The sequence below is a fragment of the Pseudomonas sp. Z18(2022) genome, assembly GCF_036346535.1.
In the GTDB taxonomy this organism is placed as follows: Bacteria; Pseudomonadota; Gammaproteobacteria; order Pseudomonadales; family Pseudomonadaceae; genus Aquipseudomonas; species Aquipseudomonas yamanorum_A.
In genome coordinates this window covers 1-56,982 of record NZ_JAOTOA010000007.1, presented here as the reverse complement: position 1 = coordinate 56,982, position 56,982 = coordinate 1, and the positions used below count along the sequence as shown (strand labels likewise).

The window sequence follows — 56,982 nt, the reverse complement described above, 5'->3', positions numbered from 1 at the left end:
TTTCTTCGAGGTCCGAATACTCGCGTTCCAGACGAACAATTTCTTCCTGAAGTTTTTCCAGGCGTTTCTTCGCCGGCTCATCCTCTTCTTTCTTCAGGGCCTGGGATTCAACTTTCAGTTGAATCAGGCGCCGATCCAGACGATCCAGGACTTCGGGCTTCGAATCGATCTCCATCCGAATACGGCTGGCCGCTTCGTCGATCAGGTCGATGGCCTTGTCCGGCAACTGACGATCAGTGATGTAGCGATGGCTCAATTTCGCCGCCGCAATGATCGCGCCGTCGGTGATTGCGACTTTATGGTGAACCTCGTACCGCTCTTTCAGGCCACGCAGGATCGCGATGGTGTCTTCTTCGCTCGGTTCTTCCACCAGCACTTTCTGGAAGCGTCGCTCGAGGGCCGCATCCTTCTCGATGTACTGGCGATATTCATTCAGCGTGGTCGCACCGACGCAATGCAACTCACCACGAGCCAGTGCTGGCTTGAGCATGTTGCCCGCGTCCATCGAACCTTCGCCTTTGCCGGCGCCGACCATGGTGTGCAGTTCGTCGATAAACAGAATGATCTGCCCTTCCTGCTTCGACAGTTCATTCAGCAGGGACTTGAGGCGTTCTTCGAACTCGCCACGGAACTTGGCGCCCGCAATCAGCGACCCCATATCCAGCGACAACAGGCGCTTGCCTTTAAGGCCATCCGGCACTTCGCCATTAATGATGCGCTGGGCCAGGCCTTCGGCAATCGCGGTTTTACCCACGCCAGGCTCGCCGATCAATACCGGGTTGTTCTTGGTGCGGCGCTGCAGGACCTGAATGGTGCGACGAATTTCATCGTCACGGCCGATCACCGGATCGAGCTTGCCTTCTTCGGCGCGCTTGGTCAGGTCGACGGTGTATTTGTCCAGGGCCTGACGCGACTCCTCGTGGTTAGGGTCATTTACCGCTTCGCCGCCACGCAAATTGTTGATGGCATTTTCCAGGGCTTTCTTGCTCACGCCCTGGCCCAGTAACAATTTACCGAGCTTGCTGTTGTCGTCCATCGCGGCGAGCAACACCACTTCACTGGAGATGAACTGGTCACCCTTCTGCTGGGCCAGGCGGTCGGCCTGGTTCAACAGGCGCGCCAGGTCCTGGGACATGTTCACGTCGCCAGTTGGATTTTGGATTTTCGGCAGTTGGTCGAGCTCTTTGCTCAACTCCTTGCGCAGGCTGTTGACGTCAAAGCCCACCTGCATCAGCAAGGGTTTGATGGAACCGCCTTGCTGCTCCAGGAGCGCTTGCATCAAGTGCGCAGGCTCGATGGCCGGGTGGTCCAGGCCAACCGCCAGAGATTGGGCGTCAGATAAAGCCAACTGCAATTTGCTGGTTAAACGATCAATACGCATTAGTCACCTTCCTTTTGAGCAGGCCGGAGCTATGAACAAACACATCCTGAATGAAGAAACCTGCCAGATACCCCTATAGATGGGGTGGATTCTGCAAGATTCAAGCAGCCTATCGCTGACTTGCGTCAGGATTGACCCAAGTCAAGAGAGTCTAGCGTTCGAGCCAGATAAGGGAGGCAAACCGACCGGTGCGCGGGCTGCGACGGTAGGAATAGAAACGGGGATCGGTCACGGTACAGAAGCCGCCACCGTACACATCTGTGACTCCGCGGGCTGCGAGGCGCAGGCGGGCCAGCTGATAAATGTCGGCCATGAACTTGCCGGGATTGTGGCTGGGGACGAATGCCGCAATCGTTTCCGGAAGTTGCTGCACAAAGGCTTCCCGCACTTCCGGGCCGACTTCAAAGGCTTGCGGACCAATGGCAGGGCCCAGCCAGACCAGCACTTCGCCAGGTTCGGTCTCCAGGCTTTCAAACGCTGCTTCCAATACACCGGCAGCCAGGCCACGCCAACCGGCATGGGCTGCCGCAACGCGGGTGCCCGCGCGGTTGCAGAAGAGCGCAGGCAGGCAATCGGCAGTCATTGACGTACAGGCGATGCCAGGGGTGCTGGTCCAACTGCCATCTGCTTCGGCAGTCCGACCGGGATCGGCCTCAACCACAACGACACCGTGAACCTGACGCAGCCAGGCCGGCTGGATATTGAAGGCTTCAGTGAGGCGACGGCGATTTTCAAGAACGGCCTCGAGGTTGTCCTCGACATGATCGCCAAGATTGAGGCTGTCGAACGGCGCCACACTGACGCCGCCCGCACGGGTGGTAACACAGGCTTTCACCCCTGCCGGCGCGGGCCAGTCAGGAATCAGCCAGTCACTCATCCGATAAACGCCTCGCGATCCTGCTTGAGCAGCGACAACAACCAGACAAAATCGTCTGGAAGTGGCGATTCCCAGCTCATCCGCTTACCGCTCGTCGGATGATCCAGCTCCAGGAAGCGTGCATGCAATGCCTGGCGCGGGAAGGTTTTCAGCGAATCGACCATGGTTGCACTGGCCGCCGGCGGAATACGGAAGCGACCACCGTAGGCCGGATCTCCGACCAACGGGAAGTTGATGTGCGCCATGTGTACCCGAATCTGGTGGGTACGACCGGTTTCCAGCTTCACCCGCACGTGAGTGTGGGAGCGGAAACGTTCGAGCACACGGTAGTGGCTGACAGCCTGTTTGCCGCCTTCCATCACCGCCATGCGCTGGCGCTGCTGGCCGTGGCGACCGATCGGGGCATTGATTTTGCCACCAGCGGTTACCACGCCGATCACGATGCATTCGTAGATCCGGCTGACACTGCGGCTCTGCAGTTGTGTGACCAGCTGCGTCTGCGCCTGAATGGTCTTGGCCACCACCATAAGGCCGGTGGTGTCCTTGTCCAGGCGGTGCACGATGCCGCAGCGCGGGACATTGATGATGTCCGGCACGTGGTGCAGCAAGGCATTGAGCAGCGTGCCATCAGCGTGCCCGGCGGCCGGGTGAACCACCAGGCCTGCGGGTTTATTGATCACCAGGATGTCGTCGTCTTCATAGACGATGTCCAGTTCAATGTCCTGGGCGATCCATTCTCCCTGGGCTTCCTGCTCGGCAGTCAGCTCAAGAATCGCACCACCATGGACTATGTCTCGCGGGCGGATAACCGCTCCATCCACAGTCAGGCGGCCGTCTTTGATCCAGGCGGAAAGGCGCGAGCGCGAGTGCTCAGCGAATAATTGTGCGGCGACTTGATCGAGGCGTTGGCCGCCCAATTCGGACGGCACCTCTGCGCGAAGTTCAATTTTATCGGACATGCTCAGACTAGGCGTGGCACAGCCTTTGGTTTCGGCTGCGCGCTTGTGGTTAAATACGGCGTCTTTTGCCCCGAGGCTTTCCAAGGGGCGCTCATCATAACAGGACGGCCCCGCCCAAGACAGCGGCCGTCATAGGGACGCAAGCCGCCATGCAAGTGAAACACCTGCTGCTGATCGCCATCCTCGCCATGACTGCTGCTTGCTCGTCAACAAAGGAAGTCGTCGACGAAAACCTGAGCGAGGTCGAGCTGTACCAACAAGCTCAGACCGACCTGAACAACCACAGCTACACCAGCGCCACGGCAAAGCTGAAGGCACTGGAGTCGCGGTATCCGTTCGGGCGCTACGCCGACCAGGCCCAGCTCGAGCTGATCTACGCCAACTACAAGAACGCTGAGCCGGAAGCTGCCAAGTCCGCCGCCGAGCGTTTTATCCGCCTGCACCCGCAACACCCGAACGTAGACTACGCCTACTACCTCAAGGGCCTGACTTCGTTTGACCAGGACGTCGGCCTGCTGGCGCGCTTCCTGCCGCTGGACATGACCAAGCGTGACCCGGGCGCTGCCCGCGACTCCTACAACGAGTTCGCCCAACTGACCAGCCGCTACCCCAACAGCCGCTACGCGCCGGACGCCAAGCAGCGCATGATCTACCTGCGCAACCTGCTGGCTTCCTACGAGATCCACGTAGCCCACTACTACCTGACCCGCCAGGCGTATGTCGCCGCTGCGAACCGTGGCCGCTATGTCGTGGAAAACTTCCAGGAAACCCCGTCCGTGGGTGACGGCCTGGCCGTGATGACCGAGGCTTACCAGCGCCTGCACCTGGACGCCCTGGCGGCCACCAGCCTGGAAACCCTGAAGCTCAACTACCCGGACCACCCAAGCCTGAAGGACGGCCAGTTCGTACCTCAGGTAGCCGAAGCCGACAACCGTTCGTGGTTGAGCAAGTACACCCTGGGCCTGATCGAGTCCCGTCCACCGCTGCCGCCGGGTGAAACCCGCGCCAACCAGGACATCATCAAGCAATACCAGGACGCCAAGGATTCGATTCCATCGGACCTCAAGCCCCGTGACGAAAACGGCGACATCATCGAAGAGCAAGGGCCTCAAGCCCTGGGCAACAACGAAGACCGCTCGTGGTTCAGCTACATGACGTTCGGTATCTTTGACTGATCGTTCGCCGCGACGCAAAAAGGGAGCTCTTCGGAGCTCCCTTTTTTATTGCGCAGCATTATTGCGCTGTGCGCCTGCCACGTCCTTGGCTAAACTGGCGCATTCCTTGTCGAGAAGCTGCCCACCATGGTTCGTCTACTGTTCTGGATTGCCGTTATTGCTGCCGCGGTATGGTTTTGGCGCAAATTCAAAAGCCCGGCCGCCAAACAGCAGCGGCCCAGCGAACCCGGCACCATCCAGATGGTGCGTTGCGCCCACTGCGGCCTTCACCTGCCGCAGGACCGGGCCTTGAGCCAGCGCCAGGAGTGGTATTGCACCCAGGCGCACCTGGAGCAAGGGCCGAAGGCTATCCAGCGTTGATTCGGCCTGCCGGCGCGTACGGTGCCGGATCAATGATCGGCTGACGCTCCAGCAACAAATCGGCGAACAACTGGCAGGACGCCGGCGCCAGCACCAGGCCATTGCGGTAATGCCCGCAGTTGAGCCACAGCCCCTCAAACCCGGATACTTTGCCAATATAGGGAATGCCTTCCGGCGACCCTGGCCTCAAGCCGGCCCAATGCCCAACCACTTCGGCATCGGCCAGGGCCGGAATCAACTCGACGGCCGAGGCTTTCAGGCTTTCCAGCGCGGAAACGGTAGGCGTCTTGTCGAAACCCTCATGCTCCAGTGTGCTGCCGATCAGAATATGCCCATCGCGCCGGGGAATCGCATAACGGCCCTTGGCCAGGACCATGCACGACAAAAAGTCCGACGCGCACTTGTACAGGATCATCTGGCCCTTGACCGGCTCCACGGGCAACGCCAACCCCAGGCTACCGAGCAACTCACCGCTCCAGGCGCCGGCGGCGAGCACTACCTGATCACCACGGATCGGCCCAAACGCCGTGTTCACTCCAACGACCTTCCCGCCTTCCTGAATAAACCCATCAACCGCGCACTGCTCGTGAATCGTCACGCCTGGCAAGGCCAACAAGGCCGCCTTGAGGGATTTGACCAGTCGCGGATTACGCACATTGGCCACATCCGCCATATAGATCGCCTGGGAAAACCCGGCGCCCAGTACCGGCACCGCGTCATGGGCCGCTGAAACATCCACCTTGCTCAGCGGGCGTCCTTCGCGGGCCGCCCAGGCAAGCGCCTCGGCCTCATCGTCCAGGTCCAGCCAGTACAGGCCCGTGGTGTGAACCTCCGGATCAACGCCAGTCGCTGCAAACAGACGCTCTGCCAGTTGCGGGTAAAAGTCCTGGGACCAGTGCGCCAGAGCCGTCACCGCCGGGCTATAGCGCCACGGATAGAGTGGGGAAACAATGCCGCCGCCTGCCCACGAAGACTCCTGCCCGACCGCCGAACGATCCAGCAGCACAACCGCCTGCCCCTGGGTCGCCAGGTTGAACGCTGTCAACAAGCCGATGACCCCACCACCCACAACCACTACTTGCTGTTGCTTAGCCATTGTTCGATCCAGCCGATAAAAAGAAAAAGGCACGCCCGGCGCCCAATCGTCCAGCGTCCTCATCATTACCCCCAACACGCCTTGCCCGTCATATCAGGCGCGGCCCCCGGATTGCTTCGCGCACCGGTACTGCTCAGGCTGAAGGCGGCACAGGGATCACCCGCCATCACCGAGTCAATCGCCGGCGTGGCAAGCAGAACGAAATCCTGAGGGTTCAATACAGGGGTGATTCTATAGCGATCATTGCCGGCGATGACGCCAGTCGCATCAATAAAAGTACCGTTCCTCGCGTAATAACGTTCAAGGTACTGGGCTTGCTCAGTCAGCAACCCGGCAATTTCCGCGCGATAGACCTTTTTCATATGGCTGGCGTACCCGGGATAGGCGACGCCGGCCAGGAGACCGATGATCGCCACGGCGATCAATAATTCGATCAGGGTGAAGCCTGTGCAATCCTTGCTCATCGTGCTGCTCACCTATTGAAGTTGTCGCCACATGATTCGTCGAAAACGCTCACCGGGACCGCTGCCCACGTGCGCATACACAGATTCCAGGACGGACCGCGAGTGGCCACTGACACCCACCGACGTCACGCGATAGAGGGTGGCCTGGGTTTCTGCCGGCAGATGAGCCAGCCCCGTCCCCGAGCCCAGGTTTTGAATGCCGTAAAGGCTGTCCTTCATCCCGACCCAGGTCACGGTCGACACGGGGTTCGTCCCTGGTCCCACGACGGAAACCGACTCGGCAGGAGGCGCACAGACGGTAGTCGAGCGACAACGGCGCAAGGCAAAACCAGGCGCCTGCACCGAAGACTCGCCAAGCCTTAGGCCGCTTTCGGCCAACTGAAACGACTGGTTGCGCTGGCGAACGCTGCCGGTCATTTTTTCCTGGGAGATTGCGCCCTGCATCGAAAACAACCCGATTAGCGCCAACAGCAGCAGGAATACCAGGGCGACCATCAACACCATGCCAGACTGCCTCGAACGTGAGAGGTAATAACCCATCATCGAGCTACTCCAGCCGATTACGCAGCGCCGCTACAACGCTGTAGGTCTGGTCTTTAACCAATCCTTTCGGGTCCTGAAGCGTCAGCAGAATCCGCACACTACGTATCAGCGACTCATCAGCGGGGTCAGGGTCGTATCGGCTGACAATCGTTGAGCCCGCCTTCCCGGCCACCCCGAAACTGATATCGAATGCACCCACGTTATCCACCAGCACGGCCTTGCTCGGGGCCGCCAGCGTGCTGAACTTCAACTGCCCGCCCTCGAAGGTGTAAGTCAGCCTGCGCAGTGGAAAGCGGGTCTGCCCGGGCGCTGGCACAGGCCCGCTCCCTGCATAGGCTTGGGCAGCGCCGGTGCAATCGGAAAGCACTGTCCAGTCAGGCTTGCTGCCACCCTCTCCGACGTCGGCGGTCACCAGCGTCAGGGACCGTGAGCTGCCAGTGATACTCCAGCCGATGGGACGATCAAACCCCGCAGGCGCATTGCCGATTGAGGCGGTGGACAGGCAGCCAAACATGCCCGCCAGGCGTATTTCCTGAATCAGCTTGCCCAGCACAAAGCGTGCATCATCCTGCAACAACGAAGCTGAATTCTGGCTGGCATGAGTGATTCGGGAGCTGAGCGCGACCTGGGTCACCCCCATGATCAGCACCAGGCCAAGCGCCAATGCCAGCAGCATCTCCACCAGACTGAAACCGCGAGCCGCGCCCCTCATGGCAGCGCCCTCGAGTCGACGGCAACCCGGCTCGTCAGGGTGAATGTTTCCCGGGCGCCTTGAGCCTTCGCTGCGCGAGAGTCGTCCCAACTGATGCTGATGGTCACCTCTCGCTGATTGACCACGACCGAGCCTTTGGCGCTCTCCCCGGCAAACCCTGCAATGTTGGCTTCGAAATCGTGCAGGTCCAGATCACGGACACTGGCGACCGCCGTACTGGCAGGCGCGCGCTCGCTCTGCCCCCATGAGTAATCGGCGCCCGAGTTGGCGCGGATTCGGTCAAGCATGTCGTACGCAATGAAACTGGCCTGGCTGGTCATCCTGGAACTGTCGGTGTACTTCAGCGCATTGAGCTGAATCACCGCCGCCCCCAGCAGGCCAACGGCGAGGATCAGCACAGACACCAGGACTTCGATCAGGGTCATCCCGGCCTGGGCCGGTTGAGGTCGAAAGGTTACGGGGCAAGTGTTCATTACCATCGCCATCCATGTCGAAAGTCGTCAAAAAGCAGAAGAAAATCTGCAGTGCGACGCAAGACTAGCGTCGGTCTTGGCCCAGCGCTGCACCCCGGAACAAAGCGAAATACTTTGGACAGGATGGCCATCATTCGAGGTTCCAACCCCAGCGCTATAACTATGTCTGCCATCCGGCATCGACTGAAAAAACACACCGCGTCCACGGAGGGACGGCACATGAAACAACGAGGTTTCTCGCTGATCGAGCTGATACTGGGCCTGTTCCTGAGCGGCATCCTGGCCAACCTGGCAGTGCCGAGCCTCAAGGGGCTGCTGGAGTCGCAACGGCGCCAAAACGCCGCCGAATCCCTTGCCGGTGGTGTGCGCTACGCCCGCACGGAAGCCATCGCACGCAATCGCACGGTGGTCATCCATGCATTGGACGACGACTGGAGCCGAGGATGGAGGGTGATACTGGACCTGAACGGTCGCGGTCATCTGGACGACGACAACCCGATACTGCTGGAGCGCCAGGACAGTGGGCAGATACCGATTGTGGGGAATACGCCAGTGCGAACCCAGATACGCTTCAGCGGCTTGGGGGAGCCGCTGCTGTCAGCGGGGGCCTTCAGTGCTGGCACGGTCCACGTGTGCGCGACCGACCAGCAACTGAGCCTGTATCAGATAGTGCTGGCAGCCAGCGGGCGAATCAGCCTGCGCAGTAACAAGACCGAGCAGGCGCTGTGCCGGGGCTATGCCGGCACCCTGGGACTCAGAGCAGCGAACGAACCCGCAGCTCCTTGGGCATGGAGAAAGTGATGTTCTCTTCACGACCAGCCAGTTCATCAGCGCCCGTGGCGCCCCAGGCCTGCAATTGTTGAATCACACCACGTACCAGCACTTCCGGGGCCGAGGCGCCCGCCGTGATACCGATGCGCTCGACACCGTCGAACCAGCTGCGCTGCATGTCTTCGGCACCATCGATCAGGTAGGCCGGAGTCGCCATGCGCTCGGCCAGCTCACGCAGCCGATTGGAGTTGGAGCTGTTGGGGCTGCCCACCACCAGTACCACGTCGCATTCGTCAGCCAATTGCTTGACCGCATCCTGGCGGTTTTGCGTGGCGTAGCAGATGTCATCCTTGCGTGGCCCGCCGATGGCCGGGAAACGCGAGCGCAAGGCATCGATGACGCGGCTGGTGTCGTCCATCGACAAGGTGGTCTGGGTAACGAAGGCCAGCTTTTCAGGGTTGTGCACCTGCAAGGCGGCGACGTCTTTTTCGTCCTCTACCAGGTAGATCGCGCCGCCATTGCTGGCGTCGTACTGGCCCATGGTGCCTTCGACTTCCGGGTGACCGGCGTGGCCGATCAGGATGCATTCACGACCGTCACGGCTGTAGCGCGCGACCTCGATGTGCACCTTGGTTACCAGCGGGCAGGTGGCGTCGAAGACTTTCAGGCCACGGCCTGCAGCTTCGGTACGCACCGCCTGGGAAACACCGTGGGCGCTGAAGATGACGATTACGTCGTCCGGCACCTGGTCCAGCTCTTCAACGAAGATGGCGCCGCGACTGCGCAGGTCTTCGACCACGAATTTGTTGTGGACGACTTCATGGCGCACGTAAATCGGCGGCCCGAAGACTTCCAGGGCGCGGTTGACGATTTCAATCGCCCGGTCCACGCCGGCGCAGAAGCCACGGGGGTTGGCGAGTTTGATTTGCATGCTGTGCCTCGTGTCTTGCAGGGCAAGAAATGGGATCAACTCTACTCTGTAAGAGTAAGCCTCTGTGGGAGCCGGGCTTGCCCGCGATGCAGACGACTCGGCATATCAGGTACGCCAAGGTGATTCCATCGCAGGCAAGCCAGCTCCTACAGGGGCCGGTTTCGTTAGTTACAGCGCTTTAACGTCGATGATTTCAACATCAAAGGTCAAGGTTTTCCCGGCCAACGGGTGGTTGAAGTCGATGGTCACTTGCGCGTCATCAAAGGCTTTCACCACACCTGGCAGCTCGGTATTCGCCGCATCATTGAAGATCACCAGCAAGCCTTCCGACAGCTCCATGTCCTGGAACTGCGAACGCGGGATGATCTGCACGTTTTGCGGGTTGGGCTGGCCAAAGGCGTTTTCCGGCAGGATCTGCAGGTTGCGCTTGTCGCCGGCCTTGAAACCGAACAGTGCCGCCTCGAAGCCCGGCAGCAGGTTGCCGTCACCGACCTTGAAGGTCGCCGGGGCCTTGTCGAACGTGCTGTCGACCGTGTCGCCATTCTCCAGGCGCAATGCGAAATGCAAGGTGACTTCCGTGTTCTGGCCGATGCGTTGCTCAGCCAATACCTGTTCAGTCATGAACGGTCTCTCCGGTTTTCTTACTTTTGAACATATCCAACGCCAGCATGATTGCACCGACGGTGATGGCGCTGTCGGCAAAGTTGAACGCCGGGAAGTACCAGCGGTTCTGCCAATGCACCAGAATGAAGTCGATCACATGGCCCAGGGCGATGCGGTCGTACAGGTTGCCCAGCGCACCGCCCAGCACCAGCGCCAACGCGACAGCCAACCAGGTGTCATCGCGCCCCAGGCGCTTGAGCCAGACCACCAGCACGGCACTGACCACCACGGCGATCAGGGCAAACAGCCAGCGCTGCCAGCCGGAGCTGTCAGCCAGGAAGCTGAACGCAGCACCGGTGTTGTAGGCCAGGGTCCAGCTGAAGTAGTCGGGAATCACCACGATCTGCTGGTACATCTGCAAGGCGCCTTCGAAATGAGCCTTGCTGAGCTGGTCAATGACCAGCACCAGCACGCTCAGTACGAGCAAGCCCAGGCGTCCAAAACGACTGGCTTTAGGCATAGTGACGAACCTCGCCAGCGCCAGAGATGTTGTCGACGCAACGACCGCAGATTTCCGGATGCTCAGGGTTCACGCCGACATCTTCACGGCAGTGCCAGCAACGGGCGCACTTGGGGAAGGCCGACTTGACCACTTTGAGCTTGAGGCCCGGGACTTCGGTCGCCACGGCGTCCGCCGGAGCCTGGGTAAACGGTGCCAGGCTGGCGGTGGACGTGATCAACACGAAGCGCAGTTCGTTGCTCAGCTTGGCCAGGTCAGCGGTCAGGCCTTCCTCGGCAAACAGCGTGACTTCGGCCTGCAGGTTGCCGCCAACGGCTTTCGCCGCGCGCTGCACTTCCAGCTCCTTGTTCACGGCAACCTTCACCGCCATCACGCCTTCCCAGTACTCGCGACCCAGCTCGAAGTCGGCCGGCAATTCGGTCAGGCCTTCGTACCAGGTGTTGAGCATCACGGATTCGTTACGCTCGCCCGGCAGGTATTCCCACAGTTCGTCGGCGGTGAAGGCCAGGATCGGTGCGATCCAGCGCACCAGCGCTTCGGAGATGTGGTACAGCGCGGTCTGCGCCGAACGGCGGGCCTTGCTGTTGGCGCCGGTGGTGTACTGGCGGTCCTTGATGATGTCGAGGTAGAAGCCACCCAACTCCTGCACGCAGAAGTTGTGGATCTTCGAGTAGACGTTCCAGAAACGGTATTCGCCGTAGTGCTCCTGCAACTCGCGTTGCAGCAACAGGGTACGGTCCACGGCCCAACGGTCCAGGGCGAGCATTTCCTCGGCCGGCAGGATGTCGGTGGCCGGGTTGAAACCGGTCAGGTTCGACAGCATGAAGCGTGCGGTGTTACGGATCCGGCGGTAGGCATCGGCGCTGCGCTGCAGGATCTGCTCGGACACGGCCATCTCGCCCGAGTAATCGGTAGAGGCAACCCACAGGCGCATGATGTCGGCGCCCAGGGTGTCGTTGACCTTTTGCGGCGCGATCACGTTGCCCAGGGACTTGGACATCTTGCGACCGTTCTCGTCGACGGTGAAACCGTGGGTCAGCAACTCGCGGTACGGGGCGTGATCGTCGATCGCGCAGCCGGTGAGCAGCGAGGAGTGGAACCAGCCACGGTGTTGGTCGGAACCTTCCAGGTACAGATCGGCACGCGGGCCGGTCTCGTGACCCATCGGGTGCGAGCCGCGCAGGACGTGCCAGTGGGTGGTGCCCGAGTCGAACCAGACGTCGAGGGTGTCGCTGATCTTGTCGTACAGCGGCGCTTCGTCGCCCAGCAGCTCGGCGGCGTCCAGTTTGAACCAGGCTTCGATGCCCTCTTGCTCAACGCGCTGGGCAACCACTTCCATCAGCTCGACGGTACGTGGGTGCAGCTCGCCGCTCTCCTTGTTCAGGAAGAATGGGATCGGCACGCCCCAGTTGCGCTGACGGGAGATGCACCAGTCCGGACGGTTGGCGATCATCGAGTGCAGGCGCGCCTGGCCCCAGGCCGGAACGAACTTGGTGTCTTCGATCGCTTTGATCGCGCGCTTGCGCAGGGTTTCGCCGCTGTTCGGCTCTTTGTCCATGCCGATGAACCACTGCGCGGTGGCGCGGTAGATCAGCGGAGTCTTGTGGCGCCAGCAGTGCATGTAGCTGTGGGTGATGGTTTCGGTGTGCAGCAGCGCACCGACTTCCGACAGCTTGTCGATGATCGGCTGGTTGGCCTTGAAGATGAACTGGCCGCCGAAGAATTCCAGGGACGGCGCGTATACGCCGTTGCTTTGCACTGGATTGATGATGTCGTCGTTGACCAGCCCGTACTGCTTGCAGATCACGAAGTCGTCCACGCCATAGGCAGGCGAGCAGTGAACCACGCCGGTGCCGGCGCCCAGTTCAACGTACTCGGCCAGATAGATTGGCGACAGGCGGTCGTAGAACGGGTGACGGAAGTTGATCAGCTCCAGCGCGGAGCCGGTCGTGGTCGCGATCACCGAGCCTTGCAGGTTGTAGCGGGCCAGGCACGACTCGACCAGCTCTTCAGCCAGCACCAGCAGGCGATCACCGACGTCCACCAGGGCATAGGTGAATTCCGGGTGCACGTTCAGCGCCTGGTTGGCGGGGATGGTCCACGGGGTGGTGGTCCAGATCACGATGGAGGCTGGCTTGGCCAGGCTCGCCAGGCCGAAAGCCTCGGCCAGCTTGGCTTCGTCGGCGATCGGGAAGGCCACGTCGATGGTCGAGGACTTTTTGTCTTCGTATTCCACTTCTGCTTCAGCCAGGGCCGAACCGCAGTCGAAGCACCAGTTCACGGGCTTGAGGCCCTTGAACACGAAACCGCCCTTGACGATTTCGGCCAAGGCACGGATTTCACCGGCCTCGTTCTTGAAGTCCATGGTTTTGTAAGGGTTGGCCCAGTCGCCCAACACACCCAGGCGGATGAATTCGGACTTCTGCCCTTCGATCTGCTCGGTGGCGTAGGCACGGCACAGTTCGCGGGTTTTATCCGCGCCCAGGTTCTTGCCGTAGGTCACTTCGACTTTGTGCTCGATCGGCAGGCCGTGGCAGTCCCAACCCGGAACATAAGGCGCGTCGAAACCCGACAGGGTTTTCGAACGCACGATCATGTCCTTGAGAATCTTGTTCAGCGCATGACCGATGTGAATCGTGCCGTTGGCATAAGGAGGGCCGTCGTGCAGGACGAATTTCGGACGATCCTTGCCAATCTCGCGCAACTTTCCGTACAGGCCAATACTGTCCCAGCGCTGCAGGATCTGCGGTTCGCGCTGTGGCAGGCCGGCCTTCATTGGGAAGGCGGTGTCCGGAAGGTTTAGCGTGGCTTTATAGTCGGTCATTTAAGGCTCTTCATTAGCGATGGGCGCTAGGTGCGGCTAGTGCACGGGCGGCGGCGACATCCGCATTGATCGCCGTTTTCAACGCCTCCAGGGAGGCGAAACGCTGCTCTTCACGCAGCTTTTGGTGGAAAGCCACCGTCAAACGCCGGTCATACAGATCACCGGCAAAATCCAAAAGGTGAACTTCCAGGTGGGCTTTGCCATCACCTGCAACCGTGGGCCTGACGCCTATGTTGGCGACTCCGGGCCACGATTGGCCGTCGATGTCGACACTCACCAGGTAAACCCCGGTCAGCGGCACACGACGGCGCTTGAGTTGCACGTTGGCGGTCGGCGTGCCCAGTTGGCGCGCCAGCTTCTGGCCGTGCAAAACCCGCCCGGCAATCCGGAACGGGCGACCGAGCAAGCGCTCGGCCAAGGCGAAGTCGGCAGCGGCCAGGGCGTTACGCACCTGGGTACTGCTCACGCGCAGGCCGTCCAGTTCGACGGTTTGCGCGGCTTCGACGGTAAAACCCTGGGTGACGCCGGCTTGTTGCAGGAAATCGAAATCCCCTACCCGGTCGCAACCGAAACGGAAGTCGTCGCCGACCTCCAGGTGCTGCACGCCCAGGCCATCCACCAGGATGCGGTCGACGAACTCGGCGGCACTGAGGCTGCGCAAACGCTGGTTGAAAGCCAGGCAAAGGACACGGTCCACGCCCTCTTCCGCCAGCAGCTGCAGCTTGTCCCGCAGGCGGGCCAGACGTGCCGGCGCCGTCTCAGGAGTAAAAAATTCGCGCGGCTGTGGTTCAAAAATCACCACACAGCTGGGCACGCCCAACTCAACCGCACGCTCACGCAGGCGGGCCAGGATAGCCTGGTGGCCACGGTGAACACCGTCAAAGTTGCCAATAGTGGCGACGCAGCCCCGATGCTGGGGGCGCAGGTTGTGGAGACCTCGAACCAGCTGCATAACGCGCTTCTTGCTCATAAAGTGGTCGATTATAACCACACCCGGCCCTGGACGACAGGCAACAGCGCAGGCCATTTGCGCGAATCGATAAAACAACCGCTTTATCGACGAAAAGTCTCTAGCTCAGCGACTTGCGATTGAAATCCCGCAAGCGGAAGCCCATCAGCAGCAACATGCCGAAGTACACCACAACGCCAGCGACCACCAACGCACCGAGGCGCATGAAGCGCTCCAGCATCTGGCCCTGATCCCAGGCTGGCATGAAGTGCATCAGGCCCAGCAGCACCGCGGCCATTGCCCCCACGGCCACCACCAGCTTGATCGCGAACAGACTCCAGCCCGCCTGAGGCTGGAACATTTTCTGTTTACGCAGTTGATAAAACAGCAGGCCGGCATTGATGCAGGCCCCGACACTGATTGCCAGTGCAAGCCCGGCATGCTTCAGCGGGCCAATGAACGCCAGGTTGAGCAGTTGCGTCACCACAAGGGTGAAGATCGCGATTTTTACCGGGGTACGGATGTTCTGTTGAGCATAAAAGCCGGGAGCCAGCACCTTGATCACGATAATGCCCAGCAGGCCGACGGAATAGGCGATCAACGCACGCTGGGTCATCGAGGCGTCAAACGCGGTGAACTGGCCGTACTGGAACAGCGCAACCGTCAGTGGCTCGGCGAGCAACCCTAGCGCCACGGCGCACGGCAGCACCAGCACGAAGCACAGGCGCAGGCCCCAGTCGAGGATCCGCGAATACTCGTGGCGGTCCTTGCTGGCATAGGTGCGCGACAGCGTAGGCAGCAGGATGGTGCCGAGCGCAACGCCCAGCACGCCGGATGGCAACTCCATCAGGCGATCGGCGTAGTACATCCACGACACCGAGCCCGAGACCAGCAGCGAGGCAAAGGCCGTGTTGATGATCAGCGAGATCTGGCTGACGGAAACCCCAAGGATCGCCGGCAGCATGTTGCGCATCACCCGCCAGACGCCCGTGTCCTTGAGGTTCAGGCGCGGCAGCACCAGCATGCCGATTTTCTTCAGGTGCGGCAGTTGGTACAGCAGTTGCGCGAGGCCGCCGGCCAATACCGCCCAGCCCAGGGCCATCACGGGCGGATCGAAGTACGGCGTCAGGAACAGCGCAAAAATAATCATGCTGACGTTAAGCAGGGTCGGCACGAACGCCGGCACCGAGAAACGGTTCCAGGTATTGAGGATCGCCCCGGCCAGGGACGACAGGGAAATCAGCAATATATAAGGAAAGGTCACCCGCAACAGATCAGTGGTCAGGGCGAATTTTTCCGGCGTATTGGCAAAGCCGGGGGCTGTGGCCCAGATCACCCAGGGCGCAGCGAGCATCCCGGCGATCGTCACCAGCGTCAGCACCAGCGTCAGCAAACCCGACACATAAGCAATAAAGGTACGGGTCGCCTCCTCGCCTTGCTGGGCCTTGTATTCGGCCAGAATCGGCACGAATGCCTGGGAAAAAGCCCCCTCGGCGAAGATCCGCCGCAGCAGGTTGGGCAGTTTAAAGGCAATAAAGAAGGCATCCGTGGCCATGCTGGCGCCAAAAATACGCGCCAGCAGCGTGTCACGCACAAACCCAAGAACCCGGGAAATCATCGTGATAGAGCTGACGGCGGCCAACGACTTGAGCAGATTCATTGAAAGAGTTTTTGCCTATAGATAAAGAGCAGGCGAACAAACGGCCCACATATGCGATACTCCGCGCCTGCAACAAGCACAGAGCCAAAGCTCGCGAGTTTACAGGTCAAGCGCCGGAAATAAATCACCCGCCTCTTAAGATCGACCACTCAGCAGTTCGCATCACCCGCCCTTGACAAGACTTCAACTCATCGGCATGATTCGCGGCCTATTTTGTTTGCTATTTCCTAAAAAGTCTTTCGAGGAGCTCGACGGTGGCCAACACACCTTCCGCCAAAAAACGTGCAAAACAGGCTGAGAAGCGTCGCAGCCACAACGCCAGCCTGCGTTCCATGGTTCGTACCTACATCAAGAATGTAGTTAAAGCCATTGACGCAAAAGACGCTGAAAAAGCTCAAGCTGCTTACGTTCTGGCCGTGCCAGTTATCGACCGTATGGCCGATAAAGGCATCATCCACAAGAACAAAGCTGCTCGCCATAAAGGTCGTCTGAATGGCCACATCAAGGCTCTGAACCTTGCTGCTGCAGCCTAAGCGATAAGCTTGTTAAAAAACCGACCCCAGGGTCGGTTTTTTATTGCCTACGTTTTTACAGGCACTGCAAAACAAATGTGGGAGCTGGCTTGCCTGCGATAGCATCACCTCGGCATCACTGATACACCGAAGTGCCTGTATCGCAGGCAAGCCAGCTCCCACATAGAGCAGGGTTATTGCCCGGTAGGCCACGGCAGGATCGGAATCGCCGTCACCGCATTCTGCGGACTGCCTTCGATCAAGCGGTCGCTGTAGACCAGATACACCAGGGTATTGCGCTTCTTGTCGAGGAAACGCACCACCTGCATGGTCTTGAACACCAGGGACGTGCGCTCCTTGAACACCTCATCCCCATCCTTCAGCTCACCCTTGAAGCGAATCGCCCCTACCTGACGGCAGGCAATCGACGCCTCGGCGCGATCCTCAGCCAGACCCAAGCCGCCCTTCACCCCGCCCGTCTTGGCGCGAGACAGGTAGCAGGTCACACCATCCACCTTCGGATCATCAAAGGCCTCGACCACGATCCGATCATTGGGGCCGACAAACTTGAACACCGTCGACACCTGGCCAATCTCTTCGGCCGACGCCAGCAACGGCATCGCCAGCAGCAAACCGAGCAATCCCTTCATTACGCGCATCGAGACATCCCTATTACTTAAACCAGAATCAGGTTATCCCGGTGAACCAGCTCCGGCTCAGCCATGTAACCCAACAGACCGACAATCGCCTCAGACGACTGCCCAATGATTTTCTGCGCCTCAAGGGCGCTGTAGTTAGCCAGGCCACGGGCAATCTCACGCCCGTCAGGCGCCACACACACCACCATCTCGCCACGGCGGAAGCTGCCCTGGACCAGTTTTACACCCACCGGCAGCAGGCTTTTGTTGCCCTGAGACAACGCAGACACCGCCCCCGCATCCAGCACCAGGGTACCGCGCGTCTGAAGATGCCCCGCCAGCCACTGCTTGCGCGCCGCCAGCATGCCGCGCTCGGGCGACAGCAGCGTACCGATGCGCTCGCCCGCCTTGAGACGATCCAGCACCCGCTCGATCCGACCACCGACGATGATCGTGTGCGCACCGGAACGCGCCGCCAGCCGCGCCGCACGCAGCTTGGTCTGCATGCCGCCGCGCCCCAGGGCACCACCGACACTGCCGGCTACCGCATCCAGCGCCGAGTCATCGGCACGCGCTTCGTAAATCAGCTGGGCATCCGGGTTATTGCGCGGATCAGCGTCGAACATGCCGTCGCGATCGGTGAGGATCACCAGCAAGTCAGCCTCGACCAGATTAGCCACCAAGGCTGCCAAGGTGTCGTTATCGCCGAAACGGATTTCGTCAGTCACCACGGTGTCATTCTCGTTGATCACCGGGATCACCTTGAGTTCAACCAGAGCGCGCAGGGTGCTGCGGGCATTCAGGTAACGCTTGCGGTCGGACAAGTCATCATGGGTCAGCAGAATCTGCGCCGTGTGGCGACCGTGCTCGGCAAAGCTGGATTCCCAGGCCTGCACCAGGCCCATCTGACCAATGGCGGCAGCGGCTTGCAGCTCGTGCATCGCGCTGGGTCGCGCGGTCCAGCCAAGACGGCTCATGCCCGCGGCAACCGCCCCGGACGACACCAGCACCAACTCGACGCCAGCCTCATGCAAGGCCACCATCTGGTCCACCCAGACGCTCATGGCCGCACGATCCAGCCCTTTGCCATCCGCCGTCAGCAGCGCGCTACCGATCTTAACGACCCAACGCTGCGCACCTGTCACCTTGCTCCGCATCATCTTCAACCTTAGATAGAGGGCCGCGCGACCCAGCGCCGCCCATAACGTTATTCGTGACTACCGATTTCCAGATACCAAAACGCCGCTCGATTGAGCGGCGCTTAAGTTTACTGCAACGAATCAGTCGCGCACGTAAATGATTTCCGGGCCATCTTCATCATCCACGTCTTCTTCGTCCCAGTCGTCGTCACCGATATCATGGACCGACTTGACGCCACTGCGACGCAGCGCACGCTGGTCATCCAGCGCCTGCAGCTGGGCACGGGCTTCGTCTTCGATGCGCTGATCCAGCTCGGCCAGCTCTGCCTTGTAGACAGGGTCGGCCGCGAGGCGATCGGCACGATCTTCGAGGTAACGCATGATGTCACGCGTCAGGCGCTCAGTGCCTTCTTTGGCAATGGCCGAGATCACGTAGACCGGACCGGTCCATTCCAGGCGATCAACGATCTCCTTGACGCGCTCTTCGTGCTCTTCCTCGAGGATCTGGTCGCACTTGTTCAGCACCAACCAACGATCACGCTCCGCCAGGGACGGGCTGAACTTGGTCAGCTCGCTGACGATCACTTCAGCGGCGTCCGGCGCACTGGTGTCGTCCAGCGGCGCCATGTCGACGAGGTGCAGCAGCAAACGGGTACGGGACAAGTGCTTGAGGAAACGAATCCCCAGGCCTGCGCCATCGGAAGCACCTTCGATCAGGCCCGGAATGTCCGCAACCACGAAGCTTTTCCAGCGATCGACGCTGACCACGCCCAGGTTCGGCACCAGAGTGGTGAACGGGTAATCGGCGACTTTCGGCTTGGCAGCCGACACCGAGCGGATGAACGTACTTTTGCCGGCGTTCGGCAGACCCAGCAGGCCTACGTCAGCCAGCACCTTCATTTCCAGCTTGAGATCACGCTGCTCGCCAGGCTTGCCCGGCGTGGTCTGGCGTGGCGCACGGTTGGTACTGGATTTGAAACGGGTGTTACCCAGACCGTGCCAGCCGCCATGAGCCACCAGCAGGCGCTGACCGGCCTTGGTCAGGTCACCGATGATTTCCTGGGTAGCGGAGTCGATTACGGTGGTGCCGACCGGAACCCGCAGCACCAGCTCTTCGCCTTTCTTGCCGGTGCAGTCGGTGCTGCCGCCGTTGGAGCCACGCTCGGCATCAAAGTGCCGGGTGTAACGGTAGTCCACCAGGGTGTTGAGGTTTTCGTCGGCGATCATGTAGACCGAGCCGCCATCACCACCATCACCGCCGTTAGGACCACCGTTTTCGATGAATTTTTCCCGACGGAAACTCATGCAACCGTTACCGCCGTCGCCAGCTTTTACTCGGATCGAAACTTCATCAACAAACTTCATAACAAAACGCCTCTCGTCGCACGGACGAGCTTAAGAAACCAAGACATAAGACTCTTGCAAAAATGAGCGCAGCGACCTCAAGCAACGACCGCAAATCCACTGCTTTCGCCCATCACAAACAGCTTTGCAAGAGACTCACCCCACAAACGAAAAAGCCCCGTCGCGAGACAGGGCTTTTCCAGCAACTACGTAATTATGCCGCGACGACTTCAGTCTTCGGGACAATGCTCACGTAACGGCGGTTGAAAGCGCCTTTTACTTCAAACTTGATCACGCCGTCGATTTTAGCGAACAGAGTGTGATCTTTACCCATGCCAACACCGTAACCGGCGTGGAATTGGGTGCCGCGCTGACGCACGATGATGTTGCCCGGAATGATAACCTGGCCGCCATACATCTTCACGCCAAGGCGTTTGGCTTCTGAGTCGCGACCGTTACGGGTACTACCACCAGCTTTTTTGTGTGCCATGAGTCAATTCTCCTAGTGAGGAATTAGGCTGAAATTAAGCCTGAATACCGGTGATTTTGATCTCGGTGTACCACTGGCGGTGGCCCATACGCTTCATGTGGTGCTTACGACGACGGAACTTGATGATGCGGACTTTATCGTGACGACCTTGGGAGATCACTTCAGCCACAACGGTAGCGCCTGCAACAACTGGAGCGCCGATGTTCACGTCATCGCCATTGGCGACCAACAGAACGCGATCAAAAGTAACGGATTCGCCAGTAGCGATTTCCAGCTTCTCGATCTTCAGGTATTCACCTGGGGCGACCTTGTATTGCTTGCCACCAGTAACAATTACTGCGTACGACATGGTATTTCTCCGATAATCCTGCTCACCCAGCGCTTTATAAGAAGAGGTATTGGCTGGCATGGCTGCATGGGATGGACGTCCCGAATGCAATTGCGTAAGGCAGGTGCTGCCCAGGAAGTTCAGGGTGCGCGATTGTACGCAAGCTATGGAGGTGTTGCAAGTAGCCGTCTATCGCGCCTTGACACTACGGGACGTGGGTCCTAGCATGCCGCGCAACCCTTCTGGAGCGACTGTCGCTGATGCAACCCCAAGCTTTCTACCGCGCGGTGGCGGACGATTTTAGCGCCGTCGACGGCATCATCAAGAAGCAGCTGACTTCTAAAGTGCCGCTGGTCTCCAAAATTGGCGACTACATTACGTCGGCCGGCGGTAAACGCCTGCGTCCTTTATTAGTGTTGCTGTGTGGCAAGGCCCTCGGCCGCGAAGGCGATGACCTGCGCCTGCTGGCCGCGACCATCGAGTTCCTGCACACCGCCACCTTGCTGCACGACGACGTGGTCGACATGTCCGGCATGCGCCGCGGTCGCGAGACGGCCAACGCGATGTGGGGCAACGCGCCGAGCGTGCTGGTGGGCGACTTCCTGTACTCACGCTCGTTCGAAATGATGGTCGAGCTGGGCTCGATGCCGGTGATGAAGATTCTTTCACAGGCCACGCGCATCATCGCCGAAGGCGAAGTGTTGCAGCTGTCGAAGGTTCGCGACGCCAGCACCACCGAAGAAACCTACATGGAAGTGATTCGCGGCAAGACCGCGATGCTCTTCGAAGCCTCGACCCACAGTGCCGCAGCCCTGTGCGAAGCGACACCCGAGCAGCGCGAAGCCCTGCGCACCTTCGGCGATCACCTGGGCGTGGCCTTCCAACTGGTGGACGACCTGCTGGATTATCGCGGCGACGCCGAAACCCTGGGCAAGAACGTCGGTGACGACCTGGCCGAGGGCAAGCCGACCTTGCCGCTGATCTACACCATGCGCGAAGGCACGCCGGAACAGGCGGCCCTGGTGCGCAAGGCGATCCAGAAAGGCGGGATCGAAGACCTGGAAAGCATCCGCGAAGCCGTGGAAGCCTCGGGCTCCCTCGAATACACCGCACAACTGGCCCGTGACTACGTCGCTCGTGCCATCCAGTGCCTGGAAGCCCTTCCAGCCAGCGAATACCGGGACGCCCTGGTTGAGCTGAGTGAATTTGCGGTCGCCCGTACTCACTGATTCTGCTCTGCTTCATGTGGGAGCTGGCTTGCCTGCGATGCAGGCACCTCGGTTTGTCTGTCACACCGCGGTGATGCAATCGCAGGCAAGCCAGCTCCCACAGCGTTCTCTGGCGTTGCTGCACCCTGCCCGGCTAAAACCCTATACAATGTGCGCTTTTTAGCCATCCTGAAACTAAAGGAGCTTTAGTGAGCACGTTGCCACCCTGCCCAAAATGCAATTCCGAATACACCTACGAAGACGGCGCCCAGCTGATTTGCCCGGAATGCGCCCATGAGTGGGCCGTCGGTGGCGAAGCCGAGGCTGCCAGCGATGAATCCGTGAAGAAAGACTCTGTGGGCAACGTCCTGCAGGACGGCGACACCATCACCGTGATCAAGGACCTCAAGGTCAAGGGCACGTCCCTGGTGGTCAAGGTCGGCACCAAGGTCAAGAACATCCGCCTGTGTGACGGCGACCACGATATCGACTGCAAGATCGACGGTATCGGCCCGATGAAACTCAAGTCCGAGTTCGTCCGCAAGGTCTGAACCTGCTGCCTCCATCCCGTGCCCTGCACGGGATGGCGCTTCACCCTCCCCGCGTCACTTCCGCACTGGCGGCAAAAGGCCAGGCCTTTTGATCAGAAACAATATCCACACAGAAAAGTCCGGAAATCGCCAATAGGCACTTGCTATTCCTTGAATAAGAATTATTCTCATTGAAACCCATCAAGGAGATGCTTCCCATGACTTATTTGATCGATGCCTGGCTGGACCGTCCACACCCTTACCTGCGAATCCTCCATCGGGAAACCGGGGAAGTCTGCGCAGTGCTGGAAGAAGAAGCGCTAAGCGAACTGCAGGACCAGGGCGACCTGGACGTCAATGGCCTGAGCTCCAGTGAACCTGGGGTATTGAAGGAGGTGGTGAGAAATCTGTTTCTGTTCTGCTATGCCCGGGCGTTGCGCCCAGTGACGGATCTCAATGGCAAGTTTCATCCATGAGCAACCTGCAAACCCTGAATAACACTGGCTCTATGTGGGAGCCGGGTTGCCCGCGATGCAAACGACTCGGTTTAACTTGAAACCGAGGTGATGCTATCGCAGGCAAGCCAGCTCCCACTCAGAGCCAGGAGCAGCTGTCAGCAGGTGTTACAGAACGTCGAGCAGCTCGACGTCGAACACCAGAACGCTGTGCGGCGGGATGCTGCCAACGCCTTGAGCGCCGTAAGCCAGTTCGCTCGGCACGTACAGACGCCATTTGCTGCCGGCATTCATCAGTTGCAGGGCTTCGGTCCAGCCAGGAATCACGCCGCCAACCGGGAATTCAGCAGGCTGGCCACGCTCGTAGGAGCTGTCGAACACAGTGCCGTCGATCAGGGTGCCATGGTAGTGAGTACGTACCTGGTCTTCACGGGTCGGCTTGGCGCCGCTACCTGCAGTCAGCACTTCAAATTGCAGGCCGGAAGCCAGGGTGGTGATGCCGTCACGCTTGGCGTTTTCAGCCAGGAAAGCCAGGCCTTCGCCCGCAGCGGCTTCAGCTTTTGCAGCAGCTTCGGCTTGCATGATCTCGCGGATGACCTTGAAGCTGGCGGCCATTTGCTCCTGGTCCACACGGGAAGGCTTGCCGGCGAAAGCGTCGGTCAGGCCAGCCAGGATCGCATCCAGGCTCACGCCCGGTGGCGGGTTGTCGCGCAGTTGGTCGCCCAACTGACGGCCAATGCCGTAGCTCACGCGGGTTTCGTCGGTGGACAAGTTGACTTCGGACATGGAACTGCTCCGCTGTAGGACGACAACACACGCCGTCCAAACTAAAAGGGCGAGCAGCCTAGCACACAAGCTACGCCCTTGATGAGCCCCGCGCAGGAGAGCGCCAGGGGGTAATTAATGCTTGGTGACCTTATCCAGGTAACCCATGGCAAACGCCGACACTACAAACGTCATGTGAATGATCACGTACCACTTCAGGTGTTCGGGGTCGACGTTCTTGGCGTCCATGAAGACCCGCAGCAAATGGATCGACGAAATCGCCACGATGGACGCCGCAACCTTCATCTTCAGCGACGAGGAGTCCATGGTCCCCAGCCAGTTGAGCTTTTCCTTGCTTTCGTCGATGTCCAGCTGGGAGACGAAGTTCTCGTAGCCACTGATCATCACCATCACCAGCAGGCCGCCCACCAGCGCCATGTCGATCAACGACAGCAGCACCAGGATCACATCCGACTCGCTCATGGAGAACACCATGGGAATCACATGGAAGACTTCCTGGAAAAACTTCAACCCCAGCGCCAGCAGCCCCAGGGACAAACCGAAGTAGATCGGCGCCAACAGCCAGCGTGAGGCATACATTGCATTTTCGATAAAGCGTTCCATTGAATCTCACACAGCGTGGCTAAAAATGGCGCCGAGTATACCAGCCGCATCCAAACCCCAGAAACCGTCGAGAAAACTGATCTGTACGGCATCTGTAAAAGAATTTTTCTGCTAGTGTCGAGCTCATCAACTCGGCTCGATGATGTCGGACAGGAAAACTCAGATAATGGATGTGCGATCCCCTTTGGCCAGCATTGGCCTGTGTGCGGCGTTGCTGATGGGCAGCGGTTGTTCCCCCAGCGATGAACACAAGCAAGCCAGCCTCGAAGAGAAAACCGCCAAGTTCGAACAGTCCCTGGACGCCATCCAGGACCCCAAGCTCAAGGACGCCGTGTCCGAGCTCGGTGGCTCGTTGCTGTTGCTGGAACGGGCGCGGGCCAAGCTCGCCACCAAGCCCATCGAGGCCGAGTACAGCGAAGACAGCCTGGCGCTGCTCAAGCATTACCCGACGCCCCAGGCCCTGGTTGATACCTACATCAATGGCCTGTTTGTGCTGCGCAAGGCGTCCCATTCGGACTACCTGACGGACCTGCAGCCGATCTTCCCCTTCAACTTCAACATGCCCGATCAGTTCCCATTCCCCCACGGCCTGGAATGGCAGTCGGTGACCCTGAGCAACAACAAGGTCATCCCGTTCCAGCCGGAATGGTCGGAAACCGACCCGGGCATCCAGTTGAGCCCCACCAGTTCCAACCTGACCAACCCCGATGACCTGACGGTGACCTACCCGTTCGTCGAAGGCATCGAGACTGACAACAAGAGCCAGCCGCAGCCCGTCACCCTCAAGGGCAAGGTAGAAGTGATAGCCCCGCGTAAAGTCTTCACCTTCGACTTGTCGAAAAAGGACGTGGGCCGCAAACGCACCGAAGAAAACGTCACGGTCACCCTGCTGACCCTGGAAAAGAACTACGCCGAGATCGAACTGACCAACAGCGCTCCACTCGCGCCGGAAGTCGCCGACGAATCGCCTAACCCGCTGCTGGTGCAGGCGCGCGACACCACCGGGCAATTTCTCTCGCGCTCGGGCTCGATCAACGAGAACGCCGCACAACTGGCGTTCTACGAGAAACAACTGGCGGAGATGCAAAAGCAGAAAGCCTGGTCCGACACCTTCGAGAAGCAGCTGGAAGACGAGCAGAAAGCCTTCGAACACAAGCAGGACAGCCACTACACCAAGGTGTACTTCAACGGCCTGATCGACAACGTGCAAGTCAGCGTCCTCGACTTCTCCCAAGCCACGATTACCCGCAAGGACCTGGACTTGCCCGTACGGCGCTTCGACAAGAACAGCCTGGAGAAAACCGTACAGCCCCTGCCGATGCCGGTCACCGTGTATGACGACCAGGCCTCCGACTGGCTGAAGGATGCCACGCTGTCCGAAGACCAACTGAAGAAAAGCGTCATCATCAACCAATCGGTGGATGACGCCAGCGCGGCGCACATCGAGTTTGATCACCCGTACACCTTCAACGATGACCTGCTGGGCGACGACCGCGGCGGCGGCGATGCCCCCGTGACCTTCCTCACTGCCAACGACGAAGGCAAGCTCGGCGAGCCGATCGAACTGCCCGCCGAAGCCTACGAGGTCGACCCGGGCCGCGCCACCATCACCTATGACCTGAACCTGTTCCCCGAGAACCCGGGATTTGCCGTCGGATCAATGCCACTGTTCCTGGCCACCATCGAAAAAGGCACGCTCACCGCAGGGCAACTGCCCAAGGGCCTGGAGCTGAAAGACAACGCACTGATTGTCGACCAGAAGCAGTTCCCCGCCGACAGCTGGCGGTTCTATGCCAAGGACGCAAGCGGCAACTACCTGAAGGAAATCCTCGGCGTCAGCCACCGGGCCGAGGAATACGGCACTGCGTTGTTCGACGTGCATTACTTCTACGGCCAGCCGACCACATTTGAAACCTATCAGCGCACCGGACTGAATACGGTGGAGTATGGATTTGAGGTCAAGCTGGACAAGCCCGAGGCAGCGCCTGCCCCCAAACCGTAAGCGCCACCCGTACTGAAGCTCCAAGCCGGCTTGTGTGGGAGCCGGGCTTGCCCGCGATAGCATCACCTCGGTCTGGCTGAAAGACCGAGTTGCCTGCATCGCAGGCAAGTCAGCTCCCACACAAACCCACACATTTGGTTTTCGATGTTTAGCGGATATCACTCAGCGCCGTTTGCCGTCCGCCATTGAGCTGTCGCAAGTGCGCCTGCAGGTGCAGGCACCATATCTGCGGGTCATCAGCCAGCTCGTACCCGTGCAGGGTCAGGCTTTCGACAATCGAATCGAGGATGGTTTGTGCCACGAAAGGTCCGTGAAACGGGCCTTGGGACTTGATGGTGGAAGGCTGCTCGCCAGTCATTCCGGCGGCAAACAACAAAGTCCACATCCCGGTATCCCCCGCGAGAGGGCGAATCGAACATTCGATACGGGTGACCAGGCCCAGGCACTGGCGGGTAAGGCAGAGGTTGCGCGACATGGCGGCGACCCTCGGTAGATCCGGTATTCAGCCTTGCAGGGCAAGACTGTTTCTATCCAGCGACTCCTTTGGATATCCCTTGAGCTGAGAATAGAAGAAACCCGCTACAAACCAAGGCTGGGGGACCAACGGACGACTGCCGTCATGGCGGCGTCAAAAATATGCCGAAGGGGCCGGACAGCCGGCCCCTTCGGCATTGATTACACCGGCTTGGCCTCGGCCAACGCCTCCTGCGCCAGCTCCTTCTCGGCTTCCTTCAGGTCATCTTCGCTGATCATCTCGGCAATCGCCCGCAGACGCTCCACCACTCGCGCATTGACGCTGCCTTCAGGAAATTGCCCCTCCTCGTCCGGCGAACCGGCCGGCTCGCCCACCAGCAGGCTCAAGGCTTCGTCAGCCTGACGCACGGCGTAGACATGGAATTGCCCGTCCCGCACGGCCTGCAACACCTTCTCATCAAGCATCAGCGTCGCGACGTTGGCCTGGGGAATGATCGCCCCCTGCTCGCCGGTCAGCCCGCGGGCTTCACAGAGGCGGAAGAAGCCTTCGATCTTCTCGTTGACCCCGCCCACCGCCTGCACTTCACCAAACTGGTTGATGGAGCCGGTAATGGCGAAGCATTGCTTGAGCGGCGTCTTCGACAGGGCCGAGATCAAGGTACAGGCCTCGCCCAGGGACGCACTGTCACCGTCGACGTAACCGTAGGACTGCTCCAGGGCGATACTCGCCGAGATCGCCAGCGGGAATTCCTGGGCATAACGGCTGCCCAGGTAACCGGTGAGGATCATCACGCCTTTGGAGTGAATCGGCTGGCCGAGATTGACCTCACGCTCGATATCCACGATGCCACTGCCGCCCGGGTACACCGAGGCGGAAATCCGTGCCGGCACACCGAACGCCGAGTCACCCACCTCCAGCACGGTCAGCCCGTTGCACTTGCCCACCGCCGCACCGGCGGTGTCGATCAGGATCACCCCGGCGAGCATGTCATCGAGAATCCGTGCGGAAACCCGTCCAGTGCGCGTGGCCTTGGCCTTGAGCGCGCGCTCGATGTGCCCGGCGTCGGTACGTTCATCACCCGCCAGGTGACGAATGAAGTCCGCCTCGCTGACCAACTGGAACAAATCACCGATACGCGCCGACAAGCGCCCCTGGTTCTCCGCCAGGCGCGCGCTGTAGGTCGCCAGCCGCGCCACGGCATCCGAGGTCAACGGCGCCATGCCTTCTTCCGAAGTGCGGGTTTTCAACAACTGGGCGAACTGCTCCAGGCTTTCATCCACCATCGGGATGTCTTCGTCAAAGTCCACCAGCACCCGGAACATCTCCTGGAAGTCCGGATCCGCGTCCTGCAACGCGTAGTACAGCTGACGGGAACCAATGATGATGACCTTGAGTTGCAGCGGAATCACTTGCGGGTTGAGGGTCACGGTGGCCAGGCGGCCCAGTTCGCCCAACGGTGACTCCATCTTCAGCTTGCGCGATTGCAGGGCGCGCTTGAGGGCGTCCCACACAAACGGCTCGCTGAGCATCTTCTCGGCTTCAAGGATCAGGAAACCGCCGTTGGCCCGGTGCAACGCACCCGGCCGCAACTGACGGTAAGTGGTGTAGAGCGCGCCCTGGTCGGTGCTGTATTCAATACGGCCGAAGAGGTTGTCGTAGGTCGGATGCGGCTCGAAGACCACCGGCGCGCCACCGTTGACCGGATGGCCCACCACCAGGCTCGGGCAATACTGCTCTTCCAGCAACTTGCGGGCCTGGGCGTCGGTTTTCGCGTCGTCCACCAACTGCTCGACCACGGTTTTCAGCAGGTAGACCTGCATCGCCTGCAAGTAGCCGCAGACCGCCGCGTTCTCCGCATACTTCTCGGAAAGCGGCGCCAGCAGTGGCTGCAAGGCCAGCGTGATGGTTTCTTCGTTGAACTGGCGCATCTGGTTGTTGGACTCGCGCTTCCACTGGGGCAGGCTGGCGAGTTCTTCGTTGAGGCGTTCTTCCAGTTCGGAAATGTCGGTGTGGAAACGCTCGCGGTCGGCTTCCGGCAACTGCGAGAACTCGGCCTCGTCCAGGGCCTTGCCGTCGAGCATCGGGGTAAAGGCAATGTTGCTGCTGTCACGGTACAGCGCCACGTCCTTTTCCAGGGCCAGGCGCTCGATCACATCCAGGGCGCGGTCGTAACGCTGGTTGAAGGCACGGTCGATGGCGCTTTTACGCTGTTGATAAGTCGGGTGTTCAAAGACCGCCGGGAAGGTCGCGACCAGGTTATCGATCAGGCCGTTGATGTCGCTGATGAACGCAGCTGCACCGCCCGCCGGCAACTCCAGGGCACGGGGTTCGCGAGGCTCATCGAAGTTATTGACGTAGACCCAGTCGGCCGGGGTCTGCAGGCGCTTGCCCTCGGCCTTGAGGTAGCGTTTGACGAACGAAAAGCGGCCCGTACCGGGCTCGCCCATGACAAATACGTTGTAACCGGGGCGTGGCATGGCCACACCAAACTGCAAGGCTTCGACCGCACGTTCCTGGCCAAGCACACCGCGAAAGGGCTCCAAATCATTGGTGGTCGAGAAGCTGAACTGTTCAGCGGAAAAAGGACGAGTCAGCGCTTCGGGCGCTAGACGCAAGCTGGCAGCAACAGGATCAGGCATCGGGCTTCCTTACATCAGGCGGGGCAGATGACGGCATTCTGGCGCCGGGTTGGGCCGGCTGGCAAGGCACGGCTTAGGGAAAGCATAGACCCGGGTTCGGGGCTGTAAAAAAACCGAGTGTTTCCGGCTTGTTTCATAAAAAGTCACGGAACCCTTGGATCATGCCTAAACTCCAAACTGCGCGGGTTGGACTAATAACCGGCCCCTAGGGCGCTTTGAGGCGCCTGAACCCTTGTCCATTGGTTTGCACACAAAGAGAACAAAGCTATGAAACGGATCCTTCTCGGTACTCTCTTCACCGTCGTCTCCCTCAATGCAATGGCTGAAGCGCCAGGTGGCCCGAACTGCGGTTGGGGCAACATGTTGTTCGAAGGCCAACGCGGCACTCCCGCTCACTTCCTCGCCTCCACCACCAACGGTACCTCGGGCAACGCCACCTTCGGCATGACCTCGGGCACCAACGGCTGCAGCACCAACAGCGCACTGACCTACGGTGGCAAATCGTGGATTGCCATGAATGGCATGATGAACGAGCTGTCCGAAGACATGGCCAAGGGTAACGGCGAGGCGCTGACTACCTACGCCGTGGTACTGGGCGTTGCTCCTGAAGATCGCGAGCACTTTGCCGCTGTGACTCACGAGCACTTCCAGCAAATCTTCAGCAAGGCTGACGTCACTGCTGATGACGTGCACAACAACACCCTGGCGGTACTGAAAGGCGACACCCGTCTGGCGAAATACGCTACCCAGGCTTAAGCTCGACCTGCCCGTGCCTCTTGAGGCACGGGTTTTATTATTTTTTGGACCTGCCTCCCCTTTGGGTCTTTTTATCTCGACTTAAGTTGCCCACATGCTCAAACGCCTTGCCTGGTTGGCACTCTTCGCCTGCGCCCCGCTGTATGCGGCCCCGCACCTTGATGATCAACGTTTGCAGCAACTGGCCAACGATCCGTTCTGGCTCTCGCTGGGGCATTACGAATCCGGCAAGTTCAAGGGCTGGCGCAGTTATGTCAGCGACAAGAAATTCTTCCTCGCTCCCGATGGCGCCCACCATCCGGACCAGGAACTGAAGGCGACTGTAGAGGCGCTGTATGCCCCGGCCAGCCTCGGTGAAAAACACGCCCAATGCGTGTATCCGGCACGTACCCGTTGGCTCAAGGACCAGTTGCACCTGACTGACCTGCCGGCGCTGGACTGCAAGGAATTCAAGCAATGGTTCAAGGACGTCGCCCCCCACAGCGCGGTGATGATCTTCCCGGCGGCCTACCTCAACAGCCCCTCGTCAATGTTCGGCCACACCCTGCTGCGCATCGACCAGGCTGACGTACAGAGCAACAACACCGCCCTGCTCAGCTATGCGATCAACTTCGGCGCCTATATCGAAGGCTCGGACAACAGCATCCTCTACGCCTGGAAAGGCCTGATGGGCGGCTATCCGGGCCTGTTCGCACTGGTGCCCTACCAGGAAAAACTCTCGGAATACCGTAGCCTGGAGAACCGCGACCTGTGGGAATACCGCCTGAACCTGACCCAGGTCGAGACCGAGCGCATGGTCGAGCACGTGTGGGAGCTCAAGCAGATCCAGTTCGACTACTTCTTCTTCGACGAAAACTGCTCCTATCGCCTGCTGGAACTGCTGCAAGTGGCCCGCCCGAGCCTGCGCCTGACCGAACAATTCCCGCTGACCGCCATCCCCACCGACACGGTCAAAGCCGTGAAAGAAGCCGGCCTGGTGGAGAAAATCGACTACCGCCCCTCCCGTGAACGGGAACTGCTGGAACGCGCCAAGCCGCTGGACAGTGACGAGCAGCAATGGGTGCTGAAGATCAGTGACGACCAGAAACAACTGCAAGAGCCGGCCTTCAAGGCCATCGCCAAAGACCGCCAGGCCCTGATCATCGACGCCGCCTACCGCCTTGGCCGCTACCGCGCCAACGGCCTGGAGCGCGACACCGAACGTTCCCAGCGCAGCTTTGAACTGCTGCGGGCGATCAACCAGAACCCGGCGCCGGACCTGAAGATCGAACGCCCCGGCCTGCCCGAAGACGGCCACGAATCCCGCACCTGGCAAGCGGGCATCGGCACCCGGGGCGACAAAGCGTTCGGCGAATACGGCCTGCGCATGGCCTACCACGACCTGAACGACAACGCCGAAGGCTTCCCATTGGGCGCGCAGATCGAAATCCTGCAAATGAAACTGCGCCAGTACGAAGGCAACCACTGGCAATTGCAGCAACTGGATCTGGCGACCATCCGCTCACTGACCCCGCGCAACGAACTGCTACAACCCTGGTCGTGGCAAGTGACGGGCGGCCTTGAGCGCGTACCGGGCAAGCATGACGACGAAACCCTGGTCAGCCACGTCAACGGCGGCGCTGGCGGCACCTGGCAACTGCGCGACGACATGCTCGGCTTTGCACTGGGCACCGTGCGTGTGGAACACAACAGCGACTTCGGCGAAGCCATCTCCCCGGCGGCCGGGTTCAATACCGGCGTGCTGTGGCGCAACCCGCTGGGCAACCTCAGCCTGGAAGCCAAGGGTGATTTCTTCACCAATGGCGAAGTGCGGCGCAGTATCAGCCTGAATCAACAGTGGGAACTGTCGCGCAACCTGGGGTTGAGACTGAGTGCGCAGCGGGAATACAGCCACTTGGCGACACCGGTCAATGAAGTGATGCTGGAAGTGAAGTGGTATCACTACTGACCCCACTCTCCAGGAAAACACCTATCAAATGTGGGAGCTGGCTTGCCTGCGATGCAGACGACGCGGTCTGCCAGTTGCACCGCAACGATGCCATCGCAGGCAAGCCAGCTCCCACACTTCAGACGCAGCAGTGCCAACAGATTAATCACAGCCCTTTCACATCCCCCCAACGAATCGCCTTCTAAACTCCCCTCATCAGCCGTTCAACGGCCAGGGAGCAAGCGATGTGGCGGTACGCAGTAATGCTGGGCGTGTTGGCCTTGCTGTCGGGTTGCCAATCGACCCACGAAGATTTGCTGGCCAAGGGTTACCCACCCGCCTTCGCCGACGGCTATGACGACGGTTGCAGCAGCGGCCGCCAGGCCGCCGGGGTAATCACCGGGGAATTTCGCAAGAACGTCCCCCGCTATCTGAAGGACCGCACCTACGCCGAAGGCTGGGATGACGGCTTTCGCCAGTGCAAGGCGATGCGCGAGAACGAAGACCTCAACGACTACAAGAACCGCCACTGGGACGACCGCGAACGCGCCTGGCAACAGGAAAAGGATCGCGACGCCGCCCGGGCCTTTCGCTCGCCATAGGTCGCTTTCAGACATCCGGCGAAACTTAACCCCTGCGACCATGGCCCAAACTCCATAGCAGGAGAATCCCATGAGTCGAGCGTTCGTCAACGAAGACAGCGCCGCTGCCCAGGCCAGCCAGCCGGTGGAACGCCAGGTCAGCGCGCAACCCAATCACCTCACCGCCCTGGGGCTCGCGCAGTTGCAGGCCAAGGTGGCGCAGTTGCAGAGCGAGCACAGCGAAGAGTCCGCCAAGGGCGAGCAGGCCGATAAACAGCGTCAGGCCGACCTTGAGCGGGACTTGCGTTACTTCAACCAGCGCCTGCAAAACGCGCAGGTGGTGGCGCCGGCGACCTCCACCGACAAGGTGCAGATCGGCAGTTGGGTGACGTTTGCCAATGAACAGGACGAAGAGCAGCGCATTCAGTTGGTCGGCGAAGACCAGGCCGATGCCACGGTGGGCCTGATCAACTGGGGCTCGCCGCTGGGCCGGGCGCTGCTGGGTGCGCAGGTAGGCGACGAGGTGCTGTGGAAGCGCCCCGTCGGTGATCAGTTGATCGAAATCCTGCGCATCGAGCCCGAGGCTTAAACGATGCCTTGGGCCAGCATCGCGTCCGCGACTTTCACAAAGCCGGCGATGTTGGCGCCCTTCACGTAGTTGACCCGGCCGTTTTCTTCGCCGTAGTGCACGCACGCATGGTGGATCGACTGCATGATGTTGTGCAGCTTGCTGTCCACTTCGCCAGCGGTCCACAGCAGGCGCATGGCGTTCTGCGACATTTCCAGCCCGCTCACCGCCACGCCGCCCGCATTGGATGCCTTGCCCGGCGCGAACAGGATGCCGGCCTCGATAAAGATATCCACCGCTTCAAGGGTGGTGGGCATGTTGGCGCCTTCGGCCACGCACACGCAGCCATTGCGCAACAAGGTGCGCGCCGCTTCGGCGTCCAGTTCGTTCTGGGTCGCGCAGGGCAGTGCGATGTCGCAGGCCAGTTCCCACGGTGCCTTGCCGGCACGGAATTCCAGGCTGAAACGCGAAGCCAGCTCGCTGATGCGCCCGCGCTGCACGTTTTTCAGCTCCAGCAGTGCCGACCATTGTTCTTCGGTCAAACCGCTTTCGCAGTACAGGGTGCCTTCGGAGTCAGACAGGGAAATCACCTTGCCGCCCAGGTCCATGACTTTGCGCGCCGCGTACTGGGCGACGTTGCCGGAACCGGAGATGGCCACGCGCTTGCCTTCGACCCGCTCACCGTTGCGCTTGAGCATTTCCTCAGCGAAGTACACACAACCAAAACCGGTGGCTTCCGGGCGAATCAGGCTGCCGCCGTAGCTCATGCCCTTGCCGGTCAGCACCGAGGTGAACTGGTTGCTCAGGCGTTTGTATTGCCCGAACAGGAAACCGATCTCACGCGCGCCCACGCCGATATCACCGGCCGGCACATCCACGTCCGAACCGATATGGCGGTACAGCTCGCTCATAAATGCCTGGCAGAAGCGCATCACCTCGGCATCGCTCTTGCCCTTGGGATCGAAGTCCGAGCCGCCCTTGCCGCCGCCCATGGGCAGGGAGGTCAGGGAGTTCTTGAAGGTTTGTTCGAAGGCGAGGAATTTCAGCACGCCCAGATTCACCGACGGGTGGAATCGCAGGCCGCCTTTGTACGGACCGATGGCGCTGTTCATCTGGATCCGGAACCCGCGGTTGACCCGCACTTTGCCCTGGTCATCTTCCCACGACACCCGGAACACAATCGCACGCTCCGGCTCGCAGATGCGCTCCAGGATGCCCGAGTTCAGGTAGTGGGGATTGGCTTCAAGAAACGGCCACAAACTGCGCAGGACTTCTTCCACGGCCTGGTGGAATTCCGGCTGGTCGGGGTCGCGCTTCTTGAGGCGGGCAAGGAAGGATTCAACGGATTCGATCATGAAAAGTCTCGGCAAATTTATTGTCGTTAAAGGAGATTTGTCCCGGACTTTATCAATTCATGTCGCACCGCGACAGGGCGAAATGTCGCTTTTGTGAATTTAAATGGTGCATTAGATATAAATTAAGGCGGTTTTTTGCACCTTAATGAGGATTTCAATCCGGATTTTGCACCAACAGGTGAACCGCTATCGCAGGCAAGCCAGCCCCCACATCTGGAATGTATTTCAAGTGTGGGAGCTGGCTTGCCTGCGATGAATCCACCTCGGTCCAGCTGAAAAAATGCAAAAAAAAGCGGGGCCACAAAGGGCTCCGCTTTTTCATACCACCAACCCGAATCAGGCCAGTTTCTTGTGCCGTACACGATGCGGCTGGGCAGCGGCTTCGCCGAGGCGTTTCTTGCGATCGGCTTCGTATTCGGTGTAGTTGCCTTCGAAGAACACGGCTTGGGAGTCGTCTTCGTACGCCAGGATGTGAGTGGCCACGCGGTCGAGGAACCACCGATCGTGAGAGATCACAATGGCGGCGCCCGGGAAGTCCAGCAGGGCTTCTTCCAGGGAACGCAGGGTTTCAACGTCGAGGTCGTTTGACGGTTCGTCGAGCAGCAAGACGTTGCCGCCTTCCTTCAAGGTCAAGGCCAGGTGCAAGCGACCGCGCTCACCACCGGACAGGTCCTTGACGAACTTCTGCTGGTCGCCGCCCTTGAAGTTGAAGCGACCCACGTAGGTGCGCGACGGGATTTCATAGTTGCCGATGCGGATCTGGTCGGAACCGTCGGAAATCTGCTGGAACACGGTCTTGCTGCCGTCGAGGTCGTCGCGGCTCTGGTCCACGCACGCCAGTTGCACGGTTTCGCCGACTTCGATAGTGCCCGAGTCCGGTTGTTCCTTGCCCATCAGCATGCGGAACAGGGTGGATTTACCCGCACCGTTACCGCCGATCACGCCAACGATGGCGCCTTTTGGCATGGAGAACGACAGGTTGTCGATCAACACGCGGTCGCCGTAGCCCTTGCAGACGTTCTTGAACTCGATGACCTTGTCACCCAGGCGCGGACCGGCCGGGATGTAGATTTCGTTGGTCTCGGAACGCTTCTGGAATTCCTGGGACTGCATCTCTTCGAAACGCGCCAGACGGGCCTTGGATTTCGACTGACGCGCCTTGGCGCCTTTACGCACCCACTCCAGCTCGTCTTTCATGGCCTTTTCATGGGCCGACTGCTGCTTGGATTCGGCCGCCAGACGGTTGGACTTGGCTTCCAGCCAACCGGAGTAGTTGCCCTCGTAAGGGATACCGGCGCCACGGTCGAGTTCCAGAATCCAGCCGGCAACGTTGTCCAGGAAGTACCGGTCGTGCGTGATCGCAACTACGGTGCCCGGGAAGTCGTGGAGGAAATGCTCCAGCCAGGCGACGGAGTCGGCGTCCAGGTGGTTGGTGGGTTCGTCGAGCAGCAGCATGTCGGGAGCCGACAGCAGCAGGCGGCACAGGGCCACACGACGCTTTTCACCACCGGAGAGGTGTTCAACCTTGGCGTCCCACGCCGGCAGGCGCAGCGCATCGGCGGCGACTTCCAGCTGGCGGTCCAGGTTGTGACCGTCAGCGGCTTGCAGGATGGCTTCGAGCTTGGCCTGTTCTGCCGCCAGCTTGTCGAAGTCGGCATCTTCTTCCGCGTAGGCCGCGTAAACCTCGTCCAGGCGCGCCTGAGCGTTTTTGATCACGCTGACCGCTTCCTCGACCACTTCACGCACGGTCTTGGTCGGGTCCAGGATTGGTTCCTGTGGCAGGTAGCCGATGTTCAGGTCGGGCATCGGGCGGGCTTCGCCGTCGAACTCGGTGTCGACGCCGGCCATGATTTTCAACAGGGTGGATTTACCCGAACCGTTGAGGCCGAGCACGCCGATCTTGGCGCCCGGGAAGAAGGACAGAGAAATGTTTTTCAGGATTTCCCGCTTCGGCGGAACAACTTTTCCCAGCCGATGCATGGTGAAGACGTATTGAGCCATGGTGAACCTAGCGTCAGTGACTGATGAATTAAGCGGGCGAAGCCCGTGCCAGGCCATGCGCCGCGCGGGCCGTTGATGACGATCAATGCCTGCGTACGGTAGATGCCTGATTGTCTGGGGCTGGAACGCCCTCGCGTAACCGGCAAAGCTACCTGAATGCGGGTGGGCAGTCCAGCCAGGCGGGGCTGGCACTTTGCCACAACACAAGGCATGCTAGCCGCCCTCCGGGCGTCCGGCTTATAGTGCACGTCGCGCGCCAGTCCAGCCAAACCGCAGGATCACAGTTTGTCCAACGTAACAAAGCCAACTCCCCTGCGCGCCGCTCATATAGCGCCGGGAGCGCCCCTGCACGGAACCCTCAAGGGCGCATTGGCGACGCTGGTCCTGCTGCTGCTCGCCTTATTGTTCTGGCAACTGCTGGACCAACTGCAGCAAAACCAGAAGAACCAGCAGCAATACACCATCGACTACAGCGCCGACCTGGCCGAGCAGATCAGCCTGAACATGGCCCTCAGCGCGCAGATCGCCCTGAACCTGCTACCGATCGTCGAGCCACCGCGGGATACCGAACAGCAGCAAATCCTGATGCGCACCCTGCAACGCTCCCTGCCGGAGCTGCGCAGCGTGGCCCTGCTCGCCCCCAGCGGCGCGATGATCAGCGACAGTGCCAACGACAGCCAGGACAGCGCCTGGCTCGAAGAGCTGGTCAAGCGCAGCCACGCCCAGTCCTATTACCTGAGCAACAACAACGACGGCACCGTCATCTACCTGCTGCTGCACCAGCCCAGCGGCGGCACCAAGATGTACTGGGCCCTGCGCCTGGCGCCCAATTACCTGGCCAACCTGACCCGCCAGGACGGCCAGGGCCAGCGGCCGATGTGGGTCATCGAAAACCGCCTCAACCACCGAGTGGTCAGCCGTGACAGCGGCATGCCGGCCCAGTGGGCCTCGGCGTTGACCCCGGACGAACTGAACAAAAGTGTGCTTGTCACGCCCCTGAGCAAGAGCGACTGGCAACTGCGCGGCCTGTTCGACCGCGCCGCCGTGCTGGAGCAACTGCTGCCGGCGTTTATCGGCAAATGCCTGCTGGGCCTGGCCTTCTCGCTGATCCCGGTGATCGTGCTGCTGAACATGCGCCGCCGCCAGCGCCAGGTGCACGAGGGGCGCCGCCGCTACCAGGACATTTTCGAAGGCACCGGCGTGGCCCTGTGCGTGCTCGACCTGTCGGGTTTACGCGCGTTCTTCGACAAGGCCCAATTGCAAACCCGCGAGCAACTGCAACAGTTGCTGCAAGACAACCCGGAGCAACGCCAGCAACTGCTCAAGGAGCTGCGCATCACCGAGGTCAACCAGGTGGCGGTGCGCCTGCTGAATGTGGCTTCTTGCGAGCAAGCCTGGGAACGCCTGATCGACGCCTGCCCGTCGAGCCCGACTGCCATCGGCAACCAGGTGATCGACGCGGTACTGACCCAGCAAAAGCAGCTCGAACTGGAAATCCAGCTCAGCGATGTCGAAGGCAACGACCAATACCTGTGGCTGGTGATGCGCCTGCCGGAACAACAGGACGACTTCAAGGCGGTGATCCTGAGCATCAGCGACATCACCAGCCGCAAGCTGATCGAGCTGTCGCTGGTGGAGCGCGAAGGGTTCTGGTCGGACGTGGTGCGCACCGTGCCCGATCACCTGTATGTGCAGGACGTGATCAGCCAGCGCATGATCTTCAGCAACCACCACCTCGGCCACACCCTCGGCTACAACAAGCCCGAGTTGCAGCAGATGGGCGAGTACTTCTGGGAAATCCTGCTGCACCCCGAAGACGCCGAGCGCTACCACGACCTGCGCCTGCAACAGCGTCAGGCCGGCTACCTCAGCCAGTTGCAGTGCCAATTGCGCTTTCGCCACCGCAACAACCAATGGCGGCGTTTCGATATCCGCGAACAGGCCCTGGCCCGGGACAAGACCGACCAGGTCACGCGCATCATCGGCGTGGCCAAGGACATCACCGACCAGATCGAGGCCAGCGAGTCCCTGCGCGACAGCGAACAGCGCTACCGCATGCTGGCCGAAAGCATCAGCGACGTGATCTTTTCCACCGACAGCAAGCTGGCCCTCAACTACGTCAGCCCGTCGGTGAATGCGGTGCTGGGCTATGACGTGGACTGGATCTTCGAAAACGGCTGGCAGTCGACCATCGCCAACCCGCAGCAACTGACCGGCATCTATTCGCTTGTGGAGCAAGTCAGCCGCGCCCTGGACCAACCCGAATCCCTCGCCGCGTTGCGCAACGATGTACAGACCCAGTTGTTCCTGTTCGATTGCCTGCGGGCTGACGGGCGCAAGGTCCCGATCGAACTGCGCCTGGTGCTGGTGTGGGACGAACACGGCGCGTTCGAAGGCATTCTCGGCGTGGGTCGTGATATCAGCCAGCAACGCCGTGCGGAAAAAGACCTGCGCATGGCGGCCACGGTATTCGAACACTCCACCTCGGCGATCCTGATCACCGACCCGGCCGGTTATATCGTGCAGGCCAACGAGGCGTTCAGCCGGGTCAGCGGTTATGCAGTGGCGGACGTGCTCGACCAGTTGCCGAACATGCTCACTGTCGACGAACAGCAGGAAGCCCACCTGCGCTACGTGCTCAAGCAATTGCACCAGCACAGCACCTGGGAAGGCGAAGTGTGGCTCAAGCGCCGCAACGGCGAGCACTACCCGGCGTGGGTCGGGATTACCGCCGTGTTCGATGACGAAGGCGACCTGGCCAGCTACGTGTGTTTCTTCAGCGACATCAGCGAGCGCAAGGCCAGCGAACAGCGGATCCACCGCCTGGCCTACTACGACGCCCTGACCCACCTGCCCAACCGCACGCTGTTCCAGGACCGCCTGCACACCGCGTTGCAGTCGGCGGAACGGCAGAAGTCGTGGGTGGTGCTGATGTTCCTCGACCTTGACCGTTTCAAGCCGATCAACGACTCCCTGGGCCACGCCGCCGGCGACCGCATGCTCAAGGAAATGGCCACCCGCCTGCTGGGCTGCGTGGCCGAAGACGACACCGTGGCGCGCATGGGCGGCGACGAGTTCACCTTGCTCCTGCAACCCCGGGTCAACCGCGAGATGGCGCTGAACCGGGCGATTCATGTGGCCGAGCAGATTCTGGCGAGCCTGGTGAAGCCGTTTGTACTGGAGGGTCGCGAGTTCTTCGTCACCGCCAGTATCGGCATCGCGTTGAGCCCGCAGGACGGCAACGAGCTCAGCCAATTGATGAAGAACGCCGACACGGCGATGTACCACGCCAAGGAGCGCGGCAAGAACAACTTCCAGTTCTACCAGGCCGACATGAACGCCAGCGCCCTGGAACGCCTGGAGCTGGAAAGCGACCTGCGTCACGCCCTGGAACAAAACGAATTCGTGCTGTATTACCAGCCGCAGTTCAGCGGCGACGGCAAACGCCTGACCGGTGCCGAAGCCCTGCTGCGCTGGCGTCATCCGCGCCGCGGGCTGGTGCCGCCGGGGGACTTCATCCCGGTGCTGGAGGAATTGGGGCTGGTGGTGGACGTGGGCGACTGGGTGATCAGCGAAGCCTGTCGCCAACTCAAGACCTGGCACCAGAACAAGGTGCGGGTGCCCAAGGTCTCGGTGAACATTTCGGCCCGGCAGTTCTCCGACGGGCAACTGGGCGAGCGCATCGCCACCATCCTCAAGGACACCGGCCTGCCGCCGGCGTGCCTGGAGCTGGAGCTGACCGAAAGCATCCTGATGCGCGAGGTCAACGAGGCGATGCAGATTCTCGCCAGCCTGAAAAACCTCGGCCTGAGCATTGCGGTAGACGACTTCGGCACCGGTTATTCATCGCTGAACTACCTCAAGCAATTCCCCATCGACGTGCTGAAGATCGACCGCACCTTTGTCGACGGCCTGCCGTCGGGCGAGCAGGACGCGCAGATTGCCCGGGCGATTATCGCCATGGCCCACAGCCTGAACCTGGCGGTGATTGCCGAGGGCGTGGAAACCCATGAGCAGCTGGACTTCCTGCGGGAGCACGGTTGCGATGAGGTGCAGGGCTACCTGTTCGGGCGCCCGATGCCGGCGAACCGGTTTGAGGCGCAGTTCAGCAACGATGCCCTCTTCATGTTCGATTAACCCCCCGTAGCAGCTGTCGAGCGCCAGCGAGGCTGCGTCGGCAGCGACTCGGTCCAGTGCCGGGCGATGGCTCGGCGGTGCGGCTTACGCAGCCTCGCTGGCGCTCGACAGCTGCTACGGGGCTACGGGGCTACGTGAGCCCCGCTTGTCCGCGACATGATGTCCTTTCATATGCCATCTAAAACCCATTGGGTTAGAATGCGCTTCTTTTCTGCCCCCGATCCTTGAGGACCGCCATGTTCAGCCGTGATTTGACTATTGCCAAGTACGACGCCGATCTCTTTGCCGCCATGGAGCAAGAAGCCGTGCGCCAGGAAGAGCACATTGAGCTGATCGCTTCGGAAAACTACACCAGCCCTGCGGTTATGGAGGCTCAAGGTTCGGTTCTGACCAACAAGTACGCCGAAGGCTACCCGGGCAAGCGTTACTACGGTGGTTGCGAGTACGTCGACATCGTTGAGCAACTGGCCATCGACCGCGCCAAGGAACTGTTCGGCGCCGATTACGCCAACGTCCAGCCACACGCCGGCTCCCAGGCCAACAGCGCCGTCTACCTGGCCCTGCTGCAAGCGGGCGACACCATCCTGGGCATGAGCCTGGCCCACGGCGGTCACCTGACCCACGGCGCCAGCGTTTCCTCCTCCGGCAAGCTGTACAACGCCGTTCAGTACGGCATCGACGGCAACGGCCTGATCGACTACGACGAAGTCGAGCGCCTGGCGGTTGAGCACAAGCCAAAAATGATCGTGGCCGGTTTCTCTGCCTACTCGCAGATCCTGGATTTCCCACGCTTCCGCGAAATCGCTGACAAGGTGGGCGCCTACCTGTTCGTCGACATGGCTCACGTGGCCGGTCTGGTCGCCGCTGGCGTCTACCCGAACCCGGTTCCATTCGCTGACGTAGTGACCACCACTACCCACAAGACCCTGCGCGGTCCACGTGGCGGCCTGATCCTGGCGCGTGCCAACGCCGAGATCGAGAAGAAGCTGAACTCCGCTGTGTTCCCAGGTGGCCAGGGTGGCCCGCTGGAGCACGTGATCGCCGCTAAAGCGATCTGCTTCAAGGAAGCGCTGCAGCCTGAATTCAAGACCTACCAGCAGCAAGTAGTGAAAAACGCCAAGGCCATGGCGGGCGTGTTCATCGAGCGCGGTTTTGACGTGGTGTCCGGCGGTACCGAGAACCACCTGTTCCTGCTGTCCCTGATCAAGCAGGACATCTCCGGTAAAGACGCTGACGCCGCACTGGGCAAAGCCTTCATCACCGTGAACAAGAACTCCGTACCGAACGACCCACGTTCGCCGTTCGTCACCTCCGGCCTGCGCTTCGGCACCCCGGCTGTGACCACTCGTGGCTTCAAGGAAGCAGAGTGCAAGGAACTGGCTGGCTGGATCTGCGACATCCTGGCGGACCTGAACAACGACGCAGTGATTGATGCTGTTCGTGAGAAGGTCAAGGCCATCTGCAAGAAGCTGCCGGTATACGGCGCTTGATTGCAGTAGCTTGAATAAAAAGCCCGGCTCAAGAGCCGGGCTTTTTTATGCCGGTTTTCAAATTGAAATACGGTTAAGTGTGGGAGCTGGCTTGCCTGCGATAGCGGTGTGCCAGTTGATACACCTGTGACTGACACACTGCTATCGCAGGCAAGCCAGCTCCCACATTGACCGCATTTCAAGTCAGGGTTGATAGACCCGTGCAAAGCCTTCGCGAATCTTCTCTTCCGGCAACTCATCGGCAATAAACACAATCACACTTTCCCGCAGCTCGCCTTCGGCCCATTCGGTGTCCCAATCGAACCCGTAGAGCTTCAGCACGCCCTGGAACACCATGCGCCGGTCTTCCCCGGCAATGTTCAGCACGCCTTTGTAGCGCAGCAGTTGCTTGCCGTGGTCTTCCAGCAATTCGTTCATGAACTCGCTGAGTTTGTCGATATCCAGCGGCTGGTCAGTGCGCAGCACCAGGCTGGATATGCGGTCGATGGACGGCGCCTGGCTCACCGGGCGCAGGCTCATGCCGGCATTCAGGTTGAAGCCGCGCACGTCCAGCAGTTCGCCGAGGTCGATCTTGCCGTGTTCCACCACACGAATCGGTGCGCGGCGGTTGATGCGGGTCAGGCGCTCGCTGAGGGCGTCGAACGTGGCGTCGTCTACCAGGTCGCGCTTGCTCACCAGCAGGCGGTCGGCGAAACCGATCTGCGCCTGGGCGATGGTCTGGGTCAGGTGGTGCTCGGCATGGGCCGCGTCCACCAGGGTAATGATGCCGTCGAGGATGTAGCGCTCGCGCAGTTCTTCATCGATGAAAAAGGTTTGCGCCACTGGCGCTGGGTCGGCCAGGCCGGTGCACTCGATCACCAGGCGGTCGAAGGCGATCTCGCCGCTGTCCAGGCGCTCCAGCAGCAGGTACAGGGCCTTGGTCAGGTCGGTGTGGATGGTGCAGCAGACGCAGCCATTGGACAGGGTCATGACTTGCACCGGCTCGGTGCCCAACAGTTGGGTGTCGATGCCGGCGTCGCTGAATTCGTTTTCGATCACGGCGATTTTCAAGCCGTGCTCGGCCTTGAGCAGGTGGCGCAACAAGGTGGTCTTGCCAGCGCCGAGAAAGCCGCTGAGGACGGTGACGGGGATGGGGGTTAACAAAACAACGATCTCCCATTCGCTAAAAGAAATGTAGGAGCCCGGCTTGCCGGCGATGGCGGTCTGAAGATCGCTATCGCCGGCAAGCCGGGCTCCTACAGTAGTGGTGTTGGGTTCAAGCGCGGTGCTTCAACAGCACTTGGGCCCACCCTTGCCGCCGTAACGGGCTTCCTGGCGTTCCCTGAAGAACGCCTTGTAGTCCATCATCGGCTTGTCCGGGTGTTTGGTTTGCATATGCTCGACGTAGGTGTCGTAGTCGGGCATGCCGACCATCAGGCGCGCGGCCTGACCGAGGTATTTACCGAGGCGACTGATGTCATTGAACATGATTGCAATCCTCTATCAAGCGTCCGGGATGGCCTGGTATGGCGCTTCTTTATCCGTACGTTCCTTTTTGCCCCAGGCGGCAATGCCGACCTTGAGCGCATAGAACAGGATGCTGAAGACCACGAACAGGAACAGCGCCGTCAGCGTTGCGTTGGTGTAGGCGTTCCAGATCACGTGTTGCATCTGGTCGATGCTCTTGGCCGGTGCGAGGATCTGGCCGGCGGCCAGGGCATCGCTGTATTTCTTGGCCAGCGACAGGAAGCCGATCGCCGGGTTGGCGTCGAACAGCTTGATGAAGCCTGCGGTCACGGTGCAGATCAGCAGCCAGACAGCCGGCAGCATGGTCACCCAGATGTAGCGCTGGCGTTTCATTTTGATCAGCACAACAGTGGCGAGCATCAGCGCGATACCGGCCAGCATCTGGTTGGAGATACCGAACAGCGGCCACAAGGTGTTGATGCCGCCCAGTGGGTCGATCACGCCTTGGTACAGCAGGTAACCCCACATCGCCACGCAACCTGCGGTAGCAATCAGGTTGGCCGTCCAGGACTCGGTACGCTTGAGCGCCGGTACGAAGGAGCCGAGCAGATCCTGGAGCATGAAGCGACCGGCACGGGTACCGGCGTCGACAGCGGTCAGGATGAACAGCGCTTCGAACAGGATCGCAAAGTGGTACCAGAACGCCATGGTGTTTTCACCCGGCAGCACACTGTGCAGGATCTGCGCGATACCGACCGCCAGGGTCGGCGCACCGCCGGCACGGGCCAGGATGGTGGACTCGCCGATGTCATGGGCCACTGCCTGCAACGCTTCCGGGGTAATTGCAAAACCCCAGCTGCTGACGGTTTGCGCAACGGTAACCACATCAGCGCCGACAATCGCGGCCGGGCTGTTCATGGCGAAGTACACGCCTGGCTCGATCACCGAAGCGGCAACCATTGCCATGATGGCCACGAATGACTCCATCAGCATGCCGCCGTAGCCGATGTAACGGGCGTGCCCTTCACTGGCCAGCAGCTTGGGCGTGGTGCCCGAGGAGATCAGTGCGTGGAAACCCGAGACCGCGCCGCAGGCGATGGTGATGAACAGGAACGGGAACAGGCCGCCCTTCCACACCGGGCCGGTGCCGTCGATAAACTGGGTCAGCGCCGGCATTTTCAGGTCGGGCATGGTCACCAGGATGCCAATCGCCAGGGCGATGATGGTGCCGATTTTCAGGAAAGTAGACAGGTAGTCACGTGGAGCGAGGATCAGCCACACCGGCAGCACCGCAGCCACAAAGCCATAACCCACCAGCATCCAGGTGATCTGGATCCCGGTGAAGCTGAAGGCCTTGGCCCACACCGGGTCAGCGGCAATCTGCCCGCCCAGCCAGATCGAGCCCAGCAGCAACAGCACGCCGACAATCGAGATTTCGCCGATGCGGCCCGGGCGGATGTAGCGCATGTAGATGCCCATGAACATCGCGATCGGGATGGTCGCCATCACCGTGAAGATGCCCCACGGGCTTTCGGCCAGGGCCTTGACCACGATCAGCGCCAGCACCGCGAGGATGATGATCATGATCAGGAAGCAGCCAAACAGCGCGATGGTGCCGGGCACGCGGCCCATTTCTTCGCGGACCATGTCCCCCAGGGAACGGCCGTTGCGACGGGTGGACAGGAACAGGACCATGAAGTCCTGCACCGCGCCCGCCAGCACCACGCCGGCGATCAGCCACAAGGTGCCGGGCAGATAACCCATCTGCGCCGCCAATACCGGGCCGACCAACGGCCCTGCGCCGGCGATTGCCGCGAAGTGGTGGCCGAAAAGGATGTGTTTGTTGGTCGGCACATAGTCCAGACCGTCGTTGTTGAGCACAGCGGGGGTAGCCCGCAGTGGATCGAGCTGCATCACATGGTTAGCGATGAACAGACTGTAGTAACGGTAAGCAACCAGATAAATGGCCACTGCTGCGACCACAATCCACAAGGCGTTGATCGCCTCGCCGCGGCGCAAGGCCACTACGCCCAGGGCGCACGCTCCTACGATTGCCAGCAGCAGCCAGGGTAGATGGCGTAGCAGGCTATTATTATTTTTCATTTTTATATTCCAGCCAGGGTGGACAGAAAGACAGCCATCCCGAGTTTAGCGCTACTGGCCTTAAAGGCCACCCCCCTACGTTGGTCTAGAGCCTTGCGGGGGCGAAAAAAGCAGAAATAATCGCCCCATGATGGCGCAGGGCTACAATTCTCTTATCCACAGAGGGTTTTACCATGAGCGAACAGCCTTCAGACCGACGCCGTTTCCGACGGATTGCCTTCGATGCCAAGACCGAGCTTACGCAAGACGGCCATGTCTGGCCGGTGCAACTGGTGGATTTGTCCCTCAAGGGACTGCTGGTGCAACGGCCCGAAGGCTGGCAGGGCCATCGCTACGAATCGTTCGACGTGGACATTCACCTGGACGCCGAGACCGATGTGAAGATGCAAGTGCGGCTGACCCATGACGATCATGGGCAACTGGGCTTTGTGTGCGAGCACATCGACCTCGACTCGATCAGCCACCTGCGGCGGATAATCGAGCTGAACCTCGGCGATCAGGCAGAACTTGAGCGGGAATTCGCCGCCTTGCTGGAGATATAAGCCTCAACCTGAATCAGTGTGGGAGCTGGCTTGCCTGCGATAGCGGTGTATCAACTAATGGATATGCAACCTGACCCACCGCTATCGCAGGCAAGCCAGCTCCTACAGGGGACCGGGGTGTAGCCGACTATTCGAAGAGGGCATCCAGCGCCTGCTCCAGGCGCGTCACCCCAATCACCTGCAAGCCCGGCGGCATTTCCTTCGGTGCATTGCCCTTGGGCACGATGGCGCGCTTGAAGCCGTGCTTGGCCGCTTCCTTCAGGCGCTCCTGGCCGCTGGGCACCGGGCGCACTTCACCCGACAGCCCCACTTCACCGAACACCAGCAGGTCATGGGGCAACGGCCGGTTGCGCAGGCTGGACATCACCGCCGCCATCAAGGCCAGGTCGGACGCGGTCTCCAGCACCTTGACCCCGCCCACCACGTTGAGGAACACGTCCTGATCGTGGGTGGGAATCCCGCCGTGGCGGTGCAGTACCGCCAGCAACATCGCCAGGCGGTTCTGATCCAGGCCCAAGGTGACACGACGCGGGTTGGCCAGATGGCTGTCATCCACCAGCGCCTGGACTTCCACCAGCATCGGCCGGGTACCCTCCCACGTTGCCATCACCACACTGCCGGGAACTTCTTCCTGGGCGCGGGTGAGAAAAATCGCTGACGGGTTAGAGACTTCTTTCAAACCCCGGTCGGTCATGGCGAACACGCCCAATTCGTTGACCGCGCCAAACCGGTTCTTCACCGCCCGCAGCAAACGCAAGCGCCCGTCGGACTCGCCTTCGAAATACAGCACGGTGTCGACCATATGCTCCAACACCCGTGGCCCGGCCAGCGCGCCTTCTTTAGTCACATGGCCCACCAGGAAAATCGCCGTACCACTCTGTTTCGCATAACGCACCAGTAACGCGGCACTTTCCCGCACCTGGGACACGCCACCCGGCGCCGATTGCAATTGTTCGGTGAAAATCGTCTGGATCGAGTCGATCACCATCACCTTGGGCTTTTCCAGGCGCGCGGTGGCGATGATGCTTTCGATGCAGGTTTCGGTCATCACCCGCAACTGGTCCTGGGGCAAGCCCAGGCGACGGGCGCGCATGGCCACCTGCTGCTGGGACTCTTCACCGGTGACGTACAGCGCCGGCATGCGGCTGGCGATGCTGCACAGGGTTTGCAGCAGGATCGTGGATTTACCGATGCCCGGGTCACCGCCGATCAGCACCACCGAGCCGTCCACCAGGCCGCCGCCCAGCACCCTGTCGAGTTCACCGGAGGCCGTGGAGAAACGCGGAATTTCTTCGACGCTGACTTCGGCCAGGGTCTTGATCTGGGTTTGTTGCCCGGTCCAGCCGGAGCGCCCGCTGGGGGCCACGGCGCCGCCACTTTCAATCATGGTTTCGGTCAGGGTGTTCCACGCACCGCACTCAGTGCACTGGCCGGCCCACTTGGGAAAGGTCGCGCCGCACTCCGTGCAGCCATACATGCGCTTGGCCTTTGCCATTTGAGAACCTCCAACCGAAAAACCGCGATGATAGCTCAGCGCGGCGCCGGGGTACGGATTTCACCACTGGCCAAACGTGAAGCACTGTTACCGATCGGGTCTTCGGCATTCAGATCGGCGCCCTTGGCTTTCAGCTCATCCAGCAGTTCCACGCGTTTGAACAGCCCGGCGTACATGGCTGCCGTTTGTCCGGCGCCGTTGCGCTGGTCAGGGTTGCAGTCGGTGGCGAGCAGGCGTTGGGCGATTTTCAGCTCTCCCTTGAAGATCGCGCCCATCAACGCGGTGTTGCCGCGCTTGTCTTGCACGCAGGCGTCGGCGCCGGCGGCGAGCAATCGGTCCACGTAGGCACCTTCGCCGTGATAGGCGGCGAGAATCAGCGCGGTGTAGCCTTTTTCGTCCTGGGTGTTCAGCGAATAACCGGATTCGATAAAGGTGTTGAGCATGTCCACGTCGCCACGGCGGGCGGCGTCGAAGTAGTAATCCTGCAGTTGTGCCTTAAGCGCGGCCGGGTCAGCTTGTTCGGCCAATACGCTGAACGACAAACACGCAAGGACAGCGCCTATAAAGATTCGCATGGCAAATTCTCAGTGATGTGCCCCTGTAGGAGCCGGCTTGCCGGCGATGGCGTACTTGTGGGCGCTATCGCCGGCAAGCCGGCTCCTGCAGGGAGCGTGGGCGGTTAGTCGGTCAGCTTTTCGGCCAGTGCTTTAACGCGGGCCAGGTCGCCCTTGGCCACTTTGGTCACGCCGGTGCCGTACTCCGGATCAGCCTTATAAAGGAACGACAGGATGATGTGCTTGCTCTCGTCATCGGTGGTGGCCAATGAGCCGCCGAAGTTCTCGATCAAGTCCTCACGCTCTTTCTTGTTGAACGAGCGATACAAATCACCGGCCTGCTTGAAGTTCTGTTCACGCTGGATCTTCTCCTGCTGGGTGCTGCCCGACAGCACCGACTGGCTGTAACGGGCAGTTTGCGGCTCTTCCCGTGGCATCAGGCGGCTTGGCTGGTAGTTCACGCCGGTGGTGGTTTTACCGAAGTTCATCGCGCCGTCCTGGTTACCGTTGTTGACGGTCACCCGTGGGGCGTTGATCGGCAGTTGCAGGGCATTTGGCCCCAGGCGGTACATTTGCGTATCGGCGTAGGAGAACACCCGGCCTTGCAGCAGGCGGTCTTCCGACGGCTCGATGCCCGGCACCAGGTTGGCCGGGGCCATGGCCACTTGTTCGGTTTCCTGGAAGACGTTGGCCGGGTTGCGGTTCAGCACCATTTGCCCAACTTTGCGTTCCGGCACATTTGGCCAGATCTTGGTGGCGTCCAGCGGGTCGAAATCAAACTTGACCAAGTCCGCAGGTTTCAACACTTGCACATACAAGTCCCACTTCGGGAAGTCGCCCTTGTTAATGTGCGTGACCAAATCATTAGTCATGTGGCTGTAATCACGCCCCTGAACTTCAACCACTTGTTTGGGATCGAGATTCTTGATGCCTTGCAAACTTTTCCAGTGAAACTTGACGTAGTGCACTTCGCCTTTGGCGTTAATCAACTTATAGGCATGTACGCCGTTGCCGTCCATCTCGCGATAACTGGCGGGAGTGCCGGAGTCGGAATATAGCTCCGTCAGCGTGCGGGTGGACTCCGGAACATGGGAGAAGAAGTCAAAACGACGGGAGTCGTCATCCAGGTTAGTGCGCGGGTCCGGTTTAAAGGCGTGAACCATGTCCGGGAACTTGATGGCGTCGCGAATAAAGAACGTCGGAAAGTTATTGCCAACCAGGTCCCAGTTGCCTTCGGCGGTGTAGAACTTGGTGGCGAAGCCGCGCGGGTCGCGCAGGGTTTCCGGGGAATGGTTGCCGTGAACGACCGCAGAGAAGCGCACAAATACCGGCGTGGCTTCGCCGGCGGCAAACACCTTGGCCTTGGTCAGGTCGCTGAGGTTGTCGGTGACGGTAAACGTACCGTGGGCACCGGTGCCACGGGCATGCACCACGCGCTCCGGAATACGCTCGCGGTCAAAGCGCTGCAACTTCTGGATCAGTTGCACATCCTGCAACAGCACCGGGCCATTGGCACCAGCGGTTTGCGAGTTCTGATTGTCACCCACCGCCGCGCCATTATCGCGGGTGAGGTTGGCGGCGTGTACGGACAGCGAAAGAAGACTGGCGCCCATTACGAACAGCACCTGTCGCGCAGAAATAGGCCCGCGGCTAATAGGGTTTTTCATCGAGGTATCCTCTGGTTTTTTTAGTGCACATTGAGTTGTGCTTGCCAGAGGCTAGTGACCCGCGAGTCAGAAGATAAATAGAAAAGCCGTACCACCCCGATAAAGAAAATAGTGTGGTAACCCCCTGAAATAGCGGGTATTCCGCGCGCGATTGGTGGCACTTTGCAAACTATTTGCAATTTAGTGTGTCGATAAAAACTGACACTGTTAGCAGTTGTGTCGAGCAGGCCTCGCCACACTGTCTTACACTGGCTTCTACCCTCCTCATCTGTAACAAGGAATAACCTATGGGCGTGTTAAGTGAGTTCAAGGCCTTCGCGGTCAAAGGTAATGTGGTCGACATGGCCGTCGGTATTATCATCGGCGCCGCCTTCGGAAAGATTGTTTCCTCGTTTGTAGGCGACGTGGTGATGCCCCCTATCGGCCTGTTGATCGGTGGCGTGGACTTTGGAGACCTGGCTGTAACACTCAAGGCCGCCCAGGGCGATGCGCCAGCGGTGGTGCTGGCGTACGGCAAGTTCATCCAGAGCGTGATCGACTTTGTGATCGTCGCGTTTGCGATCTTCATGGGCGTGAAGGCCATCAACCGCCTGAAGCGTGAAGAGGCCGTAGCGCCTAGCCTGCCGCCGGTCCCGACCAAGGAAGAAGAGCTGCTGGGAGAGATCCGCGATCTGCTCAAGGCACAGAACAGCAAGCCCGAGTAAGCTCGGCAAATAAAGCAAAGGCGCCTGCAGGGCGCCTTTGTTTTACCAGTAGTTTTCTACCGCCACCTGGCCGGGGCGGCGGGCCAGGCTCAGTTGCATGTCGCGCTGTTTGAGCAACTGGCGTGTGTCATCGATCATCTGCGGGTTGCCGCAAATCATCACCCTGGAATGCTCGGGCGTCAGCTCGACGCCGGCAGCGCGCTCCAGCTCGCCATTCTCGATCAGCGTGGTGATCCGCCCATTCAATGCCCCCGGATGTTGCTCACGGGTGACGATGGGAACGTAGGTGAGCTTGTGGGCGTACTCCGCCAGGTACTCGCGCTCACCCAACTCGTGAATCAGTGACTGGTACGCCAATTCCCTGGCCTCCCGCGCGCTGTAGACCAGTATGATCCGCTCGAATTTTTCCCACACCTCGAAGTCCTGCAGGATCGACAGGAACGGCGCAATGCCGGTCCCGGTGCCCAACAGCCAGAGATCGCGACCGTCCACAAACCGGTCAAGGGTCAGGAAGCCTGTGGCCTGGCGCTCCACCAGCAAGGTATCGCCTTCGCGCAGGCGGCTCAGTTCACTGGTGAACTCGCCGCCTGGCACCACGATGGAGAAGAAGTCCAGGTGCTCATCAAAAGGCGAGGAGACCACCGAATAGGCACGCCACACAATACTGCCGTCGGCCTTGGTGACGCCCAGGCGCACGAATTGCCCGGCGCGAAAACGAAAGCCCGGGTCCCGGGACGTACGCAGGGTAAACAGGCTGGGGGTCAGGGATTGCACGTCAAGCAACGTCTGGCGGGTGAATTTTTCAGCGCTGGCCGTCATGGGGAACTCCGTTTTGCACAGGCCCCTAGTGTCCCTCAAAGCGGCGCCGGGAAACACCGCCGGTTTGTACTGGCATTGCTTCTGCGAAGACCTTGGGCCGCAGTTGTGTCTGAAAACACATAAATAGCAAGCTTATAATTCTGACTAATCATTTAGCTATTAGAACGTTTCACATCAGCTATCAGATGAGGGGGCGCATATAAACAACATCAAAATAACACTATCACTAAGCTGTTAAAAATATTAGAAAAAACTCGCTGAATAAACACAACTTGTACAAGCAGTCAGGTTTGTAGAATTGCCCCCCCTACTGAACGCCTGTCCAAATTTTCATTTTGAGCTGTGGTCCATGTCCTACAATTGGTTTCGTGCCGAACTTAGGGACCGAGCAGTACCCATTCAACGGTAAAGGTGTAAACCCATGGAGAGTTACCAATGGTCAACTGGCGCAATACTCGGCTACCCAAACTGGAAGGCGAGAGCGAAATCACCAGCATGTATGAAGCAGCCCTGAACCTTACCTACGAGCTCGACTTTCAATACTGCGCATTCACACTTAGTGCTCATCTTCCAACCAATCAGACGAAGACAGTTCGAATAAACAACTACTCAAATGAGTGGAACACTCTCTACAAACAAGAAAACTACTTTGACCTGGACCCATCGTGGCCCATTGCAAGCGCTCGGTGCTGCCGATCGTATGGGACGAGAAAACCTTTTCCACCGTGCCGGACCTATGGGTTCATTCCCAGTCTTATGGCTTGAAGTTCGGATGGACCCAATCGGTGCATGACTTTCAAGGTGTGTTCAGCATGCTGAGCCTGGGACGTGACACCCGCCCCGTAAGCCCTGAAGAGCTGTATGAGAAAGCCGGGCAGGCGCTTTGGCTGTGTCACGCCCTGCACGCGGTGGTGGCGCAGAAGTACGCCGACAAGCCCAGCCTGCAAGCTCCCAGCAAGCTGACCCCGCGCGAGACCGAAATCCTGCAATGGTCGGCCATGGGCAAAACCGCCTCGGACATCGCCACAATCCTTTGCCTTTCGGAACGCACCGTGGGGTTTCACATCAGCAGCGCCATGAAGAAGCTTGGGGTCAACAACAAGATTGCCGCCGTGATCACCGCCGTGAAAGCCGGCCTGTTTTGAAACACCGAATGTAATCCCCTCGAAAAAAACGTAACATTTGCAGCCAGTTCCGGGTGATGACGCCAGCTCAATGGGCCCCGCGTCGCCGTTCACCCAGATGGTTCGCTTACCCAGAGTCTCCCGCGCCATGCCCCTGCTCGACAGCCCCTTCGCCCAACTCGACCTGATCCGCCAGCCCGAACAGCACAACGACCCGCTGCAAGCCTTTGATGCGGCCGATGAGTACTTGCTCAGCTACCTGGCGGAACAACAACCGGCGCCTGCGACCCGCGTGCTGGTGCTCAACGACAGTTTCGGCGCCCTGGCGGCCAGCCTCGAAGGGCATGTGCAGGTCACCTCCAGCGGCGACTCGTTCCTGGGGGCCCTGGGCCTTGAAAAAAACCTGGCGCGCAACGGCAAGGCCTTCGACGCGGTAACCTTCCTGCCCGCCAGCCAGACGCCGACCGGGCCGTTCGACCGCGTGCTGATCCGCGTGCCCAAGACCCTGGCCCTGCTCGAAGAACAACTGATTCGCCTGCAAGGCCAACTGGCCCCTGGTGCCGAGGTGATCGCCGGGGCGATGGTCAAGCACCTGCCGCGCGCCGCCGGTGAATTGCTGGAGCGCTATATCGGGCCGATGCACGCCTCACTGGCGGTCAAAAAAGCCCGCCTGCTGATCGCCACCCTGGCCGAACGGCCACACGCCGTGTCGCCCTACCCTACGCGCTACAGCCTGGAAACCCCGGCCATCGAACTGCTCAACCACGCCAACGTGTTCTGCCGCGAAGGGCTGGACATCGGTACCCGTGCGTTCCTGCCGCACTTGCCACAGAACCTGGGCGGCGCCCGCGTGGCGGACCTGGGCTGTGGCAACGGTGTATTGGCGATTGCCAGCGCGCTGCAGAACCCCGAGGCGCACTACACGCTGGTGGATGAGTCCTACATGGCCGTGCAATCGGCTACCGAGAACTGGCGCGCGGCGCTGGGCGAGCGCGAGGTGCTGATTCACGCCGGCGACGGCCTTGCCGATCAAGCGCCGCAATCCCTGGATGTGGTGCTGTGCAACCCGCCCTTCCACCAGCAACAAGTGGTGGGCGACTTCCTCGCCTGGCGCATGTTCCAGCAGGCGCGGGAAGCCCTGGTGGTGGGCGGCGCGCTCTATATAGTCGGCAACCGTCACCTGGGTTACCACACCAAGCTGGCGCGTCTGTTCCGCGGCGTCGAGCAAGTGGCGACCACGCCCAAGTTCGTGATTCTCAAGGCGCGCAAATAAAAAAGCCCTCCATTAAGGAGGGCAATAGGTACTACGGGATGTCAGTGGGTGGTCAGGCCTGCGGCATTCATGAACATGCGCATCAGGCTGGCCACCACGAACAGGGCCAGGACGCTCCCGGTCCAGATCATCGCCAGCCAGCCCAGGCGCTGCCAGAGCGGCTTTTTCTCGGCCTGTTCGATGTCGTGCAACGAAGGTTTGCCGGACATGAGTCAATCCTCCTAGTGATAACCGTCTTCATGGGTGACCTTGCCGCGGAACACGTAGTAGCTCCAGAAGGTGTAGCCCAGGATGAACGGGATGATGAACAGCGTGCCCACCAGCATGAAGCCCTGGCTTTGCGGCGGCGCGGCGGCGTCCCAGATCGATACCGACGGCGGGATGATGTTCGGCCACAGGCTGATCCCCAGGCCGCTGTAGCCGAGGAAGATAAGCACCAGGGTCAGCAGGAACGGCGTGTAGTGCGCGTTGCGGGCCACGGCGCGAATCAGTCCGTACATGGTCACCAGCACCAGGATCGGCACCGGCAGGAACCAGAACAGATTCGGCAGGGTGAACCAGCGCGAAGCGATTTCCGGGTGGGCCAGCGGCGTCCAGAGGCTGACGATACCGATCACCGCCAGCACCACGAATGCCAGGGGCCGTGCCAGGTTGTGCATCTTCTCCTGCAAGCTGCCTTCGGTCTTCATGATCAGCCAGGTGCAACCCAGCAGCGCATACGCCACGATCAGGGCCACGCCGCAGAACATGGTGAACGGCGTCAGCCAGTCCAGTGAGCCGCCGGCAAACTGGCGGTCGACCACCGGGATGCCATCAATGAACGCCCCCAGCGCCACGCCCTGGAAGAACGTCGCAGCCAGCGAACCACCGATGAAGGCCTTGTCCCACAGGTGACGCTTGTCGTCCTTGGCCTTGAAGCGGAACTCAAAGGCCACACCGCGAAAGATCAGCCCGATCAGCATCAGCATCAGCGGCAGGTACAGCGCCGAAAGCACCACCGAGTAAGCCAGCGGGAACGCGCCAAACAGCGCCGCGCCCCCCAGTACCAGCCAGGTTTCGTTGCCGTCCCACACGGGGGCGACGGTGTTCATCATCACGTCACGGTCGGTCTTGCCCGGGATGAACGGGAAGAGAATGCCGATCCCCAGGTCAAAGCCGTCCATGACCACGTACATCATGATGCCGAAGATGATGATCACGGCCCAGATCAGCGGAAGATCAATACCCATGGCTCAGTTCCCCTTGTTCAAGGTGTCGCCGTGATCGGCGTCGCCGCTGTCATCGGCCGCCGACAACGGACGGGCCGGTGTGCGTTTCTGCCCGGGGCCACCGTGGGTGGGCTCGGTGCTTTCATGGGTCACAGGCCCTTTGCGCACCAGGCGCATCATGTAGCCCAGGCCCGCACCGAACAGCGCGAAATACACCACCACAAACAACACCAACGTAATGCTCATCTGCGCAAAGCTGTGGTTGGACGAGGCGTCCGCCGTGCGCATCAGCCCGTAGACCACCCACGGCTGACGACCGATTTCGGTGGTGAACCAACCGGCGAGAATCGCGATCAGGCCGGACGGGCCCATCCACAACGCCAGGTACAGGAACGGCTTGGACGTGTACATCTTGTCGCCCTTGCGCAGCCAGAGGCTGAACAGGCCGGTGAAGATCATCAGGAAGCCCAGGCCCACCATGACCCGGAACGACCAGAACACGATGGTCGAGTTGGGACGGTCCTCAGGCGGAAACTCCTTGAGGGCCGGCACCTGTTTGTCCAGGGAGTGGGTCAGGATCAGGCTGCCCAGGTACGGGATTTCCACGGCAAATCGGGTTTTCTCGGCCTTCATGTCCGGCCAGCCGAACAGGATCAGCGGCGTGGGTTCGTTGCCGATATTTTCCCAGTGGCCTTCAATCGCGGCGATCTTCGCCGGCTGATGCTTCAGGGTATTGAGGCCGTGGAAGTCGCCGATAACGGCCTGGATCGGCGCGACAATCAGCGCCATCCACATCGCCATCGAGAGCATGGTGCGGATTGCCGGGTTGTCTTTGCCGCGCAGCAAGTGCCAGGCTGCCGAGGAGCCGACAAAGAACGCGGTCGCAACAAACGCTGCCGTGGCCATGTGCATCAGGCGGTAGGGGAACGACGGGTTGAAAATCACGGCCAGCCAGTCGGTAGGAATCACCCGGCCATCAATGATTTCAAAGCCCTGTGGCGTCTGCATCCAACTGTTGGAGGCGAGAATCCAGAAGGTCGAGATCAGCGTACCGACGGCCACCATCACCGTGGCAAAGAAGTGCAGCTTGCGTCCGACCTTGTTCCAGCCGAACAGCATTACCCCCAGGAACCCGGCTTCGAGGAAGAACGCCGTGAGCACTTCATAGGTCAGCAACGGCCCGGTGACGGCGCCGGCGAAGTCCGAGAAGCGGCTCCAGTTGGTGCCGAACTGATAAGCCATGACCAAACCGGAGACCACGCCCATGCCGAAGTTGACGGCAAAGATCTTCGACCAGAAATGGTAGAGGTCACGGTAAGTGTCGTTGTGGGTCTTGAGCCACAGGCCTTCCAGCACCGCAAGGTAACTGGCCAGACCGATGGTGATGGCCGGGAACAGGATATGGAATGAGATGGTGAACGCGAATTGAATTCGGGCGAGATCTAGCGCCTCCAAACCGAACATAAGTCTTCCTCTGTCAGGTAATACCGAATGCTGGCTGGAGGCCTGCACCCACTGCCCCCACGGATATGGAGTGTGGCGAATTTAAATTCGTTTCTTTTTTTAACCAGCCACGCAGGGATTCTGGCCTTGCGGCCGCCAGAGCAATCCCGGCGAAGGTTTTGATCTGGATCAAGCATTGCTGAAAGAGTAGTCCCATTTTCGCGTGAGCAAGGCGTGGTCTTTTGCCGCGTGACAGGTTGCCTCAGTGGTGAGTGGGATTGTCTGTGGTGGGGGTGGGTGGGCACCTGGGTGTATATCCGTTATTTGGGTAACGGCCGCCTA

52 protein-coding genes and 1 pseudogene (1 of these 53 only partly in view) are annotated in these 56,982 nt (G+C 60.3%); 18 read left to right on the top strand and 35 right to left on the bottom strand.

Translation table 11 applies throughout. The features are described 5' to 3' along the window. From clpB to rluD, 3 genes are all read right to left on the bottom strand, one after another. Positions 1-1,381, bottom strand: partial view of an ATP-dependent chaperone ClpB gene (clpB, locus tag V3W39_RS16535; RefSeq protein ID WP_169386332.1) — the 5' portion only. Its footprint begins 1,184 nt before the window's first position; 1,381 of the gene's 2,565 nt are visible here — the first part of the coding sequence; its start codon is at positions 1,379-1,381; its stop codon lies beyond the left edge, outside the window. 151 nt (positions 1,382-1,532) lie between these two features. Then, entirely contained in the window at positions 1,533-2,258 is a 726-nt protein-coding gene (gene pgeF / locus V3W39_RS16530) for a peptidoglycan editing factor PgeF (RefSeq protein ID WP_330212978.1), read from the bottom strand. Beyond that, positions 2,255-3,217 carry a 23S rRNA pseudouridine(1911/1915/1917) synthase RluD gene (gene rluD, locus V3W39_RS16525; protein WP_003215899.1) on the bottom strand — a complete coding sequence of 321 codons (963 nt, stop codon included), beginning with the start codon at positions 3,215-3,217 and terminating at the stop codon, positions 2,255-2,257. Before rluD ends, pgeF begins: the two co-directional genes overlap by 4 nt. 149 nt (positions 3,218-3,366) lie before the next feature. Here rluD and V3W39_RS16520 point away from each other — a divergent pair, with 149 nt between their 5' ends. Then, the gene (locus tag V3W39_RS16520) at positions 3,367-4,392 is read left to right on the top strand and encodes an outer membrane protein assembly factor BamD (RefSeq protein ID WP_008432851.1); all 1,026 of its coding nucleotides are present in this window, start codon (positions 3,367-3,369) and stop codon (positions 4,390-4,392) included. Between the two features lie 126 nt (positions 4,393-4,518). Further along, positions 4,519-4,752, top strand: a complete 234-nt coding sequence (locus tag V3W39_RS16515; RefSeq protein WP_177043385.1) for a PP0621 family protein — start codon at positions 4,519-4,521, stop codon at positions 4,750-4,752. On the opposite strand, the gene thiO is transcribed toward V3W39_RS16515, so the two are convergent. The 5 genes from thiO to pilV form a co-directional block, all read right to left on the bottom strand. Beyond that, positions 4,739-5,848 carry a glycine oxidase ThiO gene (thiO, locus tag V3W39_RS16510; protein ID WP_330212977.1) on the bottom strand — a complete coding sequence of 370 codons (1,110 nt, stop codon included), beginning with the start codon at positions 5,846-5,848 and terminating at the stop codon, positions 4,739-4,741. The genes V3W39_RS16515 and thiO overlap by 14 nt on opposite strands. Before the next feature lie 65 nt (positions 5,849-5,913). Further along, positions 5,914-6,312, bottom strand: a complete 399-nt coding sequence (locus V3W39_RS16505) for a type IV pilin protein (RefSeq protein ID WP_330212976.1) — start codon at positions 6,310-6,312, stop codon at positions 5,914-5,916. Between the two features lie 12 nt (positions 6,313-6,324). Continuing rightward, positions 6,325-6,852, bottom strand: a complete 528-nt coding sequence (locus tag V3W39_RS16500; protein WP_330213008.1) for a pilus assembly PilX family protein — start codon at positions 6,850-6,852, stop codon at positions 6,325-6,327. Between the two features lie 7 nt (positions 6,853-6,859). Then, complete coding sequence (locus tag V3W39_RS16495) at positions 6,860-7,567, bottom strand: PilW family protein (protein ID WP_177120528.1); 708 nt, start codon at positions 7,565-7,567, stop codon at positions 6,860-6,862. Next, complete coding sequence (gene pilV, locus V3W39_RS16490; RefSeq protein WP_177043381.1) at positions 7,564-8,040, bottom strand: type IV pilus modification protein PilV; 477 nt, start codon at positions 8,038-8,040, stop codon at positions 7,564-7,566. The genes V3W39_RS16495 and pilV overlap by 4 nt, the downstream gene beginning before the upstream one ends. Before the next feature lie 219 nt (positions 8,041-8,259). Between pilV and V3W39_RS16485 the strand changes: the two genes are divergently transcribed. Continuing rightward, on the top strand, positions 8,260-8,841 hold the full coding sequence (locus V3W39_RS16485) for a GspH/FimT family pseudopilin (protein ID WP_177043380.1): 582 nt from the start codon (positions 8,260-8,262) through the stop codon (positions 8,839-8,841). Here the strand turns inward: V3W39_RS16485 and ispH are convergent. The 6 genes from ispH to murJ all read right to left on the bottom strand — a co-directional run bounded on the left by ispH (position 8,795) and on the right by murJ (position 16,298). Then, positions 8,795-9,742, bottom strand: coding sequence for a 4-hydroxy-3-methylbut-2-enyl diphosphate reductase (gene ispH, locus V3W39_RS16480; RefSeq protein WP_010174963.1), 948 nt, complete (start codon positions 9,740-9,742; stop codon positions 8,795-8,797). The two genes, V3W39_RS16485 and ispH, sit on opposite strands and share 47 nt — an antisense overlap. Positions 9,743-9,910: 168 nt before the next feature. Further along, positions 9,911-10,348: an FKBP-type peptidyl-prolyl cis-trans isomerase gene (fkpB, locus tag V3W39_RS16475; protein WP_003215879.1), complete on the bottom strand. Its 438-nt coding sequence runs from the start codon at positions 10,346-10,348 to the stop codon at positions 9,911-9,913. 7 nt (positions 10,349-10,355) lie between these two features. Further along, positions 10,356-10,865: a signal peptidase II gene (gene lspA / locus V3W39_RS16470; protein ID WP_010174962.1), complete on the bottom strand. Its 510-nt coding sequence runs from the start codon at positions 10,863-10,865 to the stop codon at positions 10,356-10,358. Next, positions 10,858-13,689: an isoleucine--tRNA ligase gene (gene ileS, locus V3W39_RS16465; protein ID WP_177043379.1), complete on the bottom strand. Its 2,832-nt coding sequence runs from the start codon at positions 13,687-13,689 to the stop codon at positions 10,858-10,860. The genes lspA and ileS overlap by 8 nt, the downstream gene beginning before the upstream one ends. Before the next feature lie 13 nt (positions 13,690-13,702). Beyond that, entirely contained in the window at positions 13,703-14,641 is a 939-nt protein-coding gene (gene ribF, locus V3W39_RS16460) for a bifunctional riboflavin kinase/FAD synthetase (protein ID WP_076014011.1), read from the bottom strand. A 118-nt stretch (positions 14,642-14,759) separates the two neighbouring features. Next, the gene (gene murJ / locus V3W39_RS16455) at positions 14,760-16,298 is read right to left on the bottom strand and encodes a murein biosynthesis integral membrane protein MurJ (protein ID WP_177043378.1); all 1,539 of its coding nucleotides are present in this window, start codon (positions 16,296-16,298) and stop codon (positions 14,760-14,762) included. A 254-nt stretch (positions 16,299-16,552) separates the two neighbouring features. On the opposite strand from murJ, the gene rpsT reads away from it, so the two are divergent. After that, the gene (gene rpsT, locus V3W39_RS16450; protein ID WP_003215870.1) at positions 16,553-16,831 is read left to right on the top strand and encodes a 30S ribosomal protein S20; all 279 of its coding nucleotides are present in this window, start codon (positions 16,553-16,555) and stop codon (positions 16,829-16,831) included. Between the two features lie 173 nt (positions 16,832-17,004). Here the strand turns inward: rpsT and V3W39_RS16445 are convergent, their stop codons facing one another. The 5 genes from V3W39_RS16445 to rplU all read right to left on the bottom strand — a co-directional run bounded on the left by V3W39_RS16445 (position 17,005) and on the right by rplU (position 20,770). Next, entirely contained in the window at positions 17,005-17,469 is a 465-nt protein-coding gene (locus V3W39_RS16445) for a CreA family protein (protein ID WP_294737962.1), read from the bottom strand. A gap of 17 nt (positions 17,470-17,486) precedes the next feature. Then, positions 17,487-18,605 carry a glutamate 5-kinase gene (gene proB, locus V3W39_RS16440; protein ID WP_330212975.1) on the bottom strand — a complete coding sequence of 373 codons (1,119 nt, stop codon included), beginning with the start codon at positions 18,603-18,605 and terminating at the stop codon, positions 17,487-17,489. A 123-nt stretch (positions 18,606-18,728) separates the two neighbouring features. Next, the gene (gene cgtA / locus V3W39_RS16435; protein ID WP_076014014.1) at positions 18,729-19,952 is read right to left on the bottom strand and encodes an Obg family GTPase CgtA; all 1,224 of its coding nucleotides are present in this window, start codon (positions 19,950-19,952) and stop codon (positions 18,729-18,731) included. Positions 19,953-20,145: 193 nt separating this feature from the next. Further along, positions 20,146-20,421, bottom strand: coding sequence for a 50S ribosomal protein L27 (rpmA, locus tag V3W39_RS16430; RefSeq protein WP_003215862.1), 276 nt, complete (start codon positions 20,419-20,421; stop codon positions 20,146-20,148). Between the two features lie 34 nt (positions 20,422-20,455). Beyond that, the gene (gene rplU, locus V3W39_RS16425) at positions 20,456-20,770 is read right to left on the bottom strand and encodes a 50S ribosomal protein L21 (RefSeq protein WP_003176051.1); all 315 of its coding nucleotides are present in this window, start codon (positions 20,768-20,770) and stop codon (positions 20,456-20,458) included. A 239-nt stretch (positions 20,771-21,009) separates the two neighbouring features. On the opposite strand from rplU, the gene V3W39_RS16420 reads away from it, so the two are divergent. From V3W39_RS16420 to V3W39_RS16410, 3 genes are all read left to right on the top strand, one after another. Continuing rightward, positions 21,010-21,978 (top strand): polyprenyl synthetase family protein, encoded by a 969-nt coding sequence (locus V3W39_RS16420; protein ID WP_177043376.1) that lies wholly within the window; start codon positions 21,010-21,012, stop codon positions 21,976-21,978. A gap of 188 nt (positions 21,979-22,166) precedes the next feature. Continuing rightward, positions 22,167-22,508, top strand: coding sequence for a zinc ribbon domain-containing protein YjdM (locus V3W39_RS16415; protein WP_003215858.1), 342 nt, complete (start codon positions 22,167-22,169; stop codon positions 22,506-22,508). Positions 22,509-22,705: 197 nt separating this feature from the next. Continuing rightward, the gene (locus V3W39_RS16410) at positions 22,706-22,963 is read left to right on the top strand and encodes a PA4570 family protein (RefSeq protein ID WP_003215856.1); all 258 of its coding nucleotides are present in this window, start codon (positions 22,706-22,708) and stop codon (positions 22,961-22,963) included. A gap of 147 nt (positions 22,964-23,110) precedes the next feature. Here V3W39_RS16410 and V3W39_RS16405 read toward each other — a convergent pair whose 3' ends face one another. Further along, on the bottom strand, positions 23,111-23,728 hold the full coding sequence (locus V3W39_RS16405) for an FKBP-type peptidyl-prolyl cis-trans isomerase (protein ID WP_177043375.1): 618 nt from the start codon (positions 23,726-23,728) through the stop codon (positions 23,111-23,113). Positions 23,729-23,842: 114 nt separating this feature from the next. After that, entirely contained in the window at positions 23,843-24,331 is a 489-nt protein-coding gene (locus V3W39_RS16400; protein WP_010174946.1) for a TIGR00645 family protein, read from the bottom strand. 166 nt (positions 24,332-24,497) lie between these two features. Between V3W39_RS16400 and V3W39_RS16395 the strand changes: the two genes are divergently transcribed. After that, complete coding sequence (locus V3W39_RS16395; RefSeq protein ID WP_330212974.1) at positions 24,498-26,333, top strand: hypothetical protein; 1,836 nt, start codon at positions 24,498-24,500, stop codon at positions 26,331-26,333. A gap of 148 nt (positions 26,334-26,481) precedes the next feature. Here the strand turns inward: V3W39_RS16395 and V3W39_RS16390 are convergent, their stop codons facing one another. Together V3W39_RS16390 and V3W39_RS16385 are read right to left on the bottom strand one after the other, a co-directional pair. Then, positions 26,482-26,808 (bottom strand): PA4575 family protein, encoded by a 327-nt coding sequence (locus tag V3W39_RS16390; RefSeq protein WP_076014017.1) that lies wholly within the window; start codon positions 26,806-26,808, stop codon positions 26,482-26,484. Between the two features lie 200 nt (positions 26,809-27,008). Further along, positions 27,009-29,447: a Lon protease family protein gene (locus V3W39_RS16385; protein ID WP_177043373.1), complete on the bottom strand. Its 2,439-nt coding sequence runs from the start codon at positions 29,445-29,447 to the stop codon at positions 27,009-27,011. Between the two features lie 267 nt (positions 29,448-29,714). Here V3W39_RS16385 and V3W39_RS16380 point away from each other — a divergent pair, with 267 nt between their 5' ends. From V3W39_RS16380 to V3W39_RS16365, 4 genes are all read left to right on the top strand, one after another. Continuing rightward, positions 29,715-30,203: a DUF3015 domain-containing protein gene (locus V3W39_RS16380; protein ID WP_177043372.1), complete on the top strand. Its 489-nt coding sequence runs from the start codon at positions 29,715-29,717 to the stop codon at positions 30,201-30,203. Between the two features lie 94 nt (positions 30,204-30,297). After that, entirely contained in the window at positions 30,298-32,151 is a 1,854-nt protein-coding gene (locus V3W39_RS16375; protein WP_177077968.1) for an Lnb N-terminal periplasmic domain-containing protein, read from the top strand. A 224-nt stretch (positions 32,152-32,375) separates the two neighbouring features. Further along, the gene (locus V3W39_RS16370) at positions 32,376-32,732 is read left to right on the top strand and encodes a hypothetical protein (RefSeq protein ID WP_169386343.1); all 357 of its coding nucleotides are present in this window, start codon (positions 32,376-32,378) and stop codon (positions 32,730-32,732) included. Positions 32,733-32,802: 70 nt separating this feature from the next. Beyond that, positions 32,803-33,300: a GreA/GreB family elongation factor gene (locus V3W39_RS16365; protein WP_330212973.1), complete on the top strand. Its 498-nt coding sequence runs from the start codon at positions 32,803-32,805 to the stop codon at positions 33,298-33,300. Here V3W39_RS16365 and gdhA read toward each other — a convergent pair. After that, positions 33,297-34,634 (bottom strand): NADP-specific glutamate dehydrogenase, encoded by a 1,338-nt coding sequence (gene gdhA / locus V3W39_RS16360; RefSeq protein WP_330212972.1) that lies wholly within the window; start codon positions 34,632-34,634, stop codon positions 33,297-33,299. The genes V3W39_RS16365 and gdhA overlap by 4 nt on opposite strands. 336 nt (positions 34,635-34,970) lie before the next feature. Then, entirely contained in the window at positions 34,971-36,635 is a 1,665-nt protein-coding gene (gene ettA, locus V3W39_RS16355) for an energy-dependent translational throttle protein EttA (protein ID WP_177043368.1), read from the bottom strand. Between the two features lie 285 nt (positions 36,636-36,920). On the opposite strand from ettA, the gene V3W39_RS16350 reads away from it, so the two are divergent. After that, on the top strand, positions 36,921-40,772 hold the full coding sequence (locus tag V3W39_RS16350) for a bifunctional diguanylate cyclase/phosphodiesterase (RefSeq protein WP_177043367.1): 3,852 nt from the start codon (positions 36,921-36,923) through the stop codon (positions 40,770-40,772). A 236-nt stretch (positions 40,773-41,008) separates the two neighbouring features. Continuing rightward, the gene (gene glyA, locus V3W39_RS16345) at positions 41,009-42,262 is read left to right on the top strand and encodes a serine hydroxymethyltransferase (RefSeq protein WP_177043366.1); all 1,254 of its coding nucleotides are present in this window, start codon (positions 41,009-41,011) and stop codon (positions 42,260-42,262) included. Positions 42,263-42,445: 183 nt separating this feature from the next. Here the strand turns inward: glyA and yjiA are convergent, their stop codons facing one another. From yjiA to V3W39_RS16330, 3 genes are all read right to left on the bottom strand, one after another. Further along, a complete protein-coding gene (gene yjiA / locus V3W39_RS16340) occupies positions 42,446-43,405 on the bottom strand; it encodes a GTPase (RefSeq protein ID WP_259195909.1) in 960 nt (319 codons plus the stop codon). A gap of 126 nt (positions 43,406-43,531) precedes the next feature. Further along, positions 43,532-43,729: a YbdD/YjiX family protein gene (locus V3W39_RS16335; RefSeq protein WP_003176208.1), complete on the bottom strand. Its 198-nt coding sequence runs from the start codon at positions 43,727-43,729 to the stop codon at positions 43,532-43,534. A 15-nt stretch (positions 43,730-43,744) separates the two neighbouring features. Next, on the bottom strand, positions 43,745-45,811 hold the full coding sequence (locus V3W39_RS16330) for a carbon starvation CstA family protein (protein ID WP_177077978.1): 2,067 nt from the start codon (positions 45,809-45,811) through the stop codon (positions 43,745-43,747). A gap of 173 nt (positions 45,812-45,984) precedes the next feature. On the opposite strand from V3W39_RS16330, the gene V3W39_RS16325 reads away from it, so the two are divergent. Continuing rightward, positions 45,985-46,353, top strand: coding sequence for a PilZ domain-containing protein (locus tag V3W39_RS16325; protein ID WP_177043363.1), 369 nt, complete (start codon positions 45,985-45,987; stop codon positions 46,351-46,353). 127 nt (positions 46,354-46,480) lie between these two features. Here the strand turns inward: V3W39_RS16325 and radA are convergent, their stop codons facing one another. The 3 genes from radA to katB form a co-directional block, all read right to left on the bottom strand. After that, complete coding sequence (gene radA / locus V3W39_RS16320) at positions 46,481-47,848, bottom strand: DNA repair protein RadA (protein WP_003215821.1); 1,368 nt, start codon at positions 47,846-47,848, stop codon at positions 46,481-46,483. Positions 47,849-47,883: 35 nt separating this feature from the next. Beyond that, positions 47,884-48,423: an ankyrin repeat domain-containing protein gene (locus tag V3W39_RS16315; protein WP_177043362.1), complete on the bottom strand. Its 540-nt coding sequence runs from the start codon at positions 48,421-48,423 to the stop codon at positions 47,884-47,886. A 104-nt stretch (positions 48,424-48,527) separates the two neighbouring features. Then, positions 48,528-50,069, bottom strand: a complete 1,542-nt coding sequence (katB, locus tag V3W39_RS16310; protein WP_330212971.1) for a catalase KatB — start codon at positions 50,067-50,069, stop codon at positions 48,528-48,530. A 287-nt stretch (positions 50,070-50,356) separates the two neighbouring features. Here katB and mscL point away from each other — a divergent pair, with 287 nt between their 5' ends. Next, on the top strand, positions 50,357-50,773 hold the full coding sequence (gene mscL, locus V3W39_RS16305; RefSeq protein ID WP_177043360.1) for a large-conductance mechanosensitive channel protein MscL: 417 nt from the start codon (positions 50,357-50,359) through the stop codon (positions 50,771-50,773). Between the two features lie 42 nt (positions 50,774-50,815). On the opposite strand, the gene V3W39_RS16300 is transcribed toward mscL, so the two are convergent. Beyond that, positions 50,816-51,592 (bottom strand): ferredoxin--NADP reductase, encoded by a 777-nt coding sequence (locus tag V3W39_RS16300; RefSeq protein WP_177120519.1) that lies wholly within the window; start codon positions 51,590-51,592, stop codon positions 50,816-50,818. Between the two features lie 435 nt (positions 51,593-52,027). Between V3W39_RS16300 and V3W39_RS16295 the strand changes: the two are divergent. Both V3W39_RS16295 and V3W39_RS16290 read left to right on the top strand, forming a co-directional pair. Next, a pseudogene (locus tag V3W39_RS16295) lies at positions 52,028-52,737 on the top strand (helix-turn-helix transcriptional regulator). A gap of 127 nt (positions 52,738-52,864) precedes the next feature. Continuing rightward, a complete protein-coding gene (locus tag V3W39_RS16290) occupies positions 52,865-53,989 on the top strand; it encodes a methyltransferase (RefSeq protein WP_259195914.1) in 1,125 nt (374 codons plus the stop codon). Positions 53,990-54,030: 41 nt separating this feature from the next. On the opposite strand, the gene V3W39_RS16285 is transcribed toward V3W39_RS16290, so the two are convergent. From V3W39_RS16285 to V3W39_RS16275, 3 genes are read right to left on the bottom strand one after another with little or no spacing between them, the layout of a single operon-like run. Next, positions 54,031-54,198: a DUF2474 domain-containing protein gene (locus V3W39_RS16285; RefSeq protein ID WP_003215809.1), complete on the bottom strand. Its 168-nt coding sequence runs from the start codon at positions 54,196-54,198 to the stop codon at positions 54,031-54,033. 12 nt (positions 54,199-54,210) lie between these two features. Next, the gene (cydB, locus tag V3W39_RS16280) at positions 54,211-55,218 is read right to left on the bottom strand and encodes a cytochrome d ubiquinol oxidase subunit II (RefSeq protein WP_008432810.1); all 1,008 of its coding nucleotides are present in this window, start codon (positions 55,216-55,218) and stop codon (positions 54,211-54,213) included. Between the two features lie 3 nt (positions 55,219-55,221). Beyond that, on the bottom strand, positions 55,222-56,661 hold the full coding sequence (locus V3W39_RS16275) for a cytochrome ubiquinol oxidase subunit I (RefSeq protein WP_177043356.1): 1,440 nt from the start codon (positions 56,659-56,661) through the stop codon (positions 55,222-55,224). Positions 56,662-56,982: the final 321 nt, after the last annotated feature.

Coding starts and splice junctions, on each gene's coding strand:
- pgeF (WP_330212978.1), bottom strand. CDS start 2,258: ATGAGTGACTGGCTGATTCCTGACTGGCCCGCGCCGGCAGGGGTGAAA.
- rluD (WP_003215899.1), bottom strand. CDS start 3,217: ATGTCCGATAAAATTGAACTTCGCGCAGAGGTGCCGTCCGAATTGGGC.
- V3W39_RS16520 (WP_008432851.1), top strand. CDS start 3,367: ATGCAAGTGAAACACCTGCTGCTGATCGCCATCCTCGCCATGACTGCT.
- V3W39_RS16515 (WP_177043385.1), top strand. CDS start 4,519: ATGGTTCGTCTACTGTTCTGGATTGCCGTTATTGCTGCCGCGGTATGG.
- thiO (WP_330212977.1), bottom strand. CDS start 5,848: ATGGCTAAGCAACAGCAAGTAGTGGTTGTGGGTGGTGGGGTCATCGGC.
- V3W39_RS16505 (WP_330212976.1), bottom strand. CDS start 6,312: ATGAGCAAGGATTGCACAGGCTTCACCCTGATCGAATTATTGATCGCC.
- V3W39_RS16500 (WP_330213008.1), bottom strand. CDS start 6,852: ATGGGTTATTACCTCTCACGTTCGAGGCAGTCTGGCATGGTGTTGATG.
- V3W39_RS16495 (WP_177120528.1), bottom strand. CDS start 7,567: ATGAGGGGCGCGGCTCGCGGTTTCAGTCTGGTGGAGATGCTGCTGGCA.
- pilV (WP_177043381.1), bottom strand. CDS start 8,040: ATGAACACTTGCCCCGTAACCTTTCGACCTCAACCGGCCCAGGCCGGG.
- V3W39_RS16485 (WP_177043380.1), top strand. CDS start 8,260: ATGAAACAACGAGGTTTCTCGCTGATCGAGCTGATACTGGGCCTGTTC.
- ispH (WP_010174963.1), bottom strand. CDS start 9,742: ATGCAAATCAAACTCGCCAACCCCCGTGGCTTCTGCGCCGGCGTGGAC.
- lspA (WP_010174962.1), bottom strand. CDS start 10,865: ATGCCTAAAGCCAGTCGTTTTGGACGCCTGGGCTTGCTCGTACTGAGC.
- ileS (WP_177043379.1), bottom strand. CDS start 13,689: ATGACCGACTATAAAGCCACGCTAAACCTTCCGGACACCGCCTTCCCA.
- ribF (WP_076014011.1), bottom strand. CDS start 14,641: ATGCAGCTGGTTCGAGGTCTCCACAACCTGCGCCCCCAGCATCGGGGC.
- murJ (WP_177043378.1), bottom strand. CDS start 16,298: ATGAATCTGCTCAAGTCGTTGGCCGCCGTCAGCTCTATCACGATGATT.
- V3W39_RS16445 (WP_294737962.1), bottom strand. CDS start 17,469: ATGCGCGTAATGAAGGGATTGCTCGGTTTGCTGCTGGCGATGCCGTTG.
- proB (WP_330212975.1), bottom strand. CDS start 18,605: ATGCGGAGCAAGGTGACAGGTGCGCAGCGTTGGGTCGTTAAGATCGGT.
- cgtA (WP_076014014.1), bottom strand. CDS start 19,952: ATGAAGTTTGTTGATGAAGTTTCGATCCGAGTAAAAGCTGGCGACGGC.
- rpmA (WP_003215862.1), bottom strand. CDS start 20,421: ATGGCACACAAAAAAGCTGGTGGTAGTACCCGTAACGGTCGCGACTCA.
- rplU (WP_003176051.1), bottom strand. CDS start 20,770: ATGTCGTACGCAGTAATTGTTACTGGTGGCAAGCAATACAAGGTCGCC.
- V3W39_RS16420 (WP_177043376.1), top strand. CDS start 21,010: ATGCAACCCCAAGCTTTCTACCGCGCGGTGGCGGACGATTTTAGCGCC.
- V3W39_RS16410 (WP_003215856.1), top strand. CDS start 22,706: ATGACTTATTTGATCGATGCCTGGCTGGACCGTCCACACCCTTACCTG.
- V3W39_RS16405 (WP_177043375.1), bottom strand. CDS start 23,728: ATGTCCGAAGTCAACTTGTCCACCGACGAAACCCGCGTGAGCTACGGC.
- V3W39_RS16400 (WP_010174946.1), bottom strand. CDS start 24,331: ATGGAACGCTTTATCGAAAATGCAATGTATGCCTCACGCTGGCTGTTG.
- V3W39_RS16395 (WP_330212974.1), top strand. CDS start 24,498: ATGGATGTGCGATCCCCTTTGGCCAGCATTGGCCTGTGTGCGGCGTTG.
- V3W39_RS16390 (WP_076014017.1), bottom strand. CDS start 26,808: ATGTCGCGCAACCTCTGCCTTACCCGCCAGTGCCTGGGCCTGGTCACC.
- V3W39_RS16385 (WP_177043373.1), bottom strand. CDS start 29,447: ATGCCTGATCCTGTTGCTGCCAGCTTGCGTCTAGCGCCCGAAGCGCTG.
- V3W39_RS16380 (WP_177043372.1), top strand. CDS start 29,715: ATGAAACGGATCCTTCTCGGTACTCTCTTCACCGTCGTCTCCCTCAAT.
- V3W39_RS16375 (WP_177077968.1), top strand. CDS start 30,298: ATGCTCAAACGCCTTGCCTGGTTGGCACTCTTCGCCTGCGCCCCGCTG.
- V3W39_RS16370 (WP_169386343.1), top strand. CDS start 32,376: ATGTGGCGGTACGCAGTAATGCTGGGCGTGTTGGCCTTGCTGTCGGGT.
- V3W39_RS16365 (WP_330212973.1), top strand. CDS start 32,803: ATGAGTCGAGCGTTCGTCAACGAAGACAGCGCCGCTGCCCAGGCCAGC.
- gdhA (WP_330212972.1), bottom strand. CDS start 34,634: ATGATCGAATCCGTTGAATCCTTCCTTGCCCGCCTCAAGAAGCGCGAC.
- ettA (WP_177043368.1), bottom strand. CDS start 36,635: ATGGCTCAATACGTCTTCACCATGCATCGGCTGGGAAAAGTTGTTCCG.
- glyA (WP_177043366.1), top strand. CDS start 41,009: ATGTTCAGCCGTGATTTGACTATTGCCAAGTACGACGCCGATCTCTTT.
- V3W39_RS16335 (WP_003176208.1), bottom strand. CDS start 43,729: ATGTTCAATGACATCAGTCGCCTCGGTAAATACCTCGGTCAGGCCGCG.
- V3W39_RS16330 (WP_177077978.1), bottom strand. CDS start 45,811: ATGAAAAATAATAATAGCCTGCTACGCCATCTACCCTGGCTGCTGCTG.
- V3W39_RS16325 (WP_177043363.1), top strand. CDS start 45,985: ATGAGCGAACAGCCTTCAGACCGACGCCGTTTCCGACGGATTGCCTTC.
- radA (WP_003215821.1), bottom strand. CDS start 47,848: ATGGCAAAGGCCAAGCGCATGTATGGCTGCACGGAGTGCGGCGCGACC.
- V3W39_RS16315 (WP_177043362.1), bottom strand. CDS start 48,423: ATGCGAATCTTTATAGGCGCTGTCCTTGCGTGTTTGTCGTTCAGCGTA.
- katB (WP_330212971.1), bottom strand. CDS start 50,069: ATGAAAAACCCTATTAGCCGCGGGCCTATTTCTGCGCGACAGGTGCTG.
- mscL (WP_177043360.1), top strand. CDS start 50,357: ATGGGCGTGTTAAGTGAGTTCAAGGCCTTCGCGGTCAAAGGTAATGTG.
- V3W39_RS16300 (WP_177120519.1), bottom strand. CDS start 51,592: ATGACGGCCAGCGCTGAAAAATTCACCCGCCAGACGTTGCTTGACGTG.
- V3W39_RS16290 (WP_259195914.1), top strand. CDS start 52,865: ATGCCCCTGCTCGACAGCCCCTTCGCCCAACTCGACCTGATCCGCCAG.
- V3W39_RS16285 (WP_003215809.1), bottom strand. CDS start 54,198: ATGTCCGGCAAACCTTCGTTGCACGACATCGAACAGGCCGAGAAAAAG.
- cydB (WP_008432810.1), bottom strand. CDS start 55,218: ATGGGTATTGATCTTCCGCTGATCTGGGCCGTGATCATCATCTTCGGC.
- V3W39_RS16275 (WP_177043356.1), bottom strand. CDS start 56,661: ATGTTCGGTTTGGAGGCGCTAGATCTCGCCCGAATTCAATTCGCGTTC.